Origin of the sequence: Robertmurraya mangrovi, from assembly GCF_034427655.1 — a bacterium.
GTDB lineage: Bacteria > Bacillota > Bacilli > Bacillales > Cytobacillaceae > Robertmurraya_A > Robertmurraya_A mangrovi.
The window spans coordinates 1-57,671 of the sequence record NZ_JAXOFX010000016.1; the positions used below are offsets into that span (position 1 = coordinate 1).

General features: G+C 35.8%; 65 protein-coding genes, 1 pseudogene and 2 other annotated features (1 of these 68 running past the window's edge). Of the genes and pseudogenes, 21 read left to right on the forward strand and 45 right to left on the reverse strand.

Going from position 1 to position 57,671, the window contains the following annotated elements; genetic code table 11:
- The coding region (locus SM124_RS18465) for a hypothetical protein (protein WP_322448008.1) at positions 1-216 on the forward strand (216 nt) is incomplete at its 5' end.
- 77 nt (positions 217-293) lie between these two features.
- On the opposite strand, the gene clpP is transcribed toward SM124_RS18465, so the two are convergent.
- Together clpP and SM124_RS18475 are read right to left on the reverse strand one after the other, a co-directional pair.
- Positions 294-875, reverse strand: a complete 582-nt coding sequence (gene clpP / locus SM124_RS18470; RefSeq protein ID WP_322448009.1) for an ATP-dependent Clp endopeptidase proteolytic subunit ClpP — start codon at positions 873-875, stop codon at positions 294-296.
- Positions 876-901: 26 nt separating this feature from the next.
- Positions 902-1,594, reverse strand: a complete 693-nt coding sequence (locus tag SM124_RS18475) for a sigma-70 family RNA polymerase sigma factor (RefSeq protein WP_322448010.1) — start codon at positions 1,592-1,594, stop codon at positions 902-904.
- 609 nt (positions 1,595-2,203) lie between these two features.
- Here SM124_RS18475 and qoxA point away from each other — a divergent pair.
- Genes qoxA through qoxD form a run of 4 tightly spaced genes read left to right on the forward strand, consistent with a single transcriptional unit; the run spans position 2,204 to position 6,053 of the window.
- Complete coding sequence (gene qoxA, locus SM124_RS18480; protein WP_322448011.1) at positions 2,204-3,190, forward strand: cytochrome aa3 quinol oxidase subunit II; 987 nt, start codon at positions 2,204-2,206, stop codon at positions 3,188-3,190.
- Positions 3,180-5,156: a cytochrome aa3 quinol oxidase subunit I gene (gene qoxB / locus SM124_RS18485; protein WP_322448012.1), complete on the forward strand. Its 1,977-nt coding sequence runs from the start codon at positions 3,180-3,182 to the stop codon at positions 5,154-5,156. Before qoxA ends, qoxB begins: the two co-directional genes overlap by 11 nt.
- Entirely contained in the window at positions 5,146-5,751 is a 606-nt protein-coding gene (qoxC, locus tag SM124_RS18490; protein ID WP_322448013.1) for a cytochrome aa3 quinol oxidase subunit III, read from the forward strand. Before qoxB ends, qoxC begins: the two co-directional genes overlap by 11 nt.
- Positions 5,751-6,053, forward strand: a complete 303-nt coding sequence (qoxD, locus tag SM124_RS18495) for a cytochrome aa3 quinol oxidase subunit IV (protein ID WP_322448014.1) — start codon at positions 5,751-5,753, stop codon at positions 6,051-6,053. The genes qoxC and qoxD overlap by 1 nt, the downstream gene beginning before the upstream one ends.
- Positions 6,054-6,119: 66 nt before the next feature.
- Here the strand turns inward: qoxD and SM124_RS18500 are convergent, their stop codons facing one another.
- The 7 genes from SM124_RS18500 to SM124_RS18530 form a co-directional block, all read right to left on the reverse strand.
- Positions 6,120-6,359: a hypothetical protein gene (locus tag SM124_RS18500; RefSeq protein ID WP_322448015.1), complete on the reverse strand. Its 240-nt coding sequence runs from the start codon at positions 6,357-6,359 to the stop codon at positions 6,120-6,122.
- Positions 6,360-6,476: 117 nt separating this feature from the next.
- Entirely contained in the window at positions 6,477-7,706 is a 1,230-nt protein-coding gene (locus SM124_RS18505; RefSeq protein ID WP_322448016.1) for a TolB family protein, read from the reverse strand.
- Between the two features lie 96 nt (positions 7,707-7,802).
- A complete protein-coding gene (locus SM124_RS18510; protein ID WP_322448017.1) occupies positions 7,803-8,264 on the reverse strand; it encodes an NUDIX hydrolase in 462 nt (153 codons plus the stop codon).
- A 155-nt stretch (positions 8,265-8,419) separates the two neighbouring features.
- Positions 8,420-8,962, reverse strand: coding sequence for a hypothetical protein (locus SM124_RS18515; protein ID WP_322448018.1), 543 nt, complete (start codon positions 8,960-8,962; stop codon positions 8,420-8,422).
- Between the two features lie 116 nt (positions 8,963-9,078).
- A complete protein-coding gene (locus SM124_RS18520) occupies positions 9,079-9,624 on the reverse strand; it encodes a histidine phosphatase family protein (protein ID WP_322448019.1) in 546 nt (181 codons plus the stop codon).
- 6 nt (positions 9,625-9,630) lie between these two features.
- Positions 9,631-10,071, reverse strand: coding sequence for an NUDIX domain-containing protein (locus tag SM124_RS18525; RefSeq protein WP_322448020.1), 441 nt, complete (start codon positions 10,069-10,071; stop codon positions 9,631-9,633).
- Between the two features lie 12 nt (positions 10,072-10,083).
- Complete coding sequence (locus SM124_RS18530; protein ID WP_322448021.1) at positions 10,084-10,638, reverse strand: DNA-3-methyladenine glycosylase I; 555 nt, start codon at positions 10,636-10,638, stop codon at positions 10,084-10,086.
- Positions 10,639-10,780: 142 nt separating this feature from the next.
- Here SM124_RS18530 and SM124_RS18535 point away from each other — a divergent pair, with 142 nt between their 5' ends.
- Positions 10,781-11,404, forward strand: a complete 624-nt coding sequence (locus tag SM124_RS18535) for a LysE family transporter (protein WP_322448022.1) — start codon at positions 10,781-10,783, stop codon at positions 11,402-11,404.
- 150 nt (positions 11,405-11,554) lie between these two features.
- Positions 11,555-12,646, forward strand: a complete 1,092-nt coding sequence (desB, locus tag SM124_RS18540; protein WP_322448023.1) for a Delta(10) desaturase DesB — start codon at positions 11,555-11,557, stop codon at positions 12,644-12,646.
- A 49-nt stretch (positions 12,647-12,695) separates the two neighbouring features.
- Here desB and SM124_RS18545 read toward each other — a convergent pair whose 3' ends face one another.
- The 7 genes from SM124_RS18545 to SM124_RS18575 form a co-directional block, all read right to left on the reverse strand.
- Complete coding sequence (locus SM124_RS18545; protein ID WP_322448119.1) at positions 12,696-13,613, reverse strand: MBL fold metallo-hydrolase; 918 nt, start codon at positions 13,611-13,613, stop codon at positions 12,696-12,698.
- Between the two features lie 27 nt (positions 13,614-13,640).
- Positions 13,641-14,177: a DUF2812 domain-containing protein gene (locus tag SM124_RS18550; RefSeq protein ID WP_322448024.1), complete on the reverse strand. Its 537-nt coding sequence runs from the start codon at positions 14,175-14,177 to the stop codon at positions 13,641-13,643.
- Positions 14,177-14,518, reverse strand: coding sequence for a PadR family transcriptional regulator (locus tag SM124_RS18555; protein ID WP_322448120.1), 342 nt, complete (start codon positions 14,516-14,518; stop codon positions 14,177-14,179). The genes SM124_RS18550 and SM124_RS18555 overlap by 1 nt, the downstream gene beginning before the upstream one ends.
- Before the next feature lie 9 nt (positions 14,519-14,527).
- Positions 14,528-15,307, reverse strand: a complete 780-nt coding sequence (locus SM124_RS18560) for a class I SAM-dependent DNA methyltransferase (protein WP_322448025.1) — start codon at positions 15,305-15,307, stop codon at positions 14,528-14,530.
- Positions 15,308-15,319: 12 nt separating this feature from the next.
- The gene (locus SM124_RS18565) at positions 15,320-16,027 is read right to left on the reverse strand and encodes a CPBP family intramembrane glutamic endopeptidase (protein WP_322448026.1); all 708 of its coding nucleotides are present in this window, start codon (positions 16,025-16,027) and stop codon (positions 15,320-15,322) included.
- A gap of 367 nt (positions 16,028-16,394) precedes the next feature.
- A complete protein-coding gene (locus SM124_RS18570; RefSeq protein WP_322448027.1) occupies positions 16,395-17,066 on the reverse strand; it encodes a GNAT family N-acetyltransferase in 672 nt (223 codons plus the stop codon).
- Positions 17,067-17,097: 31 nt separating this feature from the next.
- A complete protein-coding gene (locus SM124_RS18575; RefSeq protein ID WP_322448028.1) occupies positions 17,098-17,955 on the reverse strand; it encodes a carbon-nitrogen hydrolase family protein in 858 nt (285 codons plus the stop codon).
- Positions 17,956-18,256: 301 nt separating this feature from the next.
- Between SM124_RS18575 and SM124_RS18580 the strand changes: the two genes are divergently transcribed.
- Entirely contained in the window at positions 18,257-18,493 is a 237-nt protein-coding gene (locus tag SM124_RS18580) for a helix-turn-helix transcriptional regulator (protein ID WP_322448029.1), read from the forward strand.
- Positions 18,494-18,579: 86 nt separating this feature from the next.
- On the opposite strand, the gene SM124_RS18585 is transcribed toward SM124_RS18580, so the two are convergent.
- From SM124_RS18585 to SM124_RS18595, 3 genes and pseudogenes are all read right to left on the reverse strand, one after another.
- Positions 18,580-20,301, reverse strand: coding sequence for an ABC transporter ATP-binding protein (locus tag SM124_RS18585; RefSeq protein ID WP_322448030.1), 1,722 nt, complete (start codon positions 20,299-20,301; stop codon positions 18,580-18,582).
- A gap of 151 nt (positions 20,302-20,452) precedes the next feature.
- Positions 20,453-20,966 (reverse strand): annotated as a pseudogene (locus tag SM124_RS18590) (DUF3231 family protein).
- A gap of 105 nt (positions 20,967-21,071) precedes the next feature.
- Entirely contained in the window at positions 21,072-23,225 is a 2,154-nt protein-coding gene (locus SM124_RS18595) for a PAS domain S-box protein (protein WP_322448031.1), read from the reverse strand.
- Between the two features lie 248 nt (positions 23,226-23,473).
- Between SM124_RS18595 and SM124_RS18600 the strand changes: the two genes are divergently transcribed.
- Both SM124_RS18600 and SM124_RS18605 read left to right on the forward strand, forming a co-directional pair.
- Positions 23,474-23,938 (forward strand): DinB family protein, encoded by a 465-nt coding sequence (locus SM124_RS18600; protein WP_322448121.1) that lies wholly within the window; start codon positions 23,474-23,476, stop codon positions 23,936-23,938.
- Between the two features lie 125 nt (positions 23,939-24,063).
- A complete protein-coding gene (locus tag SM124_RS18605; RefSeq protein ID WP_322448032.1) occupies positions 24,064-24,894 on the forward strand; it encodes a thermonuclease family protein in 831 nt (276 codons plus the stop codon).
- A 45-nt stretch (positions 24,895-24,939) separates the two neighbouring features.
- Here SM124_RS18605 and SM124_RS18610 read toward each other — a convergent pair whose 3' ends face one another.
- The gene (locus tag SM124_RS18610; protein ID WP_322448033.1) at positions 24,940-25,392 is read right to left on the reverse strand and encodes a GNAT family N-acetyltransferase; all 453 of its coding nucleotides are present in this window, start codon (positions 25,390-25,392) and stop codon (positions 24,940-24,942) included.
- Positions 25,393-25,466: 74 nt separating this feature from the next.
- A complete protein-coding gene (locus SM124_RS18615) occupies positions 25,467-26,276 on the reverse strand; it encodes an alpha/beta fold hydrolase (RefSeq protein ID WP_322448034.1) in 810 nt (269 codons plus the stop codon).
- A 152-nt stretch (positions 26,277-26,428) separates the two neighbouring features.
- Between SM124_RS18615 and SM124_RS18620 the strand changes: the two genes are divergently transcribed.
- Complete coding sequence (locus SM124_RS18620; RefSeq protein WP_407691424.1) at positions 26,429-26,857, forward strand: ferritin-like domain-containing protein; 429 nt, start codon at positions 26,429-26,431, stop codon at positions 26,855-26,857.
- 55 nt (positions 26,858-26,912) lie between these two features.
- Here the strand turns inward: SM124_RS18620 and SM124_RS18625 are convergent, their stop codons facing one another.
- Complete coding sequence (locus SM124_RS18625; RefSeq protein ID WP_322448035.1) at positions 26,913-28,058, reverse strand: acyl-CoA dehydrogenase family protein; 1,146 nt, start codon at positions 28,056-28,058, stop codon at positions 26,913-26,915.
- Positions 28,059-28,308: 250 nt separating this feature from the next.
- Between SM124_RS18625 and SM124_RS18630 the strand changes: the two genes are divergently transcribed.
- The gene (locus SM124_RS18630) at positions 28,309-28,404 is read left to right on the forward strand and encodes a YjcZ family sporulation protein (protein WP_322448036.1); all 96 of its coding nucleotides are present in this window, start codon (positions 28,309-28,311) and stop codon (positions 28,402-28,404) included.
- Between the two features lie 323 nt (positions 28,405-28,727).
- On the opposite strand, the gene SM124_RS18635 is transcribed toward SM124_RS18630, so the two are convergent.
- The 10 genes from SM124_RS18635 to SM124_RS18680 form a co-directional block, all read right to left on the reverse strand.
- Positions 28,728-29,816, reverse strand: a complete 1,089-nt coding sequence (locus SM124_RS18635; protein ID WP_322448037.1) for an AI-2E family transporter — start codon at positions 29,814-29,816, stop codon at positions 28,728-28,730.
- A 144-nt stretch (positions 29,817-29,960) separates the two neighbouring features.
- Positions 29,961-30,560 (reverse strand): sporulation-specific diadenylate cyclase CdaS, encoded by a 600-nt coding sequence (gene cdaS / locus SM124_RS18640; protein WP_322448038.1) that lies wholly within the window; start codon positions 30,558-30,560, stop codon positions 29,961-29,963.
- 130 nt (positions 30,561-30,690) lie between these two features.
- Positions 30,691-31,473, reverse strand: a complete 783-nt coding sequence (trpA, locus tag SM124_RS18645; protein ID WP_322448039.1) for a tryptophan synthase subunit alpha — start codon at positions 31,471-31,473, stop codon at positions 30,691-30,693.
- Complete coding sequence (gene trpB / locus SM124_RS18650) at positions 31,466-32,671, reverse strand: tryptophan synthase subunit beta (RefSeq protein WP_322448040.1); 1,206 nt, start codon at positions 32,669-32,671, stop codon at positions 31,466-31,468. The genes trpA and trpB overlap by 8 nt, the downstream gene beginning before the upstream one ends.
- 3 nt (positions 32,672-32,674) lie before the next feature.
- A complete protein-coding gene (locus SM124_RS18655) occupies positions 32,675-33,289 on the reverse strand; it encodes a phosphoribosylanthranilate isomerase (RefSeq protein WP_322448041.1) in 615 nt (204 codons plus the stop codon).
- Positions 33,286-34,074 carry an indole-3-glycerol phosphate synthase TrpC gene (gene trpC, locus SM124_RS18660; RefSeq protein WP_322448042.1) on the reverse strand — a complete coding sequence of 263 codons (789 nt, stop codon included), beginning with the start codon at positions 34,072-34,074 and terminating at the stop codon, positions 33,286-33,288. The genes SM124_RS18655 and trpC overlap by 4 nt, the downstream gene beginning before the upstream one ends.
- Positions 34,075-35,100, reverse strand: a complete 1,026-nt coding sequence (gene trpD, locus SM124_RS18665) for an anthranilate phosphoribosyltransferase (protein WP_322448043.1) — start codon at positions 35,098-35,100, stop codon at positions 34,075-34,077.
- Positions 35,072-35,683 carry an anthranilate synthase component II gene (locus SM124_RS18670; protein WP_322448044.1) on the reverse strand — a complete coding sequence of 204 codons (612 nt, stop codon included), beginning with the start codon at positions 35,681-35,683 and terminating at the stop codon, positions 35,072-35,074. Before SM124_RS18670 ends, trpD begins: the two co-directional genes overlap by 29 nt.
- Positions 35,667-37,070 carry an anthranilate synthase component I gene (trpE, locus tag SM124_RS18675; protein ID WP_322448045.1) on the reverse strand — a complete coding sequence of 468 codons (1,404 nt, stop codon included), beginning with the start codon at positions 37,068-37,070 and terminating at the stop codon, positions 35,667-35,669. The genes SM124_RS18670 and trpE overlap by 17 nt, the downstream gene beginning before the upstream one ends.
- A gap of 256 nt (positions 37,071-37,326) precedes the next feature.
- Positions 37,327-37,690 (reverse strand) — a binding site (T-box leader).
- 216 nt (positions 37,691-37,906) lie between these two features.
- Positions 37,907-38,154 (reverse strand) — a binding site (T-box leader).
- 58 nt (positions 38,155-38,212) lie between these two features.
- Positions 38,213-38,863 carry an MOSC domain-containing protein gene (locus SM124_RS18680; RefSeq protein ID WP_322448046.1) on the reverse strand — a complete coding sequence of 217 codons (651 nt, stop codon included), beginning with the start codon at positions 38,861-38,863 and terminating at the stop codon, positions 38,213-38,215.
- A gap of 301 nt (positions 38,864-39,164) precedes the next feature.
- Between SM124_RS18680 and bcbE the strand changes: the two genes are divergently transcribed.
- The gene (gene bcbE, locus SM124_RS18685) at positions 39,165-40,430 is read left to right on the forward strand and encodes a bacillibactin exporter BcbE (protein WP_322448047.1); all 1,266 of its coding nucleotides are present in this window, start codon (positions 39,165-39,167) and stop codon (positions 40,428-40,430) included.
- A gap of 142 nt (positions 40,431-40,572) precedes the next feature.
- Here the strand turns inward: bcbE and SM124_RS18690 are convergent, their stop codons facing one another.
- From SM124_RS18690 to SM124_RS18700, 3 genes are all read right to left on the reverse strand, one after another.
- Entirely contained in the window at positions 40,573-40,698 is a 126-nt protein-coding gene (locus tag SM124_RS18690; protein ID WP_322448048.1) for a hypothetical protein, read from the reverse strand.
- Positions 40,699-40,824: 126 nt separating this feature from the next.
- Positions 40,825-40,980: a hypothetical protein gene (locus tag SM124_RS18695; RefSeq protein ID WP_322448049.1), complete on the reverse strand. Its 156-nt coding sequence runs from the start codon at positions 40,978-40,980 to the stop codon at positions 40,825-40,827.
- 125 nt (positions 40,981-41,105) lie between these two features.
- Entirely contained in the window at positions 41,106-41,900 is a 795-nt protein-coding gene (locus SM124_RS18700; RefSeq protein WP_322448050.1) for a DUF2935 domain-containing protein, read from the reverse strand.
- 218 nt (positions 41,901-42,118) lie between these two features.
- Between SM124_RS18700 and SM124_RS18705 the strand changes: the two genes are divergently transcribed.
- Entirely contained in the window at positions 42,119-42,652 is a 534-nt protein-coding gene (locus SM124_RS18705) for a DJ-1/PfpI family protein (protein WP_322448051.1), read from the forward strand.
- A gap of 251 nt (positions 42,653-42,903) precedes the next feature.
- On the opposite strand, the gene SM124_RS18710 is transcribed toward SM124_RS18705, so the two are convergent.
- From SM124_RS18710 to SM124_RS18725, 4 genes are all read right to left on the reverse strand, one after another.
- Positions 42,904-44,757 (reverse strand): PTS fructose transporter subunit IIABC, encoded by a 1,854-nt coding sequence (locus tag SM124_RS18710; protein WP_322448052.1) that lies wholly within the window; start codon positions 44,755-44,757, stop codon positions 42,904-42,906.
- A complete protein-coding gene (pfkB, locus tag SM124_RS18715) occupies positions 44,754-45,674 on the reverse strand; it encodes a 1-phosphofructokinase (protein WP_322448053.1) in 921 nt (306 codons plus the stop codon). The genes SM124_RS18710 and pfkB overlap by 4 nt, the downstream gene beginning before the upstream one ends.
- Positions 45,671-46,420 (reverse strand): DeoR/GlpR family DNA-binding transcription regulator, encoded by a 750-nt coding sequence (locus SM124_RS18720; protein ID WP_322448054.1) that lies wholly within the window; start codon positions 46,418-46,420, stop codon positions 45,671-45,673. The genes pfkB and SM124_RS18720 overlap by 4 nt, the downstream gene beginning before the upstream one ends.
- 211 nt (positions 46,421-46,631) lie before the next feature.
- Positions 46,632-47,501, reverse strand: coding sequence for a polysaccharide deacetylase family protein (locus tag SM124_RS18725; RefSeq protein WP_322448055.1), 870 nt, complete (start codon positions 47,499-47,501; stop codon positions 46,632-46,634).
- 260 nt (positions 47,502-47,761) lie between these two features.
- Between SM124_RS18725 and SM124_RS18730 the strand changes: the two genes are divergently transcribed.
- Entirely contained in the window at positions 47,762-47,917 is a 156-nt protein-coding gene (locus tag SM124_RS18730) for a hypothetical protein (RefSeq protein ID WP_322448056.1), read from the forward strand.
- 61 nt (positions 47,918-47,978) lie between these two features.
- Positions 47,979-48,158, forward strand: a complete 180-nt coding sequence (locus tag SM124_RS18735) for a small, acid-soluble spore protein, H family (RefSeq protein ID WP_322448057.1) — start codon at positions 47,979-47,981, stop codon at positions 48,156-48,158.
- A 221-nt stretch (positions 48,159-48,379) separates the two neighbouring features.
- On the opposite strand, the gene SM124_RS18740 is transcribed toward SM124_RS18735, so the two are convergent.
- On the reverse strand, positions 48,380-49,987 hold the full coding sequence (locus SM124_RS18740; protein ID WP_322448058.1) for a sensor domain-containing diguanylate cyclase: 1,608 nt from the start codon (positions 49,985-49,987) through the stop codon (positions 48,380-48,382).
- Positions 49,988-50,394: 407 nt separating this feature from the next.
- Between SM124_RS18740 and SM124_RS18745 the strand changes: the two genes are divergently transcribed.
- The gene (locus SM124_RS18745) at positions 50,395-51,789 is read left to right on the forward strand and encodes a M20/M25/M40 family metallo-hydrolase (RefSeq protein WP_322448059.1); all 1,395 of its coding nucleotides are present in this window, start codon (positions 50,395-50,397) and stop codon (positions 51,787-51,789) included.
- Positions 51,790-51,840: 51 nt separating this feature from the next.
- Here SM124_RS18745 and SM124_RS18750 read toward each other — a convergent pair whose 3' ends face one another.
- The gene (locus SM124_RS18750; RefSeq protein ID WP_322448060.1) at positions 51,841-52,047 is read right to left on the reverse strand and encodes a hypothetical protein; all 207 of its coding nucleotides are present in this window, start codon (positions 52,045-52,047) and stop codon (positions 51,841-51,843) included.
- Positions 52,048-52,221: 174 nt separating this feature from the next.
- The gene (locus SM124_RS18755; protein ID WP_322448061.1) at positions 52,222-52,938 is read right to left on the reverse strand and encodes a carbonic anhydrase; all 717 of its coding nucleotides are present in this window, start codon (positions 52,936-52,938) and stop codon (positions 52,222-52,224) included.
- Positions 52,939-53,091: 153 nt separating this feature from the next.
- Between SM124_RS18755 and SM124_RS18760 the strand changes: the two genes are divergently transcribed.
- Positions 53,092-53,637 carry a YhcN/YlaJ family sporulation lipoprotein gene (locus SM124_RS18760; protein ID WP_322448062.1) on the forward strand — a complete coding sequence of 182 codons (546 nt, stop codon included), beginning with the start codon at positions 53,092-53,094 and terminating at the stop codon, positions 53,635-53,637.
- A gap of 108 nt (positions 53,638-53,745) precedes the next feature.
- Here the strand turns inward: SM124_RS18760 and SM124_RS18765 are convergent, their stop codons facing one another.
- Together SM124_RS18765 and SM124_RS18770 are read right to left on the reverse strand one after the other, a co-directional pair.
- Positions 53,746-54,090 carry a hypothetical protein gene (locus tag SM124_RS18765; RefSeq protein WP_322448063.1) on the reverse strand — a complete coding sequence of 115 codons (345 nt, stop codon included), beginning with the start codon at positions 54,088-54,090 and terminating at the stop codon, positions 53,746-53,748.
- Positions 54,091-54,204: 114 nt separating this feature from the next.
- A complete protein-coding gene (locus SM124_RS18770) occupies positions 54,205-54,504 on the reverse strand; it encodes a hypothetical protein (RefSeq protein WP_322448064.1) in 300 nt (99 codons plus the stop codon).
- A gap of 235 nt (positions 54,505-54,739) precedes the next feature.
- Between SM124_RS18770 and SM124_RS18775 the strand changes: the two genes are divergently transcribed.
- Entirely contained in the window at positions 54,740-55,369 is a 630-nt protein-coding gene (locus SM124_RS18775) for a TVP38/TMEM64 family protein (protein WP_322448065.1), read from the forward strand.
- Positions 55,370-55,381: 12 nt separating this feature from the next.
- Positions 55,382-55,945, forward strand: coding sequence for a YkoP family protein (locus SM124_RS18780; protein WP_322448066.1), 564 nt, complete (start codon positions 55,382-55,384; stop codon positions 55,943-55,945).
- 29 nt (positions 55,946-55,974) lie between these two features.
- Here the strand turns inward: SM124_RS18780 and SM124_RS18785 are convergent, their stop codons facing one another.
- Positions 55,975-56,823, reverse strand: a complete 849-nt coding sequence (locus SM124_RS18785) for a metallophosphoesterase (protein ID WP_322448067.1) — start codon at positions 56,821-56,823, stop codon at positions 55,975-55,977.
- 100 nt (positions 56,824-56,923) lie between these two features.
- On the opposite strand from SM124_RS18785, the gene SM124_RS18790 reads away from it, so the two are divergent.
- On the forward strand, positions 56,924-57,671 hold the 5' portion of the coding sequence (locus SM124_RS18790; protein ID WP_322448068.1) for an MGDG synthase family glycosyltransferase. Its footprint extends 380 nt past the window's final position; 748 of the gene's 1,128 nt are visible here — the first part of the coding sequence; the start codon lies at positions 56,924-56,926; its stop codon lies off the right edge, out of view.

Here is a 57,671-nt window from a genome sequence, read left to right on the forward strand (position 1 = left end):
AAGGGAACAAATATCAATCTTATTTGTAGATTGTCTTTTTTGCTCCCACAGCAAAATATAGATGTAAAATTTTTACTTAAATTCAAATTGATTTACAACTTTGCAAAGCCAGTGGGTCTCACCTGTCCCGCTGCTCCTGCAGGAGTCTTAGCGCCTTCCACTACAATCAACTCAGAGGTAAATGTTAGTATGACCATACTTTTTACAAAAAAATAAACCTCCTATTAATAAACAAAAAAACTGACTCAGGAAGAGCCGTTATTAAACGACCTTTTGAGTCAGCTTCCACTATCCTATTTAGGTGAAATAATTTCGTCTATGATTCCGTATGCTTTTGCTTCTTCGGCACTCATGAAATAGTCACGTTCAGTATCGTTTTTTACTTTTTCTATTGGTTGACCTGTTCTAGAAGAAATAATTTGATTGATATGTTCTTTTAATTTCAAGATTCTTCTTGCTGATATCTCAATCTCTGTTGCCTGCCCTCTTGCTCCTCCTAATGGCTGGTGAATCATGATTTCACTATTCGGTAAGGCAAAACGTTTTCCTTTTGTACCTGCTAAGAGAAGCATGGCACCAAATGAGGCAGCCATTCCCGTACATATCGTTCGCACATCAGGCTCTATATATTGCATCGTATCGAAAATAGCAAATCCTGCTGTTGTTGAACCTCCTGGGCTATTAATATAAATAGAAATATCTTTATCAGGAGCATCAGCAGCTAAAAATAATAATTGTGCAACCACGCTGTTAGCGATATGATCATTGATTTCGTCCCCTATCATGATAATGCGATCTTTTAATAAACGCGAATAGATATCATACGAACGTTCCCCGCGGCCAGACTGCTCTATGACATAAGGTATCGTACTCATTTATTAACCCCTCCTGTTTATTAGGCTTATGCAGCCATACAGTAGGCGCTTGAAGGAGTGGATGTTAACTTTTTTGTATACAAAACAAGCTTTGGTTGATTAACTTCCTGCCTAAAGGATGGTATAGAAGGAAGAGCTTTAATCAGTATAAATGGATCCTCTGCTTTCATCGATTCGTATAACACTTCTGAAAGTTGCTCCTTTTCCTCTGCTTCCCAGAAAGAATCACTAATAGAACAATCCTCTTTTTCCAATCGATTTTTTACTCGATGAAGAGCAGCCTTTATCGCTACTTCTTTCATACCTAATACATCTGCTATTTCTTTTCCTTTAAATTGGAATGCCTCTTTCAACGTAAAAATTACCGCTTGTTTTGGAGTAAGCTTAGAAAGCAAAGATTGAATCGTGTCCATTAACTGTGATACGTCGTTGTCTTCTTGAATTTTATCAAGATTCGTATTTTCAAGTACTTCTCTCTTTCTTTTCCTTACTGTATCAATCCAATTATGATAAGCCATTTTATTTAATAAAGCTGAACTCATATCACGGGTGATATCGTAGTGTTTTAATGCTTTAATCATCGTTTCTTGTGCAATATCATCACCGTCCCACTCGCTTTGAGTAAGAAAATGACAATACTTTTTTAACTTCAGATATAATTCAGAGAAAAAAGTATCTTCACAGTCAACGAATTCAGTTGGTCTAAGCTTACTTTGCATCTTGTTCACTCCTCCTAAGCACCTCTCTACTTACTAAACGAATAAGAGGTGGATAATAGTTACGGGTTCAAAAATTTTTTATGATGAACGTTAAACCATATTAGGCAACTTTAACCTTGAGGGAATTTCTTACTTTCTTATTATATAAAAAATTTAACTTTGTTTGAAACCTCATTCCCTCTTTGACGTATGAGATAAGCTTTTTCCAAAAATTCTATGCTAAATTTCATACACTTTTGTCAAAATACACCTCTTTTACAAGGTGTATTTTTTCTTCTCATAATTGATTCTCCTCTTTATTTCAAGCTTTTAGCTCTTCTTTTATTACAATTGGAATAAATTTCCTTACCCTTTTTGTCACAGCTTATCACAATTTGATATGTTATCATCGTAAGCATAGTGGTAATAGTATAGTGATATAAATCACTACGATCATAAAACTTTCAGCAATAGTTTGTGTAGATTTGAACATTACTTGTTAATTCCTCCAAACTATATATTTTTCTAAAAGTTTGTGATACTTTGAACAATGTGTTTGTGAAGTTGTACACAAAGATTGATACGATTCGTAACAATCTTTTGATAAAAGCCTATTTCAAAGGAGTGAGTATGTTGAAGCTAAAACTGTTTTTCATTTCGCTTTTTTCCATTCTATTTCTTAGCGGATGTGAAATGATTGTATTTCAGCCTCAAGGACCTGTAGCTAGAAGCATTACCGAATTAATCAACTGGTCTCTGATTTGGATGGGACTCGTTGTCGTAGTTGTTTTCGCCTTATTCGGATATATCATTTGGAAATACAGAGAAAAACCTGAAAATATGGATTATGAACCACCAGAGGAACACGGTAATACATTGTACGAAATTATTTGGACTGCGATTCCGATTTTAATCGTTATTGCTATTACCATTCCTACAGTTAAAACACTTTATGCTTTAGAAGAAGTTCCAAAAGGGTATGAAGAAAAAGAGCCTATTACCATTCATGTTACTTCTGCCGATTGGAAATGGATCTTTAGTTATCCAGAACAAGATATTGAAACTGTCAACTATGTCAATATCCCAGCAGATACACCAGTCGACTTCAAGTTAACTTCAGCAAGTACGATGCAATCTTTCTGGGTGCCTGCACTAGGTGGTCAGAAGTATTCCATGGGTAAAATGGAAACTCAATTATATTTAGTTGCTGACAATCCTGGTTCTTATTGGGGCCGTAACACAAACTTTAACGGCAAAGGTTACGCAGATATGGAATTTGAAGTGTTAGCTCAAACACAAGAAGATTTTGATAAATGGGTTGAAGAAGTTCGTGAGACAGCACCTGAGCTCACAGAAGAAAAGTATGAAGAACTATTAAAACCTACACACTTAGGTCGTATGACATTTAATAAAACTCACTTAGAGTGGGTTAACCACGCAGATCCTAACTCTAAAACATATACTCACCCTGAGTTATATAAAAATCACGGATACCGTGGTAAAACATTTGAAGAAGAAGATAACTACAGAAACAAAAATAATCAAGAACACATGAATCATGATTCACATGATAATGACTCTAATGACGGACACGGAGGTGACCATAGTGGACATTAGATGGAATGAGATTTTAATTACAGGTGACCCACTTATACTAGGTTCACAGATTGCTATTCTTTTAACGATGATTGGAGTAGTAGCTGGAATCACTTATTTAAAGAAGTGGAAATGGCTTTGGACGGAGTGGATTACCACTGTTGATCACAAACGTATTGGGATTATGTATATCATCGCTGCTGTATTAATGTTCTTCCGTGGAGGAATGGATGGTCTTTTAATGAAAGCACAGACCTCTAGACCAGAAATGGGATTTTTAGACTCACAGCATTATAATGAGATCTTTACGACACATGGTGTCATCATGATTTTATTCATGGCTATGCCATTCTTAATTGGTTTAATGAACGTTGTTATACCACTGCAAATAGGAGCTAGAGACGTAGCCTTCCCACAATTGAATGCACTTAGCTTCTGGTTATTCTTTAGTGGTGCGATGCTATTTAATATCTCCTTTGTTATTGGTGGTTCACCTGATGCAGGTTGGACATCTTATTTCCCTCTAGCGGGTAAAGAATTTAGTCCAGGTATCGGAAACAACTATTATGCTGTTGCTCTCCAAATCGCCGGTATTGGTACATTAATGACGGGTATTAACTTCATTGTTACGATACTAAAAATGAGAACTAAAGGCATGACATTAATGAGAATGCCTATGTTCGCTTGGACAACATTAATTACATCTGCCATTATCGTTGCGGCTTTCCCGATCTTTACAGTTGCACTTGCGTTAATGACATTTGACAGACTATATGGAACGCACTTCTTTACATTATCTGCCGGTGGTTCAGATATGTTATGGGCCAACCTATTCTGGTTATGGGGACACCCTGAAGTTTATATCGTTGCATTACCTGCATTCGGTATCTTCTCAGAAGTAATCGCTACATTCTCTCGTAAAACTTTATATGGATACAAATCAATGGTCTATGCGATTGTTGGTATCGCTCTACTAAGTATGCTTGTATGGGTTCACCATTTCTATACAATGGGTTCTGGTGCTCTTGTTAACTCGTTCTTCTCGATTACAACGATGTTAATTGCCGTCCCTACAGGAGTAAAAGTATTTAACTGGCTATTTACGATGCGTAAAGGCCGAATTAAGATGACAAACGCTATGCTTTGGGCATTAGCTTTCGTACCATGTTTCACTATTGGTGGTGTGACTGGGGTTATGCTTGCAATGGGTGCTGCCGATTATCAGTACCATAACACTCTATTCCTTGTTGCTCACTTCCACTATGTATTAATTCCTGGTGTAGTATTCGCTGTATTTGCCGGTTTATACTACTGGTGGCCAAAAATGTTTGGTTACATGCTTAACGAAAAAATTGGTAAATGGCATTTCTGGTTATTCGTAATTGGATTTAACGTAACATTCATGCCAATGTTCTTCTTAGGTTTAAATGGTGCCGTTAGACGTGCTTACACTTTCTCTGAAGAATCTGGTTTTGCGCCATTATTCTTACTGTCTGCGATTGGCTCGGTTATCCTAGCACTAGGATTCGCAGCATTTTGTTACAACATTTACTGGAGCATTCGTTATGCAGACCGTAACATTTCTAGTGACCCATGGGACGCTAGAACACTTGAATGGGCGACAGCTTCACCTGTTCAACACTATAACTTTGCTAAATTACCAGAAGTGAAATCACTTGATGCGTTCTGGTATATGAAAAAGAATAACGAAGGTTTAACTTTAAAAGATAGTGAAATTGAAGAAATCCATATGCCAAGTAACTCTGGGCTTCCATTTATCATGTGTGTTGCCTTTGGTATCGTTGGATTCTTCCTAGTCTTTGAATGGCATATCCTTGCTGCGATCGGTGCACTTGGAATTGTTGCAGGATTAATTTATCGTTCCTTTGATTACAACGACGGTTACCACATTCATGTAGATGAAATTAAGGAAACCGAGAAATCTTGGAGGAACGTAGAAGGAGAGGTGCACAATCATGTCAGCTAGTGTAAATACTTCTTTGCCTCTAGAATATCAAAAAGAACAAGATCGTATGAATATACTTGGGTTTTGGATTTTCCTCGGAGCAGAAATTGTATTGTTTGCTACTTTGTTTAGCGTGTATGGCGTTCTTTATGAACGCTATGCAGGCGGTCCAACCCACAAAGATCTTATCGTCATAAAAGATGTCATGATTCAAACCATTCTACTTTTAACAAGTAGTTTCACAATGGGTGTAGCTATTTTTGAAATGCGTCGAAATAATTTAAAAGGATTGCTAACTTGGTTTATCCTAACATTATTACTTGGTGCTGGTTTCTTATTCATGGAAGTAAATGAGTTCATTCACTACGTCCATGAAGGTGCAACGATGCAGACAAGTGCGTTCCTTTCAAGCTTCTTCGTTCTTCTAGGAACTCACGGTGCTCACGTAACTTTCGGTATTATCTGGGCAAGCGTCGTCATTATTCAATTATTACGTCGTGGCTTAACACCAGTTACTGCTCGCAAAACATTCATTATCGGTTTATACTGGCACTTCCTTGACGTTGTTTGGATCTTTATCTTTACTTTCGTGTATCTGAAAGGGTTGGTGTCATAATGGAAAAGAAAATGAACGGTTTCCCGATCAGTCACGTCATTGGATTTATCGCTTCCCTTGTACTCACTTTTGCTGCTGCAGGGATTGCTCTAAAAACAGCTATGTCCTTTAAAGTGATTATGTGGATTATTGGTTCGATGGCTGTGTTACAAGCAGGTCTTCAATTGTTCATGTTTATGCACATGACAGAAGGTGAAGATGGAAAAACCAATATTATTAATATTGGGTACGGAGTCTTCTGTGCGGTTGTTATTGTCGTAGGTTCTATTTGGGTATTAACATCCGGCCATGCTAGTCATTAATCTAAATGAATTCTCCCTATATATACAGCAAAAATCCGGCTTCCCCTTAAGCCGGATTTTTTATGTTTAGACCTTTTCTTTCGCTGTTACTTCTTTTGATGTAACGTCTCCCATGACATTTATAAATAATCCAAATCCAAAAATCATCATGGATGATGCTACGAAGCTAATTCCGATGTGTAATAAATAATCCCCTGTGATACCGTTTACAAAGAAACTACTTAAGAAAACTAATACCCCTAAGCATAAACCGATTGTAGTTACTTTTTTAATAAACAATAATAAACCTAAAGAATTTCTCTCCATAACTTTCATCCCCTTTATAGAATATTCTATAAAAGTTCACAAATTTGTCAAACTTTTTTTCGGAAAATAGGCTATATAATTTGCAATTTATATATTTTTATTATTCTAGTTGAAGATTTATTTCTCAAAAAAGGTGATTTCATCGGCATTCTTTATCCACAATTGACTATTTTTTCCGTTTGGATCCGATATCCAAATATCTCTGTTCTTATCCGTAATGGAATGACCTCTGTACCAAATTAACTTTTTGACACTTCCAATATACATCGGATCATAATCCCCTCTGTTATTTGGAGGATTAGTTATGGGAGTTTGCTGATTGGTTGAGAGTTTGATTTTAATCAGTTTTGGTAATGGGTGTTCTTTAAAATTGTTCGACCATTCTTTCTCCTCTATCCTAGACGTTACGATTGTATCGTCATCTAACCAAGTAAAGTTTAATTCAGCATATTTTTTCGGCGTTAGAGTACCGCTTACTGGAAATTCTTTGTACTTTAATTTTTTATTTTTAAACCCAAATACGATTCTTCCACTCCCAGAAATATAGGCTAACGTATCCCGATTTGGAGCCCATTTAGGTTCCCCTACACCAAAAATGATTTCATCTATAGTTTCAAAACTCGTTCCATTTTGCTTAGAAACAGCTAACACATTACTATCCATAGACAAAGAAGCTGTTGGTGAAAGAACAAAAGAAACATATTTATTACTTGGAGAAAACTTAAACATCCCCACGTTTACCGCCATACTTGACCCATTTCCAACCGTAACTTCCTTTGGTATGATCAATAGTGGCTGAACGTCTTTAAATAAATTTATATTCTCTATTTGGCCAGAATAACTTTTTGTATAAATAATAGGGTTTGTCCATCCATCTGGATTTAATGTAGCCCGTGAAGCTAACAAAAAACCTTTACCATCAGGTTTCCAAGTATAGCCGTAAACCCCAACCGCAACATTATTCCATTTATCTAGATTCGATATATTAAGTACTCCTTCTGATTGAAAGGCTACAGTGTTTTCGATAGGAGACCATTGTGGGTTGTACCCATCATAAAAGATTTCTCTTTTTTCACCAGTATCCAGTTTATACGCCCAAAGTTTATTTTGAATCATACTGTTATCATTTTCTGAAGGGGTTTCCTGCTGATATAATAACCAAGAACCATCATTAGACCATTTTGGACCATGATATTGACCCATTTCCGTAATTTTTTTCTCCCTTTCCCCTTCTATAATCCATACATTTCCATCTCGAGTAAAAGCTACTTGAGTTTCTATCTTAGCTTCACTATGTAATGGGGACAGAGCAAATACAATACATAAAAGAAATAAATACCTGAACATATTCACACCACCTTTTTTGTCATTCCCCCTTAATATTTGTTTAAGTGTTGCGGGTATACTCTTAAACAAAAAAACGTTCCTAGTTTTAGAAACGTTTTACATCTTATAGTGTTTTTTCAAAAACTCATTTAAAATGTTTCGATGACTTTTAACCATTTGAGAAGGAAGTTCATTAGGAGTTAAAAACTGAGCTTGTATGGATTCTTCTATGTCAACAGACAACTCACCTATGAAGTTCTCTGTATAGTAGGCCACGGTTACAACATAGAACTCATCCCCATTAGCCGCCTTAATAAAATGGTCTTTTCCTGAATAGACATTGATCAACTTTAGTTCAGAGACAGTTAAACCCGTTTCTTCAAATACTTCTCTCACGGCAACTTCTTCAGTGGATTCACCTAACTCCATTAAGCCCCCAGGAAGTCCCCAAACTCCATTTGGAAATGTTCTTTGTTGCAGGAGAATTCGACCTATTTCATCTACAATTACCACTACAGCACCAACAAAAATGAGTGGTCGATGCCCAACTATTGCTCGAAGATCTTCAATATATCCCAAAGTGTACTCCTTTTGCTAGGTATTCTTTTAATTTTAAAACGTACTTGCTTCATTTAAACCGCGTTCGTTGAATTATATCCGCGGTTTTTCTCATTTATCCGCGCTCGTTGAATTTTATCGGCTTTTTCTTTTCCAATAATAACAAAGCACTCAACCTAACTAATAAGTGTCCTAATATTACTCGAAGTCTCTTCATTCCAATATTTATCTATCAGTAATTTCTTAATAAAATACAGAAGCACAATATTTAAGAACAGATTTCTCCAGTTTATTACAATTCGATTGTTCTTCGGCTGTACAATTCCTAAAGCGACTAGATTCCAGAACCATTTGGAATCAGTAATTCTCTTACTCTGGATTCCTTCCGCTTTTTCACGCTTTATATTCTCATGTCTAGCCCATAACAATACAATAATAATATCAAGGATAGAAGCAGAGATCATAGCAATCATTACAAATTGCTTGGATGGTTGCCATTTACCTGCATTCTCAATTTCTTTTTGTTTAACTTTTTCCTTGTGGATGGCCATTTCTTCTTTAAAACTTAAGGAAAGCTCTGGATTTAACGTAGGAGTTTTTTCATCACTATTCTCAATTGGATTTGATACAGCAGCAAAAATTAGGGAACCCATCAGAACGAAATAGAGTAGGAAGAAGAAAATCGTTTGATTTTTCGAATGATTGAATATGTTTTTCATATCGTAACCCCCTGTTTTATATCTCAATATAATTTTACCACTTATTACCTTAGTAAAATTATGTAAATGTTACGATTTTCCAAACTATTCATGTTGTTAACCTATTAAATTGTACTTTATATATCCCAAACCCTAGTAATAAGAACTTTCCCTTCTTCCTCAAACTCTAATAAAAACACATCTGGATTGGTTAATGCTGCCCATTGGTCAAAACCGTATGTTTGGTCAAAATACCGTAGTATTAATGACATTAGATTACCATGAGTTACAAGGATAAAACGATTATCTCCCTTTGTTAAAAGCTCTTTTACAATAGCAATGCCACGCACCACCGCTTCCTCACTTGATTCTCCACCATCAAACTTTTTATGTAGGTCTTCATAAGTTTCTTTTAACATTTCAAGCCAATTGGGTTGTGGTTTTGTACTTAGGACTCTTTCTACTAGACGCGGATCGAGGGTTATTTCAATTCCTTTTTGATTGGCTAAAAATTTGATGGACTCTTGTGCTCGGTCGTAAGGGCTAGAAATGATCCTATCTACTTCTATCGAATGAAAAAATTCCGCTAACTGTATCGCTTGTTCTCTCCCTAATGCTGTTAATTTAGCTTTAGGTTCCTGTCCTTCTGCTTGACAATGCCTAACCAAATATATTTTTTTCATATCTTACTAAACCTCTAATCTTTGTTTCCTAATGGCTTCAACAGCTTTCTTTATACTCTCTTTCAACCATGGAGAAGCTTCTTTGTTATTTAGAATGTCTTCTTCTGTAAGCCAAAAAACAGCATCAACTTCATCTGAACTTTTAGGATACGCTTCTCCTTCTCGATGTTCTCCCAGCATAACAATATTTACTACATTTACTCCATCATCAGCAGTAAACATTGAGTTAAAGACCACTTGCAATTCATCTGCAATTTGAATTCCCACTTCTTCGAAAACTTCTCTTTTTATCGTTTCCTCTAAGATATAAAAGGTTGGGTCCCCGACGTCTACTTTTCCCCCAACTAACGACAACTCACCTGCTCCATGTTCCTCCATAGTGCTTCTTCTAATAACCAGCCATTTATCCTCTTTGTAAATGGCCCCTTCTACATTAACAATGAACACCCATCATTCCCCCTATCCGTTATAACAATCACAAGTAACCAAGTGGTCATTTACCATTCCAACAGCCTGCATAAATGCATAACAGATGGTTGTCCCTACAAATTTAAATCCTCTTTTCTTTAAATCCTTACTTAAGCGGTCACTTATTTCTGTAGAAACAGGAACTTCACTTAGACTACGAAAATGATTTTTAATTGGCTTATGATTAACAAACGACCAAATATAGGAACTGAAAGAACCAAACTCTTCCTGTACAGCAAGAAATGCCTTGGCATTTGTAATAACAGCTTGAACTTTTAGTCTATTTCTAACAATACCTTCGTTTTGTAACAGCTCTTGAATTTTTGAATCATCAAATTGAATGATTTTTTCAGCGTTAAAGTGGTCAAACGCTAATCGATAATTCTCTCTCTTTTTTAAAATGGTAAACCAACTAAGTCCCGCTTGCGCTCCTTCTAGATTAATATATTCGAAAAGTAACCGATCATCATAAACAGGGACTCCCCATTCTTTATCATGGTAATCCATGTATAGCGGATCATTTGTTACCCATCCACATCTATTCATATGCAACCCCCATTAGCAAAATATATATGTAGTTCGCTACTCATCTATAAATCCCTCTTTTTAGTTTTAATATTAAATTCTTCTGCATAAGATGTACAAGTTCCTTTTTCAGGACAAACCTACAGTATGTGGAGTGGTCTAATTGATTTTTTTAAGTTATGTTATTTTAGGATTAACTCTTGCTGCTCCTATTGGACCGGTTAATGCAGCACGTCTAGATAAGGGCCTAAAGAATGGCTTTTGGCATGCTTGGGCAGTTGGTGCGGGGTCCATGATTGCTGATGCGATCTTTATGTTATCTGTCTATTTAGGTGTCGTCCATTTTCTGGACAATCCTATGATTCAAACCTTCCTTTGGTTATTTGGTGGCTTTATTCTTATTTATTCTGGGATTGAAAGTATTGCTGGAGCGAACAAATTTTCATTTAATAATGATAGAAACAGCGATAGTATTTTCAAATGTTTTATGTATGGCTTCATTATGTCCATATCAAGCCCTCTTTCTATCCTTTTCTGGTTAGGAATTTATGGGTCCGTTCTTGCTAAAACTGCTGCTTCTTTTGGTAAAGGAGAACTACTACTCTACAGTACGATGATTTTTATTGGACTTACCTTATGGGATATTTTCGTCGCAAGTTTAACAAGTACCTTTCGAAAGTTCTTATCAATTAAATATATTATTTTCACATCTATCCTTTCCGGCATTTCATTAGTCGGTTTCGGAATCTACTTTGGCTACCAAGGTATAAAGGCACTATTTTTCTAGGGTCAGTAGTCCTCTTTAGTTTACTAAAGGGGGACTGACCCTCTTTTTTTTGAATAATATTTGGAAGTTTAAGTAAAAATAGAGAAGATTTGTCGGGGCTGACCAAGGCGCTTGCGCTTTTCTTAGTTTTCAGCAGAAAGGATAGGATGTATGAAAGAGTTACACACATTTGGATGGTATGCCGCAAGAATATCCCCTCTTTTACCTAAAGAAGCATTTAAGCCTGTACCTTCAAGATTGTTAGGAGGACTTGCTTATTTGGTTGTCACACTTAGCGCGATCATTGTAATAGGTGTGACTGACTTACCTTTTTGGTTAAATACTATGCTGGCTATTGTCATCGGATCAGGGTTTGCTGGAATGAGCTTTTTAGGTCATGAAATTTTACATGGAACGGTTGTTAGAAACCCCATTTTAAAAGATTTTTTTGGTGGAATGGCCTTTTGGTCTTTTTGCATAGGCCCTAAGCTTTGGAGAAAATGGCATAATCTTACCCACCATGTCCATACACAACATAGAGATAAGGACCCTGATACGTGGTCACATGCTGACTCTATTCAAGAAAGTCCACTCAAAAGATTGTTTTTCGTCTTACCTAAATTTGTCCGCAACACCATCTATTTCTTTTTCTTGATGATTAATTTTACCTTTCACTCTACAAATATGTTTTTTAAGTTTATAAAAGAATTTAACCCTAAAAAACAACCGGTTGTAACATTAGAGTTTCTATTACCAACGATAAGCTGGATTGGATTGCTTTTAGCGATTGGTTTTGAAAAGTGGATATTTGCGTATATAATTCCTATGTTAATTGCCAACTTTATTTTGAGTAGTTATATTGCAACCAACCATAATTTGAATCCACAAACGGATATTAATGATCCGCTAGCAAATAGTCTATCTGTTACAGTACCTAAATTTATAGACGTATTGCATTTTAACTTTTCATACCATACAGAGCATCATATTTTCCCTGGTATGAATCCGAAATTTTATCCTATGGTAAAGAAAAAAATATTAGAAATGTGGCCCGAACGTTACCATGAGATGCCAATGGAAAAAGCGATGATTGCCCTGTTTATCACACCAAGAGTTTATTATACGAAAGAAGAACTCATTGATATGCAGCTTGGAGATGTTTACGATTCACTTGGTACCGGGTTAGATCCAAATCATATTATTTCAAAGCGAAAAGAAGACTTAACGGAAGTATCTATTAATAAGGAAGTATCTAAAAACTGATCCTCATGCTCTTGCAAGGGGATCAGTTTTTCTATAGCTATTGATCCAACTAAACCCAATAAGTTTCTCCGATAGCTAATACTTTTAACATCTCATCACTTAATTTAAGATTCTTCCACTCTGCATATAGACGTTCCAATGCTTCCGGTCCTGTATCATCAGCTAACCGGTAAGCTCCATAATGCATAGGTATAAACGTATTTCCCTTAAGTTCGACAAAAGCTTGAATAGCGTCTTCAGGATTTATATGGGATGAAGACATAAACCATTCTGGTTCGTATGCACCGATAGGCATTAGGATTATGTCTAAGTTATAGTGCTTTTCAATTTCTTTAAATCCTCTAAAATATCCTGTGTCCCCCACAAAATAAACGGATTTTTCATTATGCTCTAGTATCCATCCGCCCCAGTGAGAAGAATTGGTGTCATTTAATGACCTTTTCGTCCAGTGTTGAGCAGGAACGAAAGAGATTTTCATATTATTGACATCAAATGTATCCCACCAGTTTGCTTCAATTACGTTTTTATAACCTCTTCGTGAAAAAGCTGACTTTAAACCAACTGGAACATAATAGGTTGGATTTCCGTTTAATTTACTGATACTACCAAAATCTAAATGATCATAATGCCCATGTGAAATAACAACAACATCAATCTTAGGTAAGTCTTTCATCATGATCCCCGGCTCAGTTAGCCTTTTTTGTAAGCCCATCCGGTAAGCCCAAACAGGGTCTGTTAAAATGTTCATTCCGTTCATTTGGATTAAAAATGTGGAATGTCCTACCCAAGTAATTGAAAATAATTGTCTATTTGTCTGAAGCTGATTTATTTGTTTATTTTTCGCTTGAGGAATGTGATTCGTTAAATCCTTTACTTTTCCCCGACGTTCCTTTGACCACTTTAACATTTCTCTTACCGATTTAGTGGTCGAAACATTATCGTAATTGGTGTATCTTGTACGAGCCATCATATTCTCCTTCAAAATGATTACTACTTATAGTGATTTATTGAGAGATTGAATCTTTCCGTAAGTTTTATAAATAGAATAACAAATTAACCCTATAAATACTAAATAAATTATTCTAAATAGTATAAAGAGAAATGATAAACTCTCTATCGATTTAAACATAAAGGAAAGTGAAATAATGACCATACAGATTAAACCTATAATCAGTCTATATAAAAGATTTTTATATTTTTCTATTTTAGATGAGGAATCAGAATAGATGTCTTCCTGTCCCACACAGGATGATTTTCCTTTAAAATAATGCCAATCGCCAAACATACCAACATGCTCCCAACCAGCATCTTCAAAAATTCCTTTATACTCTTCGAAATCATCATTCCTAGTTGACCGATAATCTAATTTATAAATAATAGGGTCATGAATATCACTTTTAATAAAGGTATATGTAAGCTTATTAACACCCTTAAGCATCCACCCTTTACTAGCCATATCATTTAACCAGTTCTCTTCTTTTTCATCCTGCCAAGCAAAGAAAACTTTCGTGACTTTTTTTGTTTCTTCCACTATCTCCCCTCCAGTTTTTCTATCGTTCCCCTGCTTGCATTCACCAACCTTGATAAGCGCTCAAATTCAAGCTTTAATACGTTTCTTCCTAAATCTGTTAACTCGTAATACTTTCTTCTTTCCTCAGCTTGTTCGATATGAACTTTTATAATTAACTTTTCTTTTTCTAATTTATTTAAAGCTCCGTATAAAGTTCCCGGTCCAAGTTTAACGGTTCCGTTACTCATTTCCTCAACATTTTGCATAATCCCATAACCATGCATCGGTTCTACCAAGGATAGAATTATATAAAAAGTTGACTCGGTTAAGGGTAGGTAATCTTTTTCTTTTTTAGTAAACATCATTACCTCCTATTTTTGACCAACTTTTCTGCATACATAGACCATTCCATAAGCTTCCGTAGTTAAAGGGGCTTCATTAAAATCCTGATATACATTTACAACTTCGAATCCGTGCTTGTCTAATAGTCTATCCATTTCTTGTGGATAGGTGTAACGTAAGGAAATAGAACTCCTCGTTTCAGCTATCTGACCACTTGCCTCTTTGAAACGACGAATCGTGATATAATCTTGTATTTGTAAGATTGAATTATACTTCGCAATAGTAGACACTTCTACATGTCTATTTAAATGGTCCGTATAAGAACGCCAATACTCTTCTGTTTCAGGCTGCATTAATTCATCTTTTGAGGGAAAGCGCGTATTAAAGATAAATAGCCCATTATCTAATAGATGATTACTTACAGATGAGAACAATAAATTCTGTGATTCGTTTGTTAAGAAATGTTGAAAGGAATTACCAACCATGTAAATAAGACTACTTTTTACATCTAGTTGAAGTTCCGTAATATCTTGGTTTACCCACTTAATCGAGAGATTCTGTTGTTCACTTTTTTCTCTTGCTTTATTTAACATCCCTTCATGTAAATCTACTCCAATGACCGATATTCCTTGTTTCGCTAAAGGAATAGCTGTCCTTCCCGTTCCACATGCTAAATCTATAACCATTCCTTCTTGTTTCTTCGCCCATTGCTCTATGAACAATGTATCCTCATTCCAGCCATCATTTTCAACATCGTATAAATCTGGTTGATCATATTCAGAAAAATTATTTATAAAGATATTTTCCATAACTGATACCTCCTATTTTTCAAGTGCAATGGATGTATTTGATTTTTTATTAAGGTTCGGTAAAACGGCAAAACGTAGGTCAATAATAATATGTAAAATAATTGGAATAATTAATGTTCCTGAATTAACGTAAAATCTTGCCATTAAAAAACCTACAAGTCCGGTGACAATAACACCTTTCCAGCCTTGGTAAATATGTGCTAAACCAAAGATAACACTTGTTACAATCATAATCATTGTCGTACTTAATTCAAATGGTGCTTGGGAGAAGTAATGAAATAAGAACCCGCGGTAAATAATCTCTTCACAAATTCCAGCTGTAATAGCTCCTAATGCAAAAACAAGTCTTTCCTTTATGGAAGCTGGGAGCATATGTTCAATGAGTGAAAGCTGCTTTTCTAGCATTTTTCTGTAAAAAGGAATTCTTGATAAAACAAAGAACAGAACGATGGTAGATGTTAAAAGACCTCCAATGAAATACAAGAAATTACTAATGGTTTCAAACTGAAAGATAAAGCCTAGCTCTTTCATTGATATTCCATTTAAATATGAAACTAGAAATATTGCACCAACGATTAGCCATTCAATGGTAATAAGATAATAGTAAAACTGCATTCGTGCTTTACTCGACTTTTCTCTCTCTATTCGTTTATATCCAATAACATCTAACAATGGAACAATAATTACAGTGAATAGAATAATGAGTGTCATTAATATCATAAAAATCCTACTTTCTCATAAATGTAAAATTTTATATATCGTCAACCGATATATCGTACATTGATATAGTATAAATTTTAGCATTTATTGTCAACATAAATTTTCCAACTTTGGATATAAACCAACTATATAATACGGCCCGTTGATTTCCGCTCCAGGCACTTGCTTTCCGCAGGGAGGGATGGGAGCCTCCTCGACGTACCGCCTGTGGGGTCTCCCATTCCCTCTATCCCTGCAGGAGTCATGTGCCCTCCGCTCCAATCAACTCAGAGTAAAAAAGTAAACTAAAAACTAAATTAAATTTATTTAGAATAAAATCAAACAAAAAAACAGCAAACATAAATGCTTGCTGTCTTTATTTAGCATATTATAAAGGTAAAAGTTCAATGTTTTCTTTGCTTTTCAGTTCTTCAATCATTTGTAACCATGCTTGAGGTTTATTTGATAAAACAGAATAATACGTAGTTAAGAAATCAACCACTAGCTTTGCTGGAATTGACTCTAGAGTGTCATCTGTTGGCATGAAACAGAAATCTAGGCCAGATACAGCTTCTCCATCGTTTTTCCATGAAGGATGAACATATTGGAAGTTTAATCTTCTATATCCAAGATGTGAAAGTACTTCACGACGAACAAACGGATCCATCGGCTTTACGCCGCCAAATTCATGTTCCATACTTTTATACGGGTCATAAATTTCAGCAAACATTCCAAATAAAACTTTACCATTTTCTTTTGCTAACTCATTTAAGTCTTTCTGTCTATTTTGAGCTAGAAAACGACCTAAGCTAAGTCCAGGGCGACCAATGATCGTAAAATCTGTCATTCCGATATTCCAATCAGGATAATAGCGATATTCTGTTGCCCCTACTACTTCATCACCATTAACGGCAACAAATACACGAATACTTGGGTCTTCTAATGGTTCTTTCCATAAATCAAATTCTAATACTTCTTCTGGAGGAAACACATTTCCCATTAATTCGTGCATTTTTACAAAAAGAGGATCTTCAATGCTAGTAATTCTTACATATTCCATTTGTTCAACACTCCATTTCAGAGAATATTCTTTACTCCCAATCTGTATATAAATCAGTTCTTCTGTCACGCCATGTAGTTACGGAACCTTTTTCTCTTACTTTATATAGAAGATCTAAATCTAAGTCAGCTGTCACAATCATATCATCATTAATTTCGCCTTCTACCATGATTCCTTTAGGAGGAAATGGTACGTCGTTAGGTGTAATGACAACTGCTTGTCCAAAGTTTCCTCTCATGAAATCAACAGTAGGTAATGAACCAACTGTTCCTGTTAGTACAACATAGATTTGGTTTTCGATTGCACGTGCATGGCTTGTATAGCGAACACGATGGAAACCATGACGATCATCTGTACAAGAAGGACAGAAAATAACGTCAGCACCCTTCGCTTTTGCCATACGGACGATTTCAGGAAATTCTATATCATAACAAGTTAACATGGCAATACGACCAAAATCTGTATCGAAAACTCTGAAGGAATCGCCTTTTGTCATATTCCATTCTTCCACTTCCGTAGGAGTAATGTGAAGTTTCGCCTGTTCTTCAACTCTACCGTCTGGATAGAATAAATGTGCAACATTATATAGCTTGCCATCTCGATTAATGACATGTGTTCCACCAATAATATGCATATTGGTCTCGTTTGCTAATTTCTTAAATAATTCAAGATATTGCTCTGTAAAATTCGGTAAGTCATTGATAGTCGTCTTGATTCCTTTTTCACTTCCGATAGATAATAGTTGAGTTGTGAAAAACTCTGGGAATAGAATAAAATTAGAATCAAATTCTTGTGCTGTTTTTACATAATGCTCACATTGGTTTGCAAACTCTTCAAAGGACCCAATGGTATGAAGATGATATTGCACCGCTGAAACTCGAAATTTCACTTTGTATCCCCCTAACTTTAGAGTAAATAACTTATCTTTTTTTGATTATTAATGATTTTTATTAGTTTAACAAGTTTTGATTAATTTTTACAAATATTCCGCCCTTTGAAGTAAGAGAAGTGTACCTAAGTGAAACTGTTTTTCCATGGTATACCTCGTACATTATGATTTTTTCTAAATATAACTAACATTCGTTATTATTTCAAATATTTACCTTTAATTAAAAAAACTCTTTCTTTACAAATGAGATGTTCTGATGCTAACTTAAATAAGATAGCTTTTTCGATTAATGAGGTGTTATATGAATAAAGAGATCATTAAATTTTTAAGACGAAGCTATAATTTAACACAGCGAGATTTTGCTAAATTAGTAAATTGTAGTTACGCTCTCATTGCTTTAGTTGAGGTAGGCAAACGAACAGTAACAAAAGACTTAGAAACGAAAATAAAAGAAGCTTTTGATCTAGATGAAAAACAAGTAGAATCAATCACATCTATCGTTACCGAAATTAGTAAAGGGATTCCTCCTTTAATGTAGGCTTTATATTAAAACAAAAACAGCGGCTTTCAGTAGGCCGCTGTTTTTGTTTTAGACTATTTCGTAGTTTAAAAATATACTATAGTTTAATATTGCTGTTGATATTGAACACTATGAAGGTTAGCAAATATTCCACCTTTTTTAATTAACTCATCATGTCTGCCTTGTTCAGCAATTCCCTCTTCCGTTACAACTACGATACGGTCAGCATTCCGAATGGTAGCTAGTCGGTGGGCAATGACTAAAGTAGTTCTGTTTTTAGCAAGTTCAGTTAACGCCTTCTGAATAATCATCTCTGTTTCGGTATCAAGAGCAGACGTTGCTTCATCTAGAATAAGAATTGGTGGATTTTTCAAGAACATTCTAGCAATGGCTATCCTTTGCTTTTGTCCTCCTGAAAGCTTTAAGCCTCTCTCTCCAATTTGCGTCTCATATCCAAGAGGTAACGAGGCAATAAAGTCTTCTAAATGGGCTCTTTTTGCCGCCTCTTTAATTTCTTCATCCGTAGCATCTAACATTCCATAAGCAATGTTTTCTCTAAGCGTACCTGTAAATAAAAAAACATCTTGCTGAACAATACCAATATTAGATCGTAAAGATTCTTTCGTCATATCTCGTAAGTCTATGCCATCTATTGTAATGCTTCCTTCATTTACATCATAAAACCTAGGTATGAGTGAACAAATGGTCGTCTTACCAGCACCTGAAGGGCCAACAAAAGCTACTGTTTCTCCAGCATCAATCTTTAGATCGATTCCTTGTAAAATCTCTTTTGAATCATCATATCTAAAATGGACATTGTTAAATTGGATATCTCCACTTAACGTGTCTACTTTAATAGCATCTTCTTTATCGACGACTTCAGGAAGTGTGTCAATTAACTCTGTAAATCTTCTAAAACCAGCCATTCCTTTTGGATAAAGCTCCATTAAGGCACTAATTTTATCAATTGGTTTAAATAAAACATTTACGTATAAAACAAACCCAACTAGTGCTCCATATGTTAGTTCACCGGTATAGCTTAGCCAAGCACCGTATACTAACACAATTAAAATAAAAAAACGAGTCATCATATAAATTCCTGAAGAACTATATGACATAATTTTATAGGCTGCAAGCTTGGATAAGCGGAATTTCTCATTATTTTTCTGAAATCTCTTAATCTCAAATTTCTCATTTGTAAAAGATTGTACAACACGAACTCCTGCTACACTATCTTCAACGCGAGCATTTACATCTGCTATATCACTATACATTTCTTTCCAAGCCTTATTCATTCTAATATTACAGAACGTGATTAACCAAATAAGGAATGGAACGACAATGATGGTTACTAAAGCCAGTTTTACATTAATAGTAAGCATAATCCAGAAAGCCCCAAAGAAGGTCATAATGGCAATGAAAACATCCTCTGGACCGTGATGGGCAAGCTCACCTAAATCAAACAAATCATTCGTAATACGGCTCATAATGTGCCCTGTCTTCGTATTATCAAAGAAACGGAATGATTGCTTTTGTACATGTGTAAATAGTTGTTGTCTCATATCGGTCTCAATATTAATTCCAAGCATGTGTCCCCAATAGTTGACGATAAATTGTAAAAAGGTACTCATTAAATAAAAGCATAATAATCCTATGCTTACAGAAACAATCATCGACCAGTTTCCACTTGGTAACAGTGAGTCAATAAACCACTGAACGGCCAACGGAAAGGCTAACTCTAGTAAGGCAACAACGACCGCACTACTAAAGTCTAACGTGAAAAGTTTCTTATGTGGAACATAATAAGATAAAAAGCGGCGAATCATGTGAAATACTCCTTAATGAATTTATATTTTTCAATGATAAAACTATGAACCTATTATTTCGGAATTCGAATAAACCAAATTATATAGAAAGAGTTTTCAGAAATCAATACGCAACATGAAAACAGACCCTAAATATAGGGTCTGAATTTTTTTAACAATCCTCACCCGTTTTTTTATGTAGCGGCGGAGGAACTAACCAGCCCTTCTCCTTGTTCATTCGGAGAACCTTAGCAGCTAGAGTAGCTTTTTGTGTATGATATTGACCAAACATCATCGCGATATCTTCTCTAATACTTTGACCCATAAATTTTACTACAAGATACTAACCCAGCTGCAATTTCAGCAGATAAAGAGGCTGCAATTTCCGGGTCCATATATCTAGCCCCTACTGGGATGTCATCTAAGCATGCTTGCGGACGATCTGGTGGTGTCGGTGGTAACCCTACACCATTTTCCTTTAACAAAGCTTCAAGGTCTCTTATTTCTTGGTTACATTGGTGAATAGATTCATCTAGTATTTTCTTTAAATCCTCATCACCTGCATGATTTTTCATCGTTTGGTGAGAGACTGATAACCCTTTAGAAGCTAATAAGAACGACCAGCAACTGTAGACCTCTCCATAATGCATTGGTTCATCTTTTGGATTTCCACTTAAGATTCCCATTGTAAACCTCCTAAACACACTCATATAATTGTGCCACCCTTCTACATATGCACAATGTTAGAGTGCCCTTTAATAAAATAGGGATACATAGGAATAGTAGAAAATTTAATCAACAGCGACTAACTCCATTTCCTTCACGAGCGGAAGCTTAATGATAAACGATGTTCCAAAGCCTACTTTACTCTCTACCGCAATTTCGCCATGATGGTTTTCAATGATATTAAAGCTAGTAGCAAGTCCAAGTCCAGTCCCCTTTTCTTTTGTTGTAAAAAAAGGCTGCCCCAGTTTGGCCAAAGTACTTTCCCCAATACCGCTTCCTTGGTCTATAAAATGAATCAATACAGAATGTTCGGTACTTTCTGTTTTTATAATCATTTCTCCACCATCCGGCATTGACTCAATACCATTTTTAATAAAATTTATAAACACTTGTTTCATTTGATTCTCATCACAGTGAATTAAAAAATCATTACTTTCTTGTTCAATCTTAAGCACAACGTTCTTTAAGTTACTTTCCGTTTCTAACAGGGTAACGACTTGAATGATGATAGAACTTACCCTATGATTTTTAAATTTTAAACTCTGTGGTTTTGCTAACAACAGTAACTCACTTAAGATAGTCTCAATTCTGGTTAGCTCCACATCTATTACCTCTAAATACTCCGCTTTCATTTCATAACCTTTGCTCATCATCTGTAGAAATCCTTTTATAGCTGTAAGTGGATTTCTTACTTCATGGGCAATACCTGCAGCCAGTTGGCCAGCGAGGCTTAGTTTCTCAGATTTTATCATTAACTCTTCCGCTTCTAATCGCTTCGTTACGTCACGAGCAATAATGAGAAACTTATCAACTTCCCCGTTCTCATCCTTAATTAATTTTCTAGATAACTCGACCCAAACGTAATGACCATTTCTATGAAGATAACGAGAGGTGCTCACATAATAATCGATCTCTTTAGATATATATAATTTCTCCAAATCTTCAGGATGTATAAAATCAAGTCCTCTTCTTCCAATTAAATTTTCTGGTTCATATCCTAATAGATTTTTAATTGCCGGAGACACATAAGTGAAATGTCGGTTTGAATTAATAAATATAATCACGTCATGTGAATTTTCCGTTATTAGATTGTATAACTCCTCGCTCTTCCTCAGTTTTTCTTGATCAAATTTCCGATCTGTTACATCTTTAGTTGTACCAATTACTTTATAAACTTGGCCAATCTTATTAAAAAAAGCTTCACCGACAGCCTCTACATAGCGCATTTGTCCATTGGAACGAATCATTCTAAAATCGATATTTAAAGGTTTTCCTTCAAAAGTCTCTTCTATATTCTTTTGTACGTAATCACGGTCACTTGGGTGAATATAATTCATATATTCCTCAAATGTTAGCTGGGAAGTAGACCCTAAGTCTATAATGCGCCTATGTTCTTCGGATAGTGTAATAACATTATTAAGAACATCCCATTCCCAACTTCCAAGTTTCGCAATCTTCATCGCTAGCCTTAAGTTTGTTTCCCTTTGCTTACTAGTTGCTTCTGCCTTCTTTTGTTCGGTTACATCTTTCACTACACCATAAACACCAATCACTTCACCCTGGTCTATAATAGGGATATTTTTTATCTGTATAAATAATAGCTTTCTATATTTCGTTAAGCATCTAGTTTCATAAACTTGTGGAAAGCCAGTTAATGACTTCTTAAAATGATTTGAGACTCTTTCCAAGTCTTCTTGATGTATGAGATGTGAAAAATTTAACTGGATGATTTCATCCATAGAATATTCAGAAGCTTTTATAAAGCTGTCATTAGCAGAAAGGTAATTTCCTTCTCTATCTACTGAAAATACTGGATCTGGATTTTGTTTAAAGAGTGAATCATAGTGAATACTTTCTTTTAACCCGTTACTAATAACGGGATTACTTTGCTCCTTAATATGTAAAGTTAATCCTTGTTCTGAAGGATAGGCACATGCTTTCAGCCATACCGCTTTTTCTTGATAATAATGATCAAATTCAGTTATTTTATCTTCCTCAAATGCATGATTTAAATAAAATTCATAATAAGGTCGAATCGATTCAGCCATTTCTGACCAAATATTCTTACCAATTATGTTTGTTTTCACATCAAATAAAACTTCTGCCTTTTTATTAATAAACCTAATAGTCCAGTTATGATCTATCATAATGATGGCTTCTTTGAAGCTAGATAGGAAGTGTTCAAACATGGATGTAGACATATTTCCATTACTAGTCATACTTACACCTTCTTACACTTAGAATCGCCTACGTATCTTTATTAAATTTACAGTCCCCGAAATTTGAAAAAAAGGGCTCCTTAACTTAGACTATTATAGTTAAATAAAAGTTACAGGTTTAGAAGTTTTTGTTAAAATATTTTTCAATAGATAATATAAAAATGGATAAATTTACATATAGTAGATTAACTCCATACTAACTTATTGTATGATGATTTTAAATGATTAATAGAAAAGAGGTAATAATGATGAGTAGAACAGAAAAATATTTAAATTATTTTTTATCACACCGTAATGTAACACTCCAATTAGTGAGTAAAATTGAGAAAGAAAACTATGAATACAAACCAACCCCCACTTCCATGACAACGGAAAAATTAGTCTCTCATATGTTGACAAGCTTCTACCGATTTGCATTAGTTGTTAAAAAAGGGGACCTATCTGCCTTTAGTAACAACTTTGAAACTGAGGCAGAGAACTTATCTGATTTAGCAAATCAAATTACTACAAAAACCGTTGAAACGTTACAGTCATTAACAGAAGAAGAACTGAATCAAACTATTGACTTAACAAACATTCTTGGAATGAAACTAACAGGTTCTCAAGTTCTACAAGTAGCAATGGACCATGAAATTCACCATAAAGGGGCACTATTCATCTACGTCCGTGAACTAGGACACACAGACCTTCCTATGTTTGTTAGCAAGGGTTAATTGTATCTAGCTTAAGATCCTCTTTCATGGGGATCTTTTTTGTGTTTATAAGAGATTAATGCCTCATTTCGTGTTATGATAGAACATCGTAATGTGCCTAAGTAGGTAGAAGGAGGTTATTCATCTTGCATCAAAAGACACTAGTATACTTAATTTTACTAATATGGTTGATCATCATTTCTCCTAGTCAAACATTTGCTCATAACGGCCCACGAGACGAACTTGGAGGACATTTTCGCTCGTCTGATTGTGTATACATTCTTCATGAACCTACCCCGTTAGCCGAGACAGCAAATAATATGGAAGAACTCATTACTTTAATTATTGAAAATAACAGTAATACAACATGTACCAATCAATTAATAGACTCGAAAGTAGATTTAGAAGGTTATACTTTTCAAACAACTGCTACCCCTAAGAAAAAGGAACCATCAAACAAGACTGCTTCAACTTCTGTAAGAGAACTATTAATAGGTCATACATATGAAGCTACATTAGAGAAATGCACGGATGGTGACACGGCTAATTTTCTAATAAACGGCGAAATATATAAAACACGTTTCCTATATATTGATACACCTGAAAGCACGAACAAGATTGAACCATACGGAAAAGAAGCTAGTGAATACAGTTGTACATTACTTAAGCAAGGAAAAATCATGATAGAAACAGACGGAAACGCACTTTTTGACAAGTACGGCCGCTTATTAGCCTGGGTGTGGGTTGGTGATTTATTACACCAAGAAGAAATAACCAAAGCTGGTTTTGTTAAGGATTTCTACGATTACGGAAATTATAAATATGAAGATCGAATTCATGCAGCGATGAAAGATGCTAGAGAAAATAATCGGGGAATGTATGCCTCTGAATCGGATGAATCAGGTTTCAACTATTTTTTAGGTTTATTTGTGATTATAGGTGCTATATTGATTATTACTGTCAAACGTCTACTTTAAACAAAAACAGTCGGTCCCTATACAGGAATAACGACTGTAATTTATTTATAGTAGTAATTCTAATATCACTTCTGACTCTTCAAGGAGCTTTCCGGTGTTTTTAAATCCAATCGACTCATAGAATTTGATTGCGGGAATATTGTCTGGTTCAGTTGATAATCGAATACGTTCGCAATCTGGTGCTTCCTTCAGCATATGAATAATTTGTTTCATCGCTTCTTTTCCATATCCTTTTCCTTGTTGTCGTACGTCTATCATAAAGCGAGGAACCCAATATTTATCTTCTCCATCCAAAGTTGGGTCATAATCAACCATAGCAAACCCAATTACATCTTGATCAGCGTAAATAACATATGGTGTGTAATTCGGATTGACCTTTGATTCTGCTATCGAATAAACATTAGGTGCAATGCGATTCTTTTGTGATTCATCTAAATTTAAATTAATACATTTATAGATATTATCTAACGTCAACTCTCTTACTGAAATTACTGCCATCTTAATTTCCCCCTCTAATGCTGAATATCTGTCTTTAAAATATGATAACAAACCTGTATTGTCCTTGCCTCTTTTTACTTAAAATTCTTCAACCACTCACCTACGTGATATTGCACTTGCTTTCGTTGTTCAATCTGTATTAAATGCCCCGTATTATTCAAAATGGTGTACGTACTATTCGGGAAATTATCCACTAGTTTAAAGGGATCCTTATAGCCGCAAATATAATCTTGCTTCCCTGTTAGTATGAGTGTATTTTGTTCAAATTTCCTTCCATCTGGATACAATTCAAAGGAATAATGGTAGCCTTTTGTTCTCCATTCTGAAGCTAAGAATTTTCGATTAGCTAATAAACGGCCCGGCTGAAACTCACGTAAAAATAACTCTAAATTCTCTTTATTCTGTTTGGCTATTAATATATCAAAGGCCTTTCCTATCTCATCATCTAGATCTTTAAAAATCTCCTCATCTTTTTCTAGAATGACTCTATTAGGAACCTCCCTCTCCATCGTTTGTGTGACTGGTGCTAGTAAAGATAGTCCATCCACTTGTTCTCCAAACTTAGAAAGTAACCCTTGAGCCAAATAACTTCCAAACGACATTGCTATGATTAGAAAAGGGGTATTACCTAACGTGCCTTTTAAGAATTCGTCTATCATACTCAAAATTTCTTCTGTTGTATTGACTTCCTCATTAATCAAGCTTTTTCCATGTGCAGGAATATCAACATAAATCCTCTTGAACCCCTTATGTATCTCAAAAATCGGTTCTAACCAAGCTTCCATTGAGCGATGATCTGTAGCTAATGGATGTAGGATAACAATTGGCTTTCCTTCACCATATGTAACCGAATAAATACTTCCTTTGTTAACTTCAGTAAGCATAAAATTCTCCCCTATATTTAAAATTATCTGAATCCTAATAATTAACACACTTTTCCAATATTTTAACATACTTTTTAAACTCTTTTTTTAAATTCTGATTTTGGATAACTTAAATTAAAATTGGAAAAATTAAGTTAGGAGGTGGAAGAATAGTGTACGAAGACGTAATTAAAGAGTTGAATGCTTTTTTAAAAGGACAATATATGGGAATTCATGCGTATGAACATTTAATCCAAAATATCGATGATTTTTACATAAAAAAAGAGCTGCAACAAATTCAGCAAGACCATAAAATGCATGCTATGAGAGTAGCGGAGAGAATCCAAAATCTCGGAGGAACTCCCGTTGACGATGAGGGATTTGCAGGGTCCATTCAAGAGTTCATTTCTAGGTTCACTACTCCACATACAACGGATGGAATATTAAGAACCGCATTAAAAGGAGAAGACTTTTACGGCATTCAAATGTCCGATGAAATAGTAAAGGGAGATTTAGACGAACAAAGCCAACAATTAGTAGATGAAATCCTAAGACATGATGAAAAGCATGTAGAGAAATTGAGGAGCCTTTTGCTACAGTAAACAGAAAAGATGCCCAGTAGTTTATCATTCCGGGCATCTTTTTAGAGTCTTTAAACTATTTATTAATCGCACTTATAGCAAGCATCTGGATCGTCATGTCATCCATAGGTGGATTATGTAAGCTAGCGCGCACATCTCGATAATAGCGTTGGAGTGGATTTTTAATAGATAAACTCCTAGCACCAACCACTCTCATGGCAAGGTCCACTACTTTAATTGCAGAATTAGTTACCGTTAGCTTCACAGCACCCAATTCTGGTTTCAAACTTTCTCGTTCTTCCTCATTTGCTTCGTCCCAAAGCTTTGCCACTCTATACAAGAAATGTCTAGATTGCATCAAAAGTAATTCCATCTCCCCTATCTTCTGTTGAACATTAGGTAAGTCGATAATGGAGCCCTTTACACTGTTTGGGGAGTATTCCTTCGCAAACTGGATGGCATAATTCTGTGCAGCTTGAGCAATTCCCAAGTAACATGCTGGAATATGTAATAACCAGCCGTTTGCCTTTTTATCTCCTGGTGCAATTTTTTCAACTAGATAGCTTTCCTGTACTTCTACATGATTTAGTATTAAATCGTGACTTCCTGTTCCTCTCATCGCAATGCTATCCCATGTTTCTTCAATGTCAACTCCGTGAGATTCTTTTGGAATTAAAAAGTTCCCTACTTCTTCTGTTCCCTCAATAGATGCGCTCACTATAAAATAGTCTAATACGGGAGCTAAAGTAGTAAAAGTTTTTCGCCCGGATATTACCCATTTTTGGTTTCTTTTCATGGCAACCGTTGTAGGTTTTCCCCCTCGTGTAGGACTTCCCGTTTGAGGTTCACTAGCAGCCGCATTTATTAAGGCTCCTTTTTTAACTTCGGTACATATATATTTAAAAATCACATCATCCCAAAGTCGCTTCTCATCCAAATTCTTCATAATTCCCATATGCCAGCCGATAGAAAGGGCTGTTGCTCCGTCACCAATTGCAATGGTTTCTTGGAGTTTAATTAATTCAAATAATGAAAGACCATTTCCACCATTTGAAACTGGAATTGTAAGAGCAGTATATCCACTTTCAATAAGTTCCTTAATATTTTCAAAAGGAAAAGAACCTTTTTCATCCACTTCTGCTGCTCTTTCCGAGAACCGACCTGCAAGCTGCTTCATGAGTGATAACTTTTCCTGAAGTGATTTTGCTACTAAGAAATTCATTGATCCGACCTCCTTCATCTAAAGCTGCAGTATTGATCATCGTCTAGAATAATGTTTCTTTATACTCCAAACATATTCCCGATAACATAAGTTCAATTCAATAAAAAACCCTCTAATTCCCTAAAATAGTTACAATGTCCTAGTTTAGTTGTCCAACCATTTTGCTTATTGAAACATAGTATACATTAACAGTGGAATAAACCTAACCAAAGTTTACTCACTGTCTCATCTGTTAATGGAGGTGATATGAATGAGCTATGGTGGCGGTTATGGTAACGGTTTTGCGTTAATCGTTGTACTATTCATCTTGTTAATCATTGTTGGAGCTGCTTATATTGGATACTAATTCATTTTAAATTAAAGGGCCAATTTCAGTTTGCTTCAGGCGCCAGCTTTGGCGCTTTTACATAAGTGGAATAAAAGAACAAAAGCGCAAGCGCCTCGGTCAGCCCCGACAAGCAAATGTTCTTCAACCCTAAAAGTCCGGTTTTCGACTTTAAGGGTTGAAGGTTATTTGACCGAGGAATAAATGGCTTTTAATTTATTCCCTCGAGGGGCTAGGCGCTGGAGCTGGACGGGGACACTCAATGTTAAAGAGTTATCCACTATGCGAAGTATTTTATAATTTCCTATACGATAAAAAATCGAGGGACCAATCCCCCGATCGTTTTATTCTTGATTAATTTTATAAATTTTAACTGTATGGGTTACTAGTACTTTAGCAATTGAATAAGCAGGAATGATAAAGATTATTCCAACTAGTCCCATAAGATTCCCTGCTGTTAGTATAAGGACAATAATCGTCAATGGGTGGATATTTAATGTTTTCCCCATTACCTGTGGTGACACTAAATTCCCTTCAATTTGTTGAGCAATCAGTGTAATAATGGCAACGTATAAGACCATGATAGGATCTTGGAACAACGCAACTAGAATGGCAGGTACAACGGCTAAAAATGGTCCTACAAATGGGATTACATTCATAAGCATGGCAAACAGGGCCAAGACTAATGAATAATTTAAATCGATAATTAAATAACCAATATACAGTAAAGCCCCTACGATAAAACTTACAAGCATTTGCCCTTGAATATAGGAGGAAATGGTTTTATCCATATCCTTTAAGATCCCTCTAACATTGTCTTGTTTTGACTTTTTAAAAAAGGAAACTACTCTAGGAGCAAAATGGTCACTATCCTTCAACATGTAGAACAAAATAATGGGAACTAATACGAGATAAAAAATCGTATTAACGACACCGCCAATAAAACCAAATACTCCCAAAATACCGTTAGCAATATTCCCTACATTATCCTGAATACGCGTTTCAAAATCCTGACTAGCAGTAAGAAGAGCCTCTTGTATAAAGTCCGGGAATGTAGCACGATTCATTTGAAAATACTTAATCCAATCAGTAACAGTTGACACCATTGCAGGTAGATTATCTACAAACCTTTGAAGCTGGTCGCTAATAACAGGTCCAACCATTTTTACGAGTACATATATAATAAGCGTGATAGCTAAATAAGCTGATAGTATGGCAATCCATTTAGGAACTTTTTTTCCTTCTAGCCATTTAACTAAAGGCCTACATAAATAAAATAAAATCCCCGCGATAACAAAAGGAAGAAAGATTGTATGTATTAGTACGTAAAGCGGAGTAAATATAATTAAGTTTAACCTTAATAAGTAGACGATAATTAAAAATAAAATGATCCCAATCATTGCGGTAAACCATTTTTTATTTATTAATGACATGAACATACTCCTATCTATCTTACAACTATTCCTATTTTTGACTATAACAGTATATAGGAATTATTGCTAGTGATATCTAGGGATATGCTTTATAAATCTAGTCAAACATTACGAAAAAAGTACATTAACTTCAATGTACTTTTTTCATTGTTTCACAACATATAGTTCACCATTTAGAGCAAAGGTGATTTTACCTGTTTCTTCTGATACAACAATCACAATGGCATCCGTCTTTTCCGTTAGACCAATTGCTGCCCGGTGCCGTGTACCAAGTTTTTTCCCGTTAATGACATTTTTACTTAAAGGCAAAATATTAGAGGCAGATACAATTACATCCTCTTTGATTAAAGTTCCACCATCATGAAGAGGGTTACCTGGGTAAAAAATAGTTTCTAGCAGAGTATGAGATACTTTAGCTCCTACCTTCGTTCCATTATGGATCCATTCATCTAGTGGCTGTTTCCTCTCAATGATTATTAAAGCACCATGTCTTTTTTCCGATAAAAGATTGACAGCTAGAGAGATTTGACCAAACTCTTTTGTATAGGGAGATAAGTATGATTGTAAATAGTAGCTTGAAGCTAATCCCTGTGCATCAGTAACTAGATGGTGAAGTTTTTCAAAATCAGATAAGATACAACAATTCATTTCCGCTAAGGTATCTTGGATTTTCAAAATTTGTGTATCCATTTCCTTTAAATAGCGGTTAATATCACTCTGATATTGCTTATCTTCGTAAACCATGGTCTCATCCTTTATTCATTCGTCGATTACTTATACAATACCCGAAGCAGTGGGAAAAAATTCTTTACTTCGTACCAATTGTATATGTATCTATATTCAATAACAGAATTGATGGTTAAAGAGATTGATGTTATATTACATTCGTAACTTTTGATGCACTGATTAATTCTTCAATTTTATCTAAGCTGCCATTGTGAAACAGCTCAACCACCTTGCTACCAACTACGACTCCATCACAATATTGTGCCATTTCCTTTACTTGCTCCGGAGTAGAGATACCAAAACCAGCCAATACAGGAATAGGACTCACATCTACTATTTTTGCTAAGTATTCTCCTACCGATTCATTGAACGAGGTTCTAGAACCCGTAATCCCTGTCACGGTTACGGCATATAAAAATCCTCGGCCTCTTTCAGCAATATCCTTTATTCTATCGATTGGACTCGTTAACGTGACCAATCGAATGAGTTCAATGGAAGCCTCATTTAACGGTTCTAGAATCATTTCTTCTTCCTCGATGGGTAGGTCGGGAATAATTAGACCATCTACTCCTGATTTTTTAGCATCAAGGATAAACGACCCAATTCCATATGCATAAATAGGATTCATATAAGTCATCAGAATTAATGGAATGGAGACAATGGGCCTTAATTCTCTTATGGTGCTTAAAACCTCTTTGAGCGTTGTGCCATTTTTCAGAGCCCGTATTCCTGCTTCTTGTATAGTAGGACCATCTGCAACCGGATCGGAGAAAGGAATTCCAATTTCGATGGCTGTTGCACCACTTTTCTCCAGGAAGAGGATTCTCTCCATTAAGCTTTTTAACCCTCCATCTCCCGCCATAATATAAGGAACAAAAGCTTTTTCATTCCTTACTTTTAATTGATGAAAAGACTTTTCTATTCTATTCATGATCTTCCTCCAATCTTGCTTTTACTGCTTGAACATCCTTATCTCCACGTCCTGATAGACAGATGACTAATCCTTCTTCACTTCTCATTTTTGAGGCTAATTTAATTGCATAAGCCACCGCATGAGCGCTTTCTAATGCCGGAATAATTCCCTCAAGCTTAGATAATAACTTTAAGGCATCTAGTGCTTCATCATCATTAATAGATTCATATTTGACTCTCTCGATATCTTTCAAGTAGCTGTGTTCTGGTCCAACCCCTGGATAATCTAACCCAGCTGAAATAGAGTGTGCTTCTTGTATTTGACCTGATTCATCTTGTAGTAAATACATGAGTGAACCATGCAGCACACCTGGTTTTCCTTTCGTTAGAGAGGCAGCATGTTTATCCGTCTGAATTCCTAAACCTGCTGCTTCCACACCATAAAGTCTAACACCTTCATCTTGGATAAATGGATAAAACATACCCATCGCATTACTCCCACCACCGATACAAGCCACTACAGCTTTAGGCAATCTCTCTTCTATTTCTTGAAACTGGCTTCTCGTCTCTATTCCGATCACACTTTGAAAATCACGAACCATCATCGGGAAGGGATGTGGTCCCATGACCGACCCTAGAATATAATGAGTATCGTTCACATGAGAAACCCAGTAGCGTAAAGCCTCATTACAAGCATCTTTTAATGTTTTACTACCTGCGGTTACACTCACCACTTTTGCCCCTAACAACTCCATACGAAAAACATTTAGTTGTTGACGCTTGATGTCCTCTTCTCCCATAAAAATGACACACTCTAAATTTAATAAAGCACAAACAGTGGCTGTTGCTACACCGTGTTGACCCGCCCCTGTTTCAGCAACCACCTTTTTCTTACCCATTCTTACAGCAAGTAACGCCTGCCCAATGGTGTTATTAATCTTATGTGCTCCTGTATGGTTCAAATCTTCACGCTTTAAATAGATTTTTGCCCCACCCGCATATTGTGTTAGGTTCTTAGCAAAATAGAGTGGTGTTTCACGGCCAACATAATTTTTTAATAAATCTTTTAACTCTTTTTGAAATGCTTCATCTACCATTGCTTCACGATAAGCCTTCTCTAATTGTATGACGGCTTGCATTAGTGTTTCTGGTACAAATCTTCCACCATATATCCCAAAATGTCCTTTTTCATCTGGCATTGTATAAGTTGTTGTCATTTTTCAACCCTCCACAGAACTTTTCGCTTTTTGTATAAAATCCTTTATTTTAAGTAAATCCTTCTTTCCGTCTGTCTCCACACCACTACTGACATCAACCATAAATGGCTGAGTTAATCGGACAGCTTCCTCAACATTTTCCAAATTCAATCCACCTGCAAGAATCACCTTTTTATCCTTCAATTGATTCTGTGTGAGAAGCGACCAGTCAAAGGATGTTCCGTTTCCACCGTGATAGTTGCCTCTAGGACTATCAAGTAAAACATAATCACATTCATACTCATCCACTTTTTTCAAATCTTCTTTATTAGAAATGCTAAAAGCCTTAATAACTGGAACAGTAAAATGTGTACAGAATTCAGGAGATTCATCGCCATGTAGCTGTACTGCTGTTAGTCCTGCCAGTTCAATCACTCTTTCAATTTCTTCTCTCGTTTCATTTACAAAAACACCAATTTTATCAACATGGAAGGGTATATTCTGAATGATTTCTCTTGCCTGTTCAGGTGTCACTTTACGTTTACTTTTAGCAAATACGAAACCAATGGCATCTGTTCCATATTTAACCGCTACTCTTGCACTTTCTATGTCACTAATACCACATATTTTTACCTTCATTTGCTCGTAACCTCTTTTAATGGTATTTTCATCTCTAGGAAGGCTTGTTGGAGATTTGGGTGCTTCATAAAGGTTTCTCCAACTAGAATTCCGTTTGCCCCGACAGCCACGACCCTTTCTACATCTTCTATCGATTTCATTCCGCTTTCACTTATTAAATACCTACCTGCTGATTTAATCATTGGAGCCAACCTTTCAGTAGTTCCTAAATCAACTTCAAAAGTTTTTAAGTTTCGATTATTAACACCAATTAGAGGATTTCCGGTTCGAAGTGCCCTCTCAGCCTCTTCTTCGTTATGCACCTCGATTAAAACCTCCAGTTCTTTCGACAATGCATATTCATATAGTTCATGAAGAGATTCATCGTCAAGAGCGGCTGCAATTAGTAAAATTAGATCCGCTCCACTTTCTTCTGCCACATCAATTTGAATAGGGTCAACGATAAAATCCTTACAAAGTACCGGAGTTTGTACTCCCTCTCTTACTTGTTTCAAATCTTCAAATGACCCTTTGAAAAAATCATTGTCCGTTAATACTGATATGACATCAGCTCCGCCTTGTACGTAATTCATTGCTTGAGTTTTTGGATTTAAGTCTCCGTTTATCAATCCTTTAGAAGGAGAAGCTCGTTTAAATTCTGCAATAATGGATACGAACTCTGCTTGAGCTAACCACTGAATAAATGACTGTTTCTTTCTTGTTTCCCTTTCTAATCTTTTGAATTGTTTTAATCTCTCTACTTCCTGTTTTTTTACTTTTATGATTTGGTCTAAAATGTCCCCCATTTATACCACTCCAATCTTATATGATCTACTTTTTCCAATTAAATACTGGAGCTTAGCGTATGCTGCACCCGAATCAATACTTTCCTTAGCTAAGTCAATGCCATCTCGAATGGTTACGGCCTTTCCATTTGCGTAAATACCAATGCCAGCATTTAGTAAAACCGTCTCCCTATATGCACCTTTTTCTCCTTTTAAAACTTGAAGGAGGATTTGAGCGTTTTCTTTTGAGTCTCCACCTTTGATCTCTTCATTTGTAAATATTTCTAACCCTAACTCTTCAGGATGTAATGTCTTTCTAGTGATCGTTCCATTTTCTAAAATGGCTAAATGGTTTTCACCTTGTAAGGAAGCTTCATCCATGAATCCTGCACCGTTTAGAACTACCGCTCTCTTTCTTCCTAATGATTTAAGCACTTCCGCGAAATGATCGATTAAATCTCTTCGATAGATACCTAATAGCTGAGAATCTAGTTGAACAGGGTTTGTTAATGGACCAATCAAATTAAAAATGGTGGGGATTCTTAAATCTCTTCTTACCTTCATTATTTTTTTTATATGTGGATGTACATGTTGAGCAAATAAAAATGAGATGCCAATTTCCTCTAGAAATTCTTCTGTTGTTTGAGGTGGGAGGTTCAGATTGATCCCTAAATACTCTAAAACATCTGCACTACCGGTTTTACTTGAAACACTTCTGTTCCCATGTTTAGCAACTGGAATCCCAGCCCCTGCAATGACAAAAGCAGATGTTGTACTAATATTAAAGCTCTTTGAACCATCTCCACCTGTACCACAATTATCCATAACATTCGGAATCTTCTTACTAAAAGAAAGAGATTTTTCCCTTACTGATTGAACCAGAGCAGCAATTTCTTCTACTGTCTCGCCTTTCATTTTAAGCCCCACTAGAAAAGCGGCAATTTCACTGTCTGACACCTCATTTGAAAATAAATAGTCAACTGCTTCTGTCATTTCTTTCTTTGTTAAAGACTCATTTTCACATAATCGCTGTAGATACGCTTTCATCTAAATTCTCCTTTCTAATTTCCTGTAAAAAGTTTTTTAATATTTGTAACCCTGTAGTCGTACCAACGGACTCGGGGTGAAATTGTAAGCCATAGAGAGGATATTTTTCGTGTTTTATCGCCATGATTTCCTGGTCATCCATAGACTTTGCTGTTACTTTAATCGCGCCAGGAAGAGTTCCTTTTTTTATAACTAGAGAGTGGTATCTCATCACATCTAAGGGCTGAGATAAGTATTGAAATAGGTTTGAACCACTATGAGTTAGTTTCGATACTTTTCCGTGCATGATTTTTTCGGCTTTCTCTATCTTTCCTCCTAAGCAATAGCCTATTGCTTGATGTCCAAGGCAAATACCTAGAATAGGAATGGTTCGATAAAAGGTTCTAATAACTTCTATACAGATACCAGCATTCTCTGGTCTTCCTGGTCCTGGAGATAATACAATAGCCTCCGGTTTTAGATTTTCTATCTCACTTAAAGTGATTTCATCATTCCTTTTTACCATGACCTCTTTTCCTAACTGGCCTAAATATTGATATAAGTTATATGTGAATGAATCATAATTATCAATGAGTAGTATCATGGTCTTCCTCCAAAAAGGCTTTTAATTTATGCAGAGTTTCCTCATATTCTTTTTCTGGGTTGGAATCATGAACAATCCCTACACCCGCTTGAATATAGGCACATCCGTCTTTTATAAACATTGTTCGGATGGCTAACGCAAAATTGATATTTCCATTAGCCGAAAAGTAACCGACAGCACCTGAATATACCCCTCTTTTGAATTCTTCTAATTCATTTATAATTTCCATCGCCCTTATTTTAGGTGCTCCGGAAACGGTCCCAGCTGGCAAGCATGCAATTAAAGCATCTAAAGGTATTAGCGAATCTTTTAATTTACCACTTACTTCGGAGACGATATGCATAACATGCTTATACCGTTCAATTTGCATATATTTATCAATTTGAATGGTTCCAAACTCACTTACTCTCCCAATATCATTACGTCCAAGGTCAACAAGCATGCGATGTTCAGCTAACTCTTTTTCATCGTTTAGCAGTTGCGTTTCTAACTGTTTATCTTCTTCAATCGTTTTACCCCGAGGTCTTGTTCCAGCAATAGGATTCGTAACCACTCTTTGGTCAGTCACTTTAATCAAACTTTCTGGGGAAGTCCCAGCAACAACATAATCTTCAAAGTCTAAATAATACATATAGGGAGAAGGATTTTTCACTCTTAATTTCCGATAAAACGAGAACGGATCTCCGTCAATGGAAGCCTTCATCCTTTGGGATAAGACAACCTGGAATATGTCACCTTCAATAATATACTGCTTTGCTTTTTCGACTTTTTTGATAAATTCCTCTTTTGTCATGTTCCCTTTAAAAGATGAAATTCGAACTGGTTTCGTTTCATAATCAATACCACTTTCAATTTCATTTTTCCTAGCTAATAATCTTTTCTCTAAATCTTCCCTTGTGGTGTTTTTGGCTAATGGAATCCCAATCAGATACACTTTCTGGTATAAGTGATCAAATACGACCATTTCTTCAAAAACCATAAAATGAACTTCAGGAATATTCAGTTCGTCCCGAGGTGCTTCACCTATCTTTTCATAGGCACGAATGACGTCATAGCCAACAAAACCAACGGCTCCACCCACAAATGGTAGGTTTGCTGTTACTTCATGGTTGATAGGAATGAATGTTTTTAGTACCTCCAGCGGTTTTTCATATATAATTTCTTCTGTATTCGCATGAATGATTTTTGTCTCGGTATTCGTCCCTTTCAATTCGAATGTAGGATTTGTTCCGATAAACGAATATCTTCCTGATAGCTCGTGCTTCAAAGAACTTTCGAGTAAAAATTTCTTCTTACCCTTTAACTTTTGAAAAATAGCAATAGGTGTTAGCGTATCACCTTGAATTTCCTCTATTAGATAATTTCCTTTTATGAGCTCATTAATCATCTATCTGCACTCCTTTTCTATTGTTTTTGGTGCATGAACAAAAGCGCAAGCGCCTCGTTCAGCCCCGACAAGCAAATGTTCTTCAACCCTAAAAGTCTGCTTTTCAACTTTTAGGGTTGAAGGTTATTTGACCTCGAGGGGCTAGGCGCTGGAGCTGGACGGGGACACTCAATGTTTAAGAGTTATCCACAATGCGAAGTATTTTATAAATTTCCTAAACGAAAAAAAGTCCCCTACACGCACAAATTATGTGCATGTAGAGGACGATTACGTTACCGCGGTGCCACCTCTGGTTGGAGTAATGGATTACTCCCTCTTGTTCAGGTACGTAGAAAGCTGTCTAGCTCCGGCTCCTAGACCCTCGAGTCATAAGCCAAAACCCTCCGGTGGTTTAACAACCACCTGCGTGTTTCGTCTTATGCTTGTCGGGTCTGGACAGTCGCCTCCGCTTTTCTGTATACCTTATCCCTGTAACGGAGGATTCCGTGCTTCCCTACTACTATTGGTTCAGGAAGCCTCTCGTAAGGCCATTCGATTGAGTTTATCGTGCTGGTTCGCACCCTTCCCAGCTCTCTGTAACGATAAAGTTTCAATTTACTCTTCTTACTCGACGATTTGCGTATTTTATTTATAACCGTTGATTTCCGCTCCAGACACTTGCTTTCCACGGGGAGGGATGGGAGCCTCCTCGGCGTTACCGCCTGTGGGGTCTCCCATTCCCTCTCTTCCCGTAGGAGTCAAGTGTCTTCCGCTCCAATCAACTAAGACTTATATCATGATTTTATCTTAAAAGATCGTATACTTTTTAAATATAACACAAAAAGGGTAACTCATCTAAAAAGGACGAGTTACCCGTGGTGCCACCTTCATTAGCTAAAAAATTAGCTCACTTAACAGATATCATAGCAAATAAGCTGATAATATCTGTCTCTTATAACGATGAGACTGTTCGCCAAAGCCTACTACTTACGTTTCGGTTTGGAGCTCAGAAGTCCATTCACTCATGCATCCACACTGATTTCCACCAACCATCAGCTCTCTAGAGTTTCAGTTATGAGTTACTACTCTTCATCATTGCCGTCTTTATTTGTTTACTATCTTATTAAGATTTAACTTAAAAGTCAAACATTTTTATAATATTTTTATTCGACTATTTTAGACAACATCTTGTTTAAGTTATCTCTCCACACTTCAGCTAATGGTTCAACCTCAAGGATCGCACGGATTCCTTCAACATTTTTTCGATCATGGAACATAATTTGGTTAGCATATAAAACCGTTACTTTTTCTTGTGGTCGATCCACCAAAACTAATTCCGTATCCTCTTGTGTTATGACACCTTCTTGAAGGACTCTAAAAAAATATCCAGTAAACCCTGTTTCTAAAATTCTACTTAGAAGCTTGTCTTCTTGATTGAATTTGGAAATGGTGGAACAAGGAACTCTGCCTTGGGTAACTTGAATGATGGTTTCTCCAAGTGAGAAAGTATCTCCTATGTAAACTTGGTCCTCTTTCATATTAGTTATACAGATGTTTTCCCCAAATGCAGGTGGTGTAAATACACGCCCAAATTCTGCTTCCCATAAAGAATAATGCTCAAAAGGATAGGCACATACAGCTCGATCAGGTCCCCCATGGAAATCCAAATTCGCCACTCCGTCATTTTTAAAGCCGCTTTTCAATAATTCTGCCCTACTGACCACATTCTTACCTATTCCAGACCTCTCGTCTTTACCCTTCCAGTTAAATGATTTAGGTTCTCCTACACTTAATGTAATTAACTCTCTTTTCATCGTACACCCCTTAATTTAAAAGCTTATATGTATAAATAAATTTTATTAGGAAATTAACTAAGACTTATAGCTTTATTAGTTTCTTACTGAAGTTCTAAAAGAATTCTACCCCACAAGATTACACATATTTTAACTTAGTTAACTAAAAGTTCCAACTATAATTATTTCCATAAAAAGTATCAGGTTTTTTCTCTCTTTTAGTAAATATTAAAGTTAGTATGAAAAACTTAAGAAAGAAAGTTTCATCATGGGATAAGTAAAAGTCCCTTTATTACTTAATAAAAATAAAGGCGGGTCATCGATGGAACATGTAGAAAAGTTTCAATCATCTCACAAAGACCACAAATCGGCTAAGAAGGCTGAGCAAAAAGGTCAACATAAACGGTGGGCAATTGTATCCCTCTCTTCAATTCCACTAGTGATGACACTTGGGAATTCTATGTTAATTCCTGTATTACCTGTTATGGAGAAGAAAATTGGTATCTCCTCGTTTCAATCTAGTATGATTATTACTGTTTATTCGATAGTAGCTATTCTTTTAATTCCAATAGCTGGCTACCTATCTGACCATATTGGAAGAAAGAAAGTAATTGTTCCTAGTTTAATTATAGCCGGTATCGGGGGATTAATTTCAGGCTGGGCAGCATGGAAAATGACGGATCCCTATTGGCTCATATTGATAGGACGCTCTCTTCAAGGGGTTGGTGCAGCCGGTGCAGCCCCAATCGTTATGCCTTTAGTAGGTGATATGTTTAAAAACGATGAAGAAGTTAGTAGCACCTTAGGATTGATAGAAACTTCAAACACCTTTGGTAAAGTATTAAGTCCCATTTTGGGTGCATTTCTAGCTGGTTTCTTATGGTACTTGCCATTCCTTGCTTTTCCTGTGTTTTGTGCAATTTCAACTTTAATGATGCTTTTCTTAGTAAGAAGCCCTAAGAAACAAGAAGTTATTCCTTTCAAACAATTCTTACACAAAATTAAAGATATTTTTAAAAACAATGGCAAATGGCTCTACTCGATTTTCATTACCGGAGTCATACTCATGCTGGTTTTATTTGGAGTCCTTTTTTATCTTTCAGATGTTTTAGAAAAAACGTACGAAATTAAAGATGTAAAAAAAGGACTTCTATTAGCATTGCCACTGGGTGCATTATGTCTCTCTTCCTTTATTACCGGGAAAATGATAAAAGAAAACAAAGTTCTAATGAAGTGGATTACCTTTGTAGGTATTGTGCTCCTAGCGGCCTCTATTGCGGCTCTTAGTTTCTCAAAGGAACTTTGGTTTATGATAAGCATGTTTTTTATAAGCGGGGTTGGCATTGGAGTTGGACTACCTTGTTTAGACGCTTTAATTACAGAAGGAATCGAAAAGGAGGAACGTGGTACAATCACTTCTATTTATAGCTCTATGAGATTTATCGGTGTTGCCGCAGGTCCGCCAATCGTGGCAGTCTTAATGAAAAATACTGATAAAATGCTGTTTTATATCCTTTGTGGGTTAAGTGTTGTTGCTTTAATTGTAACGCTAGTTGGTATTCGACCTAAAAATGGTGATACAAAATAGAGAAAAGTCGCACTGGGTAGCCAATGCGACTTTTTTAGTAATATAAGTATCAAAAAATACTTAGAAGAAAGACTTTCGGAAATTATTTTTAAAGGTTCCAATAAAAACGAGGCAGACTCTTTCTGCCTCATGTACTAATTCCTTAACTAGGACGTGTTTTCTCTGTTTTCTTCGTTTTAGGAGTTACATCTTTAGAAAGTTCCATATCATTTATACTTTTCGGTGTACTTTGTAAACCTGATTTCGTTTTACGGTTACGTTTTGTCATTTCGAGTTCCCCTCCATTTTATAAACTAGATGATGCCCTCTTAATATGACAAACCTATAACCTTTTCATACTGTAAAAGAAAGGCTAAAATGGCTTAATAAGACAGTTCGAGTTTAATTGCAAAGGTTACTCACTATCAGGCGTGATATTAAAAAAATCCCCGGCTTCATCTTCTATTTTTTCACTGCTATTTTCTTCACTAGTTAGATTCTCTTCATGATCTCCCATTTTTCCGTCCGATTCATAACTAAGTCTAAAATTTAGTTCATCCTTCTTTACCATTTTCATCACTCCTTATCTTAATTTATTTTAGTCATTCCACATTTGGCCATAAAAGATTAGTTTAATTGACAAATTCGACTTAATAAAAAAAGCAAAAGGCACCGACGGAGTCGAATGCCCTACTTCTATTCCTTTAACCTAGGTTTGGTTGGGTCACAATTTGGTTCAGTTAAAGCTGTTGATTCAGCAAGCTTGGTTAAGTAATAACACTCTTCCCTCATCATATGGTCAGCCATTAGAGGAGCAAATGTTCCAAGCGCTTCTTTACTTAGTCGTAATTCTTCAATCTCGTTAAGGAAGTTCATAAATAATTGCATCTCAAGGGATACATCTTTATTTAGCCTATTAAGGGCGGGAAATGCTGATAAATTGGTTCTTAAGAATCCAGTCATTTCAACAGCTTTTAAATAGAATGCTTCAAAGTCCTTTGTGAATGCATCACTCTTATGTTTTATTTTCTTTTCAACTTGATCCATATTATCTGAAATAGCCCCAGCATGCCCGGCAGCGTCTAAAAGCCAAATGAGATGGTGATGGAGTTCATGGAAAACAGGTGGAGACTCTCCTTTTTTCAAATAACTTAGAATCAATATATATTCGTCTATTTCATTTACCATGTGGTTGATGAAAGTTGGACTTAGGTGTAGCGTAATTTTGCCAACAAGATGCCTTTCAATTAAGTGAAGTTTAAACTCCCTTAATTTCTTCGCTTCTTCATCAGCTCGGTTGCTTAATTCTTTTATGTTTTCAACCTGAACTCTTCCAAGTAATTGGTCAAAAGTTTGGATGAAATACTTTGCTCTCTCAATTTCTTTTTCCTCTTTCGGGGCTAATGAATCATGTATAAATCGAGCATGGTCTCCAAGTATTTGTAACCAGAAACCATGTTCAAATCTAGCTGTTTCATCAAAACTTTTCAATCAACTTCTCCCCTTTCAGATATATCTAAAATAAACCGAATTACTGTTAGGAAAAACATAGCTAATCACCTAATTTTATAAATAAACTCCGAGCTTTATGACATTTTTCTATAGTCCTAATCATTTATACATTTAAAACATTAATTTCAGTATGAAAAAGGTATTTTGTATTTATTTGTAGAATACTCACTCAATTAAAGAAATTGGGGGAATATACAATGACAACTGGAATCCTTTTATATCCAAGATTCAGTGAATATGAACTATCGGTTATACTTTCGGTCCTAACCCAAGCGAACCACCCAAAAATTTTTATTGGTTTAAATGATGAGCCAATTAAAGGTGAAGCAGGGTTAGTTTGTATTCCGGAGACAACCATCGATAAAGTCAATATTGACCAAATACAAAGCTTGGTACTACCTGGAGTAGATGATTTTCAGCATTTAATTGATGAGGAACCCTTATTTGAGTTTATACGAGAGGTTTATAAAAGAGACGCGGTTATAGGAGCAATTTCTAGTGCACCATTTATGCTTGCAAAGGCAGGTGTACTTTCAAATCGTTTTTATACTTGCGGAATTACAAAACAGGCACGTGATTTTCTGAGCTTCTTTCCGGAAGACGGTTTTGTAGACGCACCCTATGTATTTGACAAAGGAGTGTTAACGGCTAAAGGATCTTACTTTATTGATTTCGCCAATAAATTTGGACAAGTACTGGAGTTAGATTTTAATAGAAATTGGTACAGATAGACCCATTCTATAAACAAAAAAACACTCAAGGCAGAGTGTTTGAACGATTAACAATCCTATTTCTTTTCTTTCTTCTCTGTTGTTGAAATGATTATGATTGCCATGAACCAATCACCTCCCAGAATATTAGAAAAGCGGCTAACTAGTGCACATGTTTAAAGTGACTAATTAGTTTATTTTAATTAAATCACAAATTCCCAATATATTCAAGAAGAAAAAGCCAGTGAAACATATGTTCACTGGCTAAAAAATCACTTTAAAGGTTTCTTTAGAATCCCAATTAAGATGGCTGTAACAATAGCACCAGCAACGATTGCCAATAGATACATTAACCATGCTCCTTCAACTAGAGGGACCACGAACATTCCGCCGTGCGGCGCACGTAGACCGATACCAAACATCATTGATAATGCACCAGCTACAGCTGAACCAGCCATAGCAGCTGGAATTACACGCATTGGATCTGCTGCCGCGAAAGGAATGGCTCCTTCTGTAATGAATGAGAATCCCATAATATAGTTTGCTTTCCCTGCATCTTTTTCTTGCTTTGTAAACTTATTTTTAAAGAGAGTTGTTGCTAAAGCAATTCCAAGTGGAGGTACCATACCTGCAGCCATGACTGCTGCCATTGGTTCATAAACACCGTTTGCTAATAACCCTGTTCCGAATACATATGCTGCTTTATTGACTGGTCCACCCATGTCAAATGCCATCATAAGTCCTAAAACAACACCTAATAAAATGGCGTTCCCTGTACCTAAGCCTGTTAACCAGTTTGTAATGGCTGTATTTAAAGCCCCAACCGGACCATTTACAGCATAAATCATAGCAAAACCTGTTAAAGCAATACCGAATAGAGGATACAGTAGGATGGTTTTAATTCCTTCAAGTGAAGAAGGGAGACCAACTAATGCTTTCTTTAACCCTACAACAATATATCCTGCTAAGAAACCTGCAATAATCCCACCAAGGAAACCTGCTCCTCCACTTGCCGCTAACATTCCACCTACAGCACCTGCTGCAAAACCTGGTCGATCGGCAATACTCATTGCAATAAAGGCAGCTAAAATAGGTACTAATAAACCAAATGCACTTCCTCCACCGATGGTCATTAGTGCCTCAGCAATTGGATGATAGGAAGGGTCTTCCGGTTTAAATGCGTTATAACCAAACATGAAAGAAATAGCAATTAATATACCGCCACCAACAACGAACGGCAGCATGTTAGATACACCATTCATTAAGTGCTTATAAATTCCTGTCTTTTGCTCTTTTGAGCCTGTAGTTTTATTTCCACTGCCGCTAAATACAGGGCCATCTTGTTTTAACGCTCTTTCAATAAGTTCCTTAGGTTTACGGATCCCATCTGCAACAGCTACCTCAATTACGTGTTTGCCGTTAAAACGATCCGTTTCTACCTTTGTATCTGCCGCAATAATAACGGCCACTGCTTTTTCAATTTCAGAAGGAGTTAGTACATTTTTTGCTCCACCAGAACCATTTGTCTCTACTTTAATATCAACACCAAGTTCAACAGCTTTTGCTTTTAGAGAATCAGCAGCCATATACGTATGAGCAATACCTGTTGGACAAGCTGTTACAGCAACAATAAATCTTTTGTCACTACTTACTGTTTTCTCTTCTCCTTCTTCTTGGTCATGGCTATTAATAATATCTAAAACTTCACTCTTCGTGTGTGCTTGTAATAACTGTTCTCTTACTTCAGCCTTCATTAAAATAGACGATAAGCGAGCTAAAGCCTCTAGGTGCGTATTATTAGCTCCCTCAGGTGCAGCAATCATGAAGAATAAATGAGCTGGCTGCCCATCTAGTGACTCGTAATCCACACCGTCACTTGACTTACCGAATGCAATAGCTGGTTGCTTTACAGCCGTTGTTTTCGCATGTGGAATCGCAATTCCTTCTCCAATACCGGTTGTGCTCTGTTCTTCTCTCTTTAGAATACCTTCTTTAAAAGCATGTCTATCGGACAATTTCCCCGCTTTGTCTAGTGTATCAACTAAGTCTTCAATTACTTCAAGCTTGTGGCGACCAGATAATGAGAGATTTATAGTTTCTCTAGTTAGTAATTCAGTAATTCTCATTGGACTTCTCCCCTTCTTAATTTAACTTGCGGTAATAACGTTTCAACTGTCTTCCTGTCACAAAGTCCGATCGAAAAAGCGGTTGCACTTCCTGTTGCAACACTATAACGAAAAGCTTCTTCTATGTCTTTATTCTTTTCATAGGTTGCTAGAAACCCAGCAACCATTGAATCGCCAGCACCAACAGAGCTTTTCACTTCACCTTCAGGTACAGATGAAATCAAAGTCATTTCTTTATTAACAAAAATGGCTCCTTTAGATGCTAAAGAGATAATGACATTCTCCGCCCCCATATCCACCAATTTTTTTCCGTATGGGATGACGTCCTCACAGTTTTCAAATGTTGTATTAAACATTTCCCCTAATTCATGATGGTTCGGTTTGATTAAGAATGGTTTGTAAGGAAGTGCATTCTTTAATAACTCACCCTCTGCATCAACTACGAATTTTGCCCCATTCTTGCTACAAATTTGAACAATTTCTTCATAGGTTGAATCAGGCATGGTTGAAGGAATGCTACCTGCTAGTACTAGTAAATCATCGTGGCCAAGTTTACCCACTTTATCTTTTAAAGAAGTAAAATCATATTCTGATATACTAGGTCCGTTCGCATTAATTTCCGTTTCTGCGTCAGCTTTCAGTTTGACATTTATTCTTGTATCGTCATTTACTCGAACAAAATCAGTTTCAATCATCTCTTGCTGTAAATAATGATGAATGTAGTCACCTGTAAATCCCCCAATAAAGCCTAATGCTTTACTTTTTTCTCCTAGCCGATTGAGTACTCTTGAAACGTTTATACCTTTTCCACCAGGAAATTTTGCTTCCTTTTTCGTTCGATTTAGTTCCCCCAAAGCAATCTTATCTAGCTCTACAATATAATCTACCGAAGGGTTTAAGGTTAAAGTGTATATCATGTTGTCACGACCTTTATTGTGGTTTTACTTGAGAAGTTTTCTTTCGTTTCACTATCTAGTTCATCTGTTATAATTGTCGCCTCATGAAGATCTGCGATTTTTGCAAATGCAATTTCTGAAAACTTGGATTCATCACTTAGAACAAAGACTTCCCTTGATAAAGATAGAGCCAGTTTCTTAATCATTGCTTCTTCTTGGTCAGGGGTTGTATAACCGAATTGAGGATGTATCCCATTTACTCCAAGAAAACATTTATCAAAACGATAGTTCTCCAGGCTTGCCAGTGCTCCTCTACCAATAATGGCTTTTGTTTTCGATTTAGCGTATCCTCCAATAAGATACGTTTCAATTTCTTTATCTAATAATGGGTTTACATGCATTAATCCATTTGTTACAACAACAATTTCTTTAGGAAGGAATGGAATCATTTCAAGAACAGTTGACCCAGCATCCAAGTAGATACAATCTCCTTCTTCCACTAAGCTTGCTGCATATTGAGCAATTTGACGCTTCGGTTGAAGGTTTTTGGCGGATTTCTCAGACATGCTTGGTTCTTGGAGTTTTCCTTGTAGTCTTGCCGCACCTCCATGAACACGCTTTAGAAACTTCCCTTGTTCTAACTGAGTTAAGTCGCGTCTAATCGTTGATTCTGATGTTTCAGTTATATCAACTAATTCCTGTATTTTAACGATATTTTTTTCTTTTAACATTTGTAGTATTAAACGATGACGCTCAGGTGTTAACACTCCGTCACCTCCTAAAACGCTTTCATTTCTTTCATGACTTTATTTTACGGTATCCTATTTCAACAATCAATCATTTTCTATCAAATTCAATCACAAACAATCATATTATTGAATAAAAACGGGCAAATCGTTCAATCTTTTGGATAAATACGGAAGAAAGCCACCAAATATGGTAGCTTTCTGATCAATCGTACTTTTACAGATAAAAATATTAAAAATGGTAGGCAGAAAGTTTTTCTGTTAATGCCCTTGTTTCATAACCATTTTCCTTGAGATATTCTAGTAGTGTTTCCAAATGCTCTAATGTTGATTCTTTTTCATGCAGTAAAATGATGATGGGCTTTTCTTCGTTAGTAAATTGTTTAAGCTGCTCAATGACAACATCTACAAATTCTCCATTGGTATAACGCCAGTCTTCGCTATCAACTGTCCAATCCCAAAGGTTAAAGCCTGCTTCTTTTACTGCCATTTTATATTCAGTATTCATGTAAGGATAAGATCCGTACGGGGTTCGTATGAGTGTGGTTATATAGCCTGTTAACTCATTAACAGTACTTTTACCATGTAGCATTTCTTTAATGACATGATTGGAGGACTTATATATCTCATTAATGTCATGTGTAACACCATGTAGGGCTGGGGAATGCCCTCTCTCGATTATTTCTATTAAGGAGGACTTATACCTCCTCATATTAGGCTCTAGCATGAAGAACGTCCCCTTCATACCGTATGAATCAAGTAACGCTAAAATTTCATTAGTATAGATAGTGGGTCCATCATCAAAGGTCAAATAGACCGTCTTGCCTGATTTAGCAGTCACTTCTAATTCATTTACTTTATTTCCTTTGGTGGAATGATGGTCTTCTTGCTTTACTGATTCATTGATACTTAACTCACTAATTCTGTTCCCATCTTTCATTAGCTCGTACATATTCCTAATAGGCTGAGGAGTCGTTGTCACTGCAAGTACATCTTGCTGGCAAAACATTTTAACGGTGAACAATGTGGTAAGGAAAACCAGAAAGGATATACAAATTCTTTCTAATTTGTATCGATCTTTTTTATATCTTTGAAAGCGCATGTCTCTTCACCCTTTTTATTTACTACTACTGCCAATCCCCTCGTTTCAAATTTTAAAAGATCTCCTTATAGAAAGGGTTAAACATTTGTTACGGTTTTATAATCGATTTTTTAATCTTTCTGTAACCTTTTATTGTTAATGGTTTTTGTGAATAATTTTTGTTCTAATTGTGGCATTTTGATTTAATATTTAGACGAAAAAACAGATTCTTTTTGGGCATAATAACATTGATCGTAAGTTAATTAAGGAGGAGGAAAAACATGTCTAAACAAGGTAGAAAGAATAATAACCAAAATGAACAACAATACGGAAAACAACGTGGAAAATCTGATGTCGAGTTTGGAAACGAGTTCCAAGTCGGCAATGATTCATCACAAAGCCAAAAGAAAAGTGGCCGCCAAATAAATAAAAAGTAGCTTTGATATTAAAAAGCAGAAATTTAAGCAATATAATAATAAAGCTTAGGAGTGAAGAAATATGGATGCAAATCGTGTAAAACAAATACTGTCATCTTCTGCGGATATAGCGGTTGAATATAATGGTGTGTCTGTGTGGATTGATCAATTAAACGAAGACGGTCGGACGGCAACAGTTCATTTAAGGGGACCATTAGAGGAAAGAAGCACAGTAGAAATTGCTGAGTTAAGAGAAGTTTAATAATATTTGCCTACTCATAATCAAATATGTTAAAATTTTTACAACATGTAGGTTTCATTTTACTTCAAACCACTACATATTGTTGAATTTAGAATTAAACCTACTCGATTCTACGTCTCATTGGCCCGCTCCTATGTATGGAGCGGGGATTTTTTTATACCATGAAGAGGTTTTCTTTGAACACCATGAGTTCTTTCTAATACAGCACAAAAAGACACTTGTTAGGTGTCTTTTTGTTTATTTTCCCCTGTTAAACTATTTGACCACAACGTTACACTATTCCTACCTTTTGCTTTCGAATGATACAAAGCATTGTCTGCTTGTTGGAACAATTCTCCTAACGAATTCGAATTTAGAGGAAATTCTGAAACACCCATAGAAACTGTAATTGATAGTCCAATAGGAGTTATTGTATTTTCTATATTCTCTCTAATCTTTTCAGCAATAAGGATCGCATCAGTTGCAGGCGTATAAGGCAGTATTAAAATAAACTCCTCCCCACCATACCTGAAAAAGTTATCTGTTTTCCTAATCATCTTTTGAATTTTCTCAGCTATAAACCTTAAGACATCATCCCCAGCTTGGTGTCCATGTGTATCATTCACCATTTTAAAATGATCAATGTCCATGATAATTAATGAGAATAGTACTCTATCCTTTTTCAAACCATTCATAACATGATCTAATTTTCGTCTATTTGGAAGGCTAGTAAGTGAATCTGTCATTGCCTCATATGATAGCTGATGATTTTTTTCTTGAATGCCCTCCATAGCCAGTATGACACTTTGTGATAACCGATCAGCTTCCCAGTTCCAATGGGATTCATGTTTAGGAATCTTTACTTCCTTACCAGATGCTAGTTGGTTTGCAAGATAGGCTAATTCAAAATAAGGCTTAGCTAACATTTGAGCAACTACTATACTGATTACGAATACGATAATAAAGTATGGTAGAATTGAAAAAATTAACTTCTGAATATGTACTTTTAGTAGATTATCAACATAGGTGTAGGGTGTTTGTTGAACGATTCCCCAGCCCGTTTCAGGTACATTACTATAGGCTGCTATCATCGAAATTCCCTTTGTATTAGTTACCTGTTCCATTCCACTCTGTCCGCTAAGAAGTTTTTGGACTACAGGATTTGCTTTTACGTCGTCACCCACTCGCTTATTGTCTGGATGAAATAAGAGTTTCCCTTTTGGCCCGACTACATAATAATACGAACCATTCTCCTCTAACAGATCGTTACCTAATATTTCATTAAGGACGTTATTTTCATGAAGATAAATCGATCCGCCAATCATTCCTCTATATTCCCCATCATGTCCATAGATTGGAAAACTCATTAAAACAATTAGACGACCTGAAGGAGCTATATATGGGGAAGTTAAGGTAGATTTTTTAGAATCTACAACCTCTTTTGTTATACCACTTGTAATGACCCCTCTTAAACCCGTACTGCTGGGGGCTATACTACGAATTTCTCCTTTTTCATCAATCCAAGATAAAGAATTGAAATATCGACTATTACTCCGAAGTAATTCTAGATGTTCTTGAATTTCATCATCGGTAAAATCTTCATGATTGGAGAGAAATTCAGATGTTTCTTTGAGACTTAAATTCATGGATTTAAATAATGAATCTACAGATTTACTCATCTTGTTGGATTTAGAATAGTTTAAGTTAAGATGGGCGTTTATTAAAGAACTCTTCTCGGACTGGTATGATGCTATTAACAAAATAACAGTTGTAAATATAACAGAAGCAGCTACTAAACTTGTTAATAATGTTGAAAGCCTTACTTTTCTTAGATTTAGTCGTTTTTTCATGAATTTCTCCCGTAACAACTTTTTCCTAAAATTACATTAATAATATAACGCTAATATTTCAATTCGTATAGTAAATTTTACCTATAAATAATATTTTTTTTATAGAGATTCTATTCTACCTAAAAAGTTGGCAGAGTCCATCTTTTTTTTTTCTTAAACTAAAAGGTCTACAAATACACTTATCCAAACGAAATGACTATTTTCATTTTAGTAGTAACCACCTATCAAAATGCTTTTTTACATATTTTTCCCACCGAAATACTCATTGGTAATTATTAGTAATATTTCATCTTTTGGTTGAAGAAGGATAATTTTATACTAATTTTAGTATGTGGTCTCAAAAAAAATCTTTAAACATGTACATACGTGAGTCGCCACATTCAATTATTAGTCAACGGAGGGATTAAATGAGTAAAGTGTTTAGAAGATCTTCAAAGGTAATTACCTCTTTACTAGCTGCCTCATTAGCTTTTGGGACAGTTGGTTATGCCACAACTGATAGTAATAACGGAAACGTAAATGGTAAGTCGTCCTACTCTCAAGACCAAAAAATAGTAGCTAGAGTAAATGCAGAGAAGGCAATTGAACATGTTCGTTACTTATCGGAAGAGATTGGGACAAGACCGGGCGGCTTAGAAGGAGAGAAAAAAGCGGCGGATTATATTGCTAAAACGCTTCAAGGCTATGGGTATGACGTGGAATATCAATACTTCCCTGTGGGTGATCAATATATTGCGAATGTTGCCTTTAATGATGGTACCTTTTGGGAAATGGTAGCTGCACCTAATGGAAAAGTTAGTGATGAAGCTGTTAAGGGTGAAGTTGTTTTTGTAGAAGGAAATGATTATTCTCAAGTTAATGGAAAGATAGCTGTTATGGCAAGAGCCTCCACTACTGCCGGCTATAGAACACAAGTAAATGAAGCTGTTGCTGCTGGTGCAAAAGGTGTCATTTTACAAAGCTTAGTTGGTGGTCGTGGTAATCTTGGTCAGACATTTAATCCAAGCCTTACCACATCTGTAGATGTACCTGTTTATGGTGCTTCTTATATTCATGGAGAATGGTTAAAAGAGCAACTGGCAAAGGGACCTGTAGAAGTTAGCTTAACTTCTACACAGTATAGTAACTTACAGTCAGTGAATGTCATTGCTACGAAAAAAGCGAAAACTAAATCAGAGGATACAAAAGAAGTAATTTTAGGAGCTCATCATGACAGTGTTGTAGGTGCACCAGGCGCAAATGACAACGCTTCAGGTGTGGGGTTAATGTTAGAGCTTGCTAGAGTTTATCAAGGTTATAATACAGATAAAGATTTGAAGTTTATTGCCTTTGGTTCTGAGGAACGCGGTTTACTAGGCTCTAGATATTATGTTGACCAATTAACACAGGCACAACGAGACCAAATTGAGGCAGTATTCGTTCCTGATATGGTTGCAACAAGTTATGATAAAGCGAAAAATTTATATGCAATGACGCCAGATGGCAGTACAAATATTGTAACAGAATCTACCGTTTCGGCTGGTGCCCGCTTAGGAAACTCAGATATTCTCCCAGGTACTTTTGGATCAAGTGACCATGTTCCATTCCATAATGCAGGAATTCCTGCTGCACTGTTTATCTGGATGGGCGTTGATAGCTGGAGTCCTCTTGTATACCATATCGAAAAAGTCTACCATACACCACAAGACACGATTGCTGACAATGTCTCTGTTGAAAGAATGCAATCGGCGTTAGATATTATTGGTTCTGGATTATTTGATACGGTGAGAAAGCAAACTCCTGCTTTAGACAAAAATAAATAAGTGAATGAAAAAGCCAGGTGAGAAAATTAAATCCTCACCTGGCTTTTCATATTAGTAGTGATATCTCCTATTACTATCAAAAGCCCCTGCAACGTTCCCATCACGATCTCTAGAGTGACGACGTCTTGGCTCATCTGCTACTCCTAACACATCAGAACCTCTACGATCTCTGTCTCCAATAATGATTACGTTGTCCGCACGAATGATTACTTCATCCACATCAACAACCGCTCTTGTTCTTCTACGTTTTTCAGACATATTAATTCCTCCTTTCCTTTTGATATTACACCATATGCATTTTCGTAAAATATGTATGGACAAGTTAAACAATCTATTGGTAAATGTGCTATTTTAGTAGTCCCAATTGATTAAATGTAAAAATGATAGTCACTTGCCATATAAAAGAAGCCTAAACTAGAAAGTCTAGACTCCTCAGATTTGGTTTCGTTTATTATCTTCTTCTTTTTTATACCCATTAACCAACTCTAAATTAACAGCAACCACTTTTGGGTTAAATCCAAAATAATTATATTCAGGTGTTATTTCGGGTAGTTGATCAGCTTCTTCCTGTTTCGTAATCACTCGTCCCGCACTTACATAACGATTCTTCGGAATGGTTACTCCAATTACCTTACATCCCGGTTCTAGTATGACATTTTCCTCAATAATCGCTTTAAACACTAGTGCCTGCATACCAACAAATACGTTGTTACTTACTTTTGATGGACCGTGGATTTGTGATTGATGAGCTATCGAAACGTTTTCTCCTACATAAACCGAATAAGGGTTATCTTTTTCAAAAACATTATTTTCAGAAACGATGCTACCTTGATCATAGTTTTTTATCCCGTGAATCACTACTCCATCTTGTATATTACTTCTACTCCCAATATGGATTCTTAACCCCTCATCGCCTCTTATCGAAGAGAATGGACCGACAAATACATTTTCCATAATATTCACACTACCTATAACAGAAGCATGATGGTGGATGTATGTAGATGGTTTAACCATCGGAGTATCGACTTTCTTATTAAAGGATGTTTGAGTATTAGTTCTAACATTATCTTTAACCATCATCTTCTCTATTACTTTCCCAACAATAGAAGTAATGGTTAACCCGATCATTAATTTGTTACTAGTTTTCATACCCGATCCTCTCCTCAAAGTGATATGTCTATTATTATCTACAGTAATTTCACTAAAATTCCTATTTCCATTTGATTGGTTTAAAGGATAATTTCTACTAATTTGGAGACTGTAAAGATTAGATTATACGTATAGGAGGAAAATAAAATGAAAATGCTTTATAGTTCATTATCAATTTTGTTATCAATTGCTATGATTACGGGGTGCGGGGTAAACGAAAATGATCAGGAAAGAAGTAGAGGTATCGAGGCCCAAAATATACGGAACGATGATAATCAAGATTCTACTCTCATTGAGAGAGATAATAACCGCCACAGGGCAACTAATACTAACAACAGAGCTACTAATAACAACAATAGTAATATGGAAAAGGCTGATCAAGCATCAAATAAAGTCGCTAAGCTAGAAGAGGTTAGAACAGCAAATGTAATTGTGACGAACCGCAATGCCTATGTTGCAGTGGTTCTTAGTAACAATAAAGACAATAAGGGAAAGCTTTCAAAGAAAGTTGAAGATAAAATAGCAAAAGCGGTGCGTGAATCAGAAGAAGATATTCAAAATGTTTATGTATCAACAAACCCTGATTTCGTCAATCGGATGACCGGCTATGGTGATAGAATCCAACGTGGTGAACCAGTAAGAGGTTTTATGGATGAATTCACTGAAATGGTCCGTAGAGTATTTCCAAATGCTCGATAAATTCCATCATTACGAAAACAGTTTAAAAACCAGGTGCCTTCAAAAGCACCTGGTTTATTTTATAAATAAGAGAGATGAAACTAAGTTTTACAAAAACCCATTATTAAATTAACGGTTAGTCATATTCCCTCTTCCACCCATTACTCCGCCACCGCGGCGATCATCATCATCTCCACGATTATCATTGAACATACCGCGGTTTGTACGATCATTGAACATCCCACGGTTTGTACGGTCATTGTCCATTCCTCTGTTTGTCCCTCTGTATAAAGTAGGGTCCACGTCTCTGTCTGGTACGTTTCTTAAATTATTATCGTACATATTTGTATCATTATAACGAAGTGGTCTATAGTCCCCACCACGGTCATTATCATTATTAACACCACAACCTGCTAAGAAACCGGCTGCTAAAACTGTAGACATTGTTGTAAGAACTAATTTATTTTTTCTCATTCATAATACCCCCAAGTAGTGTATTTTTAGCGAGGCAAGAATTAATATGCTCTCTATTCCTACATTTAACCGAACATGAGAAAGACAATTTCCTGGTAAATTATTTTCAAGAAATTACTGTTTAGGTTTGTTATTCTCCAAAAACTCCTGAGCAAATTCATTTACTAGACGTAACTGTGGCATCGTTAAATTCGTATTCTTATTCGTATTTAACACTTGACTACTTTCGCTACGTCTATCGTCCTTTTTCATCCCAGTCTTATTTCTACCTGCTAAAAAGGCAAGAGCTGTTCCTAACCCTAAAAACAACATCCAATTTTTATTTCTACTACGTCTACCTTTTGTAATAGCTTTAATTAGTTGTTGACCATTTCTACCTGATAAAAATGAAAGTAACTGATTAAGTGTATTCAAGTTAACCCCTCCTACACGAGAGAGAATCTTTTTTTATCTCTCAAGGATAGCATTGAGTTTTTTAACACCTTTTATGTTGTCAACTTATACTAAAACTTGTGTTTAAAGGAAGCTTAGTAATCTAAAATCCCATTTTTTTCAATCAGATAAAAACTGATAAATTTTATCTCTCAAGTGAAAAATAACAGTAAATTGGTAACAGCGTTTTTATGAAGGTTAAAATAGGAGCCTATCGATGAAAACTTGGTTTGTACTATTTTTTTATTTCGTTTTATTAATGGTGGGATTTTACTACCGTGACCCATTGTTAGTTTGGATTCAGACAAGTGATAACACTCAATTACCATTGATGTTCTTTCTATCTGTGTTATTTTCCACCTTACCAATCGTGCCTTTTACACTATTTGGGGGCTTAATGGGCGTAAAGTATGGTTTAGCTTTAGGTGTAACGATTAATTGGTTTGGAAATGTAACGGCTGCAGCCATCTATTATGTTATGGCACGCTATGCTTTTTCAAATTACTTTGAAAAGAAAATGAATAAATTTAAGAAGATGGGTGAATTTAACGAATTCTTGAGGGAAAGGGCTTTTATTGCGATTATCGTGGGGCGCTTGATTCCTGTAATCCCCCCGCTTGTTGTTAACGTCTACTCAGCTTTAAACAGTATTCCTTTTTTTACTTTTATCTTGGCAACCTTTATTGGCTCTATCCCACCTATGTTTATGCTTGCATTTGGAGGTAACCAATTACTTGAAAATGTTCAAACCTTCGTATTAGGAATTATTTTTTATGTTTTATTCTTAGTAGTAGTCATTTCCGGTTGTCGTATCTGGTTCAAGTTATTTCATTATGTAAAAGACTAAAGGAGAAAAGTTATGAGGGGATATTTACTAACAGTATGGAGCTTCTTAGATCCTATTTATTACTTGTTTACTCGTCTTTCGTACGTATCCTCTAGTGAGCAAACTGAAAATATTTTTAGAGTCCGTTTAACTAAATATAAAGGTAAACCTGTTACACTCTCTGATGGTACCTTCATAAATAAGAATGATACATTGTTAAAAATCCATCTGCATAATGTAAAACTTTTAAGAGAGCTTAAAGATATCCAAAGTGAAATAAGAAAAGGAAAGATTATCTATAAATATGTACTTCAGTCTTTACCTGATCTGCATCAATATATTTCAAATCACAAACAAAGTTCTGAGATTAGGGCATTAATTGGAATTACTAGTTTAAATAAAGGCTGTGACCGTTTAGGATTTGAGATTATTGACATTACACACCCGATTTACAAATGGTTGAAATGGATAAGTTTTATTCCTATTGGATTACTATCTAGTTCAACCCCTTCAATAAAACAACACCAACCTAGTTATTTATTTATGTCTAAGCAGACATTGGAAAAAATGTATGAGAAAAAAGCAAAGAAAAGCTGACTTAAAGCATCTTTAAGTCAGCTAGTAGATTAAATAGCCTGTTGGACCTGGTCATTTGCAGTATTTAAAGACAGTTCGTGTAAAGTAATTTCTGGACGGCTACCTACACGGATATTTACTCCAGTTTGTCCAAGTCCCTCACTTATATAAAATGATTTACCATGATGATTGTGTAGTCCTTTGATCATATTCATCCTTACAAGTTTACCCATTTTAACTAAGTGATATGCTTTCGGATAACAAATTTGTCCTCCATGGAAATGCCCTGCTAGTAGATAGTCAAAATGATACTCTTTCATATGCAACACAATATTAGGGTCATGCGTTAACACTAAATTAGTACCTGCATAGATTCCAGAATACGAAGATTCTAAATCACTACGTTTCGTACTAAAATCATCAATCCCAATAATATTAACTGGTTTACCGTCAACATAAATAACATCGTTCTGGTTTTTAAGGACGATACAGTTATAATTTTCAAGTGTTTGGATGAGTTTCTCTAAGTTCTTGTTTCGAAGTACATAATCATGATTGCCCAGTACAGCATAAATACCGTGTTTAGCATTCAATTTATTCAATACTTTTAGGTATGGAACCAGTTTAGGAATGGTACGTGTTCGATCGAGGAAATCACCAGTAAGAGCAATAAGGTCAATGGATTCATCTTTTAGCTTTTCATATAATTGCTCGGGAGAAATAGAAATATTTTCGAGATGCAAGTCTGAGAGATGTAAAATATTTACTTTTGGACCATGTCCAATTGCATTTGGCGAAATTTGAACTTTATTAATTAAAACATCCTTTGTGTTTTTATGAGCTTTTCTTATAAAAATAAAAAGGATGATAAATAATACGAAAAACAGTAGTAGTTTCATTCAATATCACTCCTTCTCCAATGAATTATACATGAAAATAGGAATTTTGTTGGAGGTAATTGATGGGAGTGTTAATACTAAAGTTTTATGGAGGTGACTTATGAAACAGAAAAGGACTGTTTTATTTTTACCCTTTTTGCAAATATCCTCAGGGCACCATCAAGCAGCAACCGCCATTATTGACTCATTAAAATCCTCTCTTCCTCATCTTGATTGTAAAAAGATTGATATTCTCTCTTATAGTTATGGAAGAATAGAATCCCTTGTCTCCAGTATCTACCTTAAATGGATACACGTATTTCCTAATGTCTATCATTTCATTTATCAGTTATCTGTCTATCGAAACGTCAGAGAGAATAAACGATATCGACTTTATGAACTATTATTTATTCCTTTTATGAAAAAATTAATTTCAGAAAGCAAACCTGATTTTATCATTTGTACTCATGCACTACCTTCCTATATGCTTAATGTTTTAAAAGAAAGGGGAATGCTTAGCACGACTGTCATAAATATCTACACAGATTACTTCATTCATCGTTTTTGGGGGATGAATCATATTGATTATCATTTTGTCCCTACATTTAATGCTGCACAACTTCTAGTGGATAGAGGGGTAAGTCAAGATCGTATTTTCCAGACAGGTATTCCTGTTCATTCAAAGATTGTAAAACAAACAAATACTGCAGATAGGAAAAAAGATTCGTTTTCCATATTAGTATCAGGGGGAAATTTAGGTGTAGGGGCAATTGAGTCTATCCTTGAGAAAACGAGTCAAGAAAGTTCATTCACCTACTATGTTTTATGCGGAAAAAATAAAAAATTATTTGATAAATTAACCCATTTGG

Excerpts from the sequence above, each read along its gene's own strand:
- clpP (WP_322448009.1), bottom strand. The coding sequence starts at position 875 with ATGAGTACGATACCTTATGTCATAGAGCAGTCTGGCCGCGGGGAACGT.
- SM124_RS18475 (WP_322448010.1), bottom strand. The coding sequence starts at position 1,594 with ATGCAAAGTAAGCTTAGACCAACTGAATTCGTTGACTGTGAAGATACT.
- qoxA (WP_322448011.1), top strand. The coding sequence starts at position 2,204 with ATGTTGAAGCTAAAACTGTTTTTCATTTCGCTTTTTTCCATTCTATTT.
- qoxC (WP_322448013.1), top strand. The coding sequence starts at position 5,146 with ATGTCAGCTAGTGTAAATACTTCTTTGCCTCTAGAATATCAAAAAGAA.
- qoxD (WP_322448014.1), top strand. The coding sequence starts at position 5,751 with ATGGAAAAGAAAATGAACGGTTTCCCGATCAGTCACGTCATTGGATTT.
- SM124_RS18500 (WP_322448015.1), bottom strand. The coding sequence starts at position 6,359 with ATGGAGAGAAATTCTTTAGGTTTATTATTGTTTATTAAAAAAGTAACT.
- SM124_RS18505 (WP_322448016.1), bottom strand. The coding sequence starts at position 7,706 with ATGTTCAGGTATTTATTTCTTTTATGTATTGTATTTGCTCTGTCCCCA.
- SM124_RS18515 (WP_322448018.1), bottom strand. The coding sequence starts at position 8,962 with ATGAAAAACATATTCAATCATTCGAAAAATCAAACGATTTTCTTCTTC.
- SM124_RS18520 (WP_322448019.1), bottom strand. The coding sequence starts at position 9,624 with ATGAAAAAAATATATTTGGTTAGGCATTGTCAAGCAGAAGGACAGGAA.
- SM124_RS18530 (WP_322448021.1), bottom strand. The coding sequence starts at position 10,638 with ATGAATAGATGTGGATGGGTAACAAATGATCCGCTATACATGGATTAC.
- desB (WP_322448023.1), top strand. The coding sequence starts at position 11,555 with ATGAAAGAGTTACACACATTTGGATGGTATGCCGCAAGAATATCCCCT.
- SM124_RS18545 (WP_322448119.1), bottom strand. The coding sequence starts at position 13,613 with ATGGCTCGTACAAGATACACCAATTACGATAATGTTTCGACCACTAAA.
- SM124_RS18555 (WP_322448120.1), bottom strand. The coding sequence starts at position 14,518 with ATGTTTACTAAAAAAGAAAAAGATTACCTACCCTTAACCGAGTCAACT.
- SM124_RS18560 (WP_322448025.1), bottom strand. The coding sequence starts at position 15,307 with ATGGAAAATATCTTTATAAATAATTTTTCTGAATATGATCAACCAGAT.
- SM124_RS18565 (WP_322448026.1), bottom strand. The coding sequence starts at position 16,027 with ATGATATTAATGACACTCATTATTCTATTCACTGTAATTATTGTTCCA.
- SM124_RS18570 (WP_322448027.1), bottom strand. The coding sequence starts at position 17,066 with ATGGAATATGTAAGAATTACTAGCATTGAAGATCCTCTTTTTGTAAAA.
- SM124_RS18580 (WP_322448029.1), top strand. The coding sequence starts at position 18,257 with ATGAATAAAGAGATCATTAAATTTTTAAGACGAAGCTATAATTTAACA.
- SM124_RS18585 (WP_322448030.1), bottom strand. The coding sequence starts at position 20,301 with ATGATTCGCCGCTTTTTATCTTATTATGTTCCACATAAGAAACTTTTC.
- SM124_RS18595 (WP_322448031.1), bottom strand. The coding sequence starts at position 23,225 with ATGACTAGTAATGGAAATATGTCTACATCCATGTTTGAACACTTCCTA.
- SM124_RS18600 (WP_322448121.1), top strand. The coding sequence starts at position 23,474 with ATGAGTAGAACAGAAAAATATTTAAATTATTTTTTATCACACCGTAAT.
- SM124_RS18610 (WP_322448033.1), bottom strand. The coding sequence starts at position 25,392 with ATGGCAGTAATTTCAGTAAGAGAGTTGACGTTAGATAATATCTATAAA.
- SM124_RS18615 (WP_322448034.1), bottom strand. The coding sequence starts at position 26,276 with ATGCTTACTGAAGTTAACAAAGGAAGTATTTATTCGGTTACATATGGT.
- SM124_RS18625 (WP_322448035.1), bottom strand. The coding sequence starts at position 28,058 with ATGAATTTCTTAGTAGCAAAATCACTTCAGGAAAAGTTATCACTCATG.
- SM124_RS18630 (WP_322448036.1), top strand. The coding sequence starts at position 28,309 with ATGAGCTATGGTGGCGGTTATGGTAACGGTTTTGCGTTAATCGTTGTA.
- SM124_RS18635 (WP_322448037.1), bottom strand. The coding sequence starts at position 29,816 with ATGTCATTAATAAATAAAAAATGGTTTACCGCAATGATTGGGATCATT.
- cdaS (WP_322448038.1), bottom strand. The coding sequence starts at position 30,560 with ATGGTTTACGAAGATAAGCAATATCAGAGTGATATTAACCGCTATTTA.
- trpA (WP_322448039.1), bottom strand. The coding sequence starts at position 31,473 with ATGAATAGAATAGAAAAGTCTTTTCATCAATTAAAAGTAAGGAATGAA.
- trpB (WP_322448040.1), bottom strand. The coding sequence starts at position 32,671 with ATGACAACAACTTATACAATGCCAGATGAAAAAGGACATTTTGGGATA.
- SM124_RS18655 (WP_322448041.1), bottom strand. The coding sequence starts at position 33,289 with ATGAAGGTAAAAATATGTGGTATTAGTGACATAGAAAGTGCAAGAGTA.
- trpC (WP_322448042.1), bottom strand. The coding sequence starts at position 34,074 with ATGGGGGACATTTTAGACCAAATCATAAAAGTAAAAAAACAGGAAGTA.
- trpD (WP_322448043.1), bottom strand. The coding sequence starts at position 35,100 with ATGAAAGCGTATCTACAGCGATTATGTGAAAATGAGTCTTTAACAAAG.
- SM124_RS18670 (WP_322448044.1), bottom strand. The coding sequence starts at position 35,683 with ATGATACTACTCATTGATAATTATGATTCATTCACATATAACTTATAT.
- trpE (WP_322448045.1), bottom strand. The coding sequence starts at position 37,070 with ATGATTAATGAGCTCATAAAAGGAAATTATCTAATAGAGGAAATTCAA.
- SM124_RS18680 (WP_322448046.1), bottom strand. The coding sequence starts at position 38,863 with ATGAAAAGAGAGTTAATTACATTAAGTGTAGGAGAACCTAAATCATTT.
- bcbE (WP_322448047.1), top strand. The coding sequence starts at position 39,165 with ATGGAACATGTAGAAAAGTTTCAATCATCTCACAAAGACCACAAATCG.
- SM124_RS18690 (WP_322448048.1), bottom strand. The coding sequence starts at position 40,698 with ATGACAAAACGTAACCGTAAAACGAAATCAGGTTTACAAAGTACACCG.
- SM124_RS18695 (WP_322448049.1), bottom strand. The coding sequence starts at position 40,980 with ATGGTAAAGAAGGATGAACTAAATTTTAGACTTAGTTATGAATCGGAC.
- SM124_RS18705 (WP_322448051.1), top strand. The coding sequence starts at position 42,119 with ATGACAACTGGAATCCTTTTATATCCAAGATTCAGTGAATATGAACTA.
- SM124_RS18710 (WP_322448052.1), bottom strand. The coding sequence starts at position 44,757 with ATGAGAATTACTGAATTACTAACTAGAGAAACTATAAATCTCTCATTA.
- pfkB (WP_322448053.1), bottom strand. The coding sequence starts at position 45,674 with ATGATATACACTTTAACCTTAAACCCTTCGGTAGATTATATTGTAGAG.
- SM124_RS18725 (WP_322448055.1), bottom strand. The coding sequence starts at position 47,501 with ATGCGCTTTCAAAGATATAAAAAAGATCGATACAAATTAGAAAGAATT.
- SM124_RS18730 (WP_322448056.1), top strand. The coding sequence starts at position 47,762 with ATGTCTAAACAAGGTAGAAAGAATAATAACCAAAATGAACAACAATAC.
- SM124_RS18735 (WP_322448057.1), top strand. The coding sequence starts at position 47,979 with ATGGATGCAAATCGTGTAAAACAAATACTGTCATCTTCTGCGGATATA.
- SM124_RS18740 (WP_322448058.1), bottom strand. The coding sequence starts at position 49,987 with ATGAAAAAACGACTAAATCTAAGAAAAGTAAGGCTTTCAACATTATTA.
- SM124_RS18745 (WP_322448059.1), top strand. The coding sequence starts at position 50,395 with ATGAGTAAAGTGTTTAGAAGATCTTCAAAGGTAATTACCTCTTTACTA.
- SM124_RS18750 (WP_322448060.1), bottom strand. The coding sequence starts at position 52,047 with ATGTCTGAAAAACGTAGAAGAACAAGAGCGGTTGTTGATGTGGATGAA.
- SM124_RS18755 (WP_322448061.1), bottom strand. The coding sequence starts at position 52,938 with ATGAAAACTAGTAACAAATTAATGATCGGGTTAACCATTACTTCTATT.
- SM124_RS18760 (WP_322448062.1), top strand. The coding sequence starts at position 53,092 with ATGCTTTATAGTTCATTATCAATTTTGTTATCAATTGCTATGATTACG.
- SM124_RS18765 (WP_322448063.1), bottom strand. The coding sequence starts at position 54,090 with ATGAGAAAAAATAAATTAGTTCTTACAACAATGTCTACAGTTTTAGCA.
- SM124_RS18775 (WP_322448065.1), top strand. The coding sequence starts at position 54,740 with ATGAAAACTTGGTTTGTACTATTTTTTTATTTCGTTTTATTAATGGTG.
- SM124_RS18780 (WP_322448066.1), top strand. The coding sequence starts at position 55,382 with ATGAGGGGATATTTACTAACAGTATGGAGCTTCTTAGATCCTATTTAT.
- SM124_RS18785 (WP_322448067.1), bottom strand. The coding sequence starts at position 56,823 with ATGAAACTACTACTGTTTTTCGTATTATTTATCATCCTTTTTATTTTT.